Origin of the sequence: Brachybacterium sp. GCM10030267 (genome assembly GCF_042666875.1) — a bacterium.
In the GTDB taxonomy this organism is placed as follows: Bacteria; Actinomycetota; Actinomycetes; order Actinomycetales; family Dermabacteraceae; genus Brachybacterium.
This window is the reverse complement of sequence record NZ_JBHTCX010000008.1, coordinates 114,414-172,084: the sequence shown is the minus strand read 5'-3', so window position 1 is coordinate 172,084 and position 57,671 is coordinate 114,414. Positions and strand designations below refer to the sequence as shown.

Annotated in this window: 41 protein-coding genes (2 of these 41 cut by a window edge); 25 read left to right on the top strand and 16 right to left on the bottom strand. The window is 70.9% G+C overall.

Annotated features, from left to right (window positions below; all coding sequences use genetic code 11):
- Both wecC and ACFQS2_RS07630 read right to left on the bottom strand, forming a co-directional pair.
- Positions 1–24 carry the start of a UDP-N-acetyl-D-mannosamine dehydrogenase gene (gene wecC, locus ACFQS2_RS07635; RefSeq protein WP_377793239.1) on the bottom strand. The gene continues 1,230 nt to the left of window position 1, outside the view, so only the first 24 of its 1,254 coding nucleotides appear in the window; the start codon lies at positions 22–24; the stop codon falls past the left edge of the window.
- A gap of 178 nt (positions 25–202) precedes the next feature.
- Entirely contained in the window at positions 203–1,882 is a 1,680-nt protein-coding gene (locus ACFQS2_RS07630; RefSeq protein ID WP_377793238.1) for a hypothetical protein, read from the bottom strand.
- Between the two features lie 206 nt (positions 1,883–2,088).
- Here ACFQS2_RS07630 and ACFQS2_RS07625 point away from each other — a divergent pair, with 206 nt between their 5' ends.
- Positions 2,089–2,631: a hypothetical protein gene (locus tag ACFQS2_RS07625; RefSeq protein WP_377793237.1), complete on the top strand. Its 543-nt coding sequence runs from the start codon at positions 2,089–2,091 to the stop codon at positions 2,629–2,631.
- Between the two features lie 113 nt (positions 2,632–2,744).
- Here ACFQS2_RS07625 and ACFQS2_RS07620 read toward each other — a convergent pair whose 3' ends face one another.
- Positions 2,745–4,667 (bottom strand): glycosyltransferase, encoded by a 1,923-nt coding sequence (locus ACFQS2_RS07620; RefSeq protein WP_377793236.1) that lies wholly within the window; start codon positions 4,665–4,667, stop codon positions 2,745–2,747.
- 203 nt (positions 4,668–4,870) lie between these two features.
- On the opposite strand from ACFQS2_RS07620, the gene ACFQS2_RS07615 reads away from it, so the two are divergent.
- Both ACFQS2_RS07615 and ACFQS2_RS07610 read left to right on the top strand, forming a co-directional pair.
- Complete coding sequence (locus tag ACFQS2_RS07615) at positions 4,871–5,779, top strand: DUF6270 domain-containing protein (RefSeq protein WP_377793235.1); 909 nt, start codon at positions 4,871–4,873, stop codon at positions 5,777–5,779.
- Between the two features lie 250 nt (positions 5,780–6,029).
- The gene (locus tag ACFQS2_RS07610) at positions 6,030–6,203 is read left to right on the top strand and encodes a hypothetical protein (RefSeq protein WP_377019286.1); all 174 of its coding nucleotides are present in this window, start codon (positions 6,030–6,032) and stop codon (positions 6,201–6,203) included.
- Positions 6,204–6,538: 335 nt separating this feature from the next.
- Here the strand turns inward: ACFQS2_RS07610 and ACFQS2_RS07605 are convergent, their stop codons facing one another.
- A complete protein-coding gene (locus ACFQS2_RS07605; RefSeq protein ID WP_377793234.1) occupies positions 6,539–9,127 on the bottom strand; it encodes an S-layer homology domain-containing protein in 2,589 nt (862 codons plus the stop codon).
- 253 nt (positions 9,128–9,380) lie between these two features.
- On the opposite strand from ACFQS2_RS07605, the gene ACFQS2_RS07600 reads away from it, so the two are divergent.
- From ACFQS2_RS07600 to ACFQS2_RS07590, 3 genes are all read left to right on the top strand, one after another.
- Entirely contained in the window at positions 9,381–9,896 is a 516-nt protein-coding gene (locus tag ACFQS2_RS07600; protein ID WP_377793233.1) for a DUF2243 domain-containing protein, read from the top strand.
- A gap of 5 nt (positions 9,897–9,901) precedes the next feature.
- Positions 9,902–10,711, top strand: a complete 810-nt coding sequence (locus ACFQS2_RS07595; RefSeq protein WP_377793232.1) for a cytochrome c oxidase assembly protein — start codon at positions 9,902–9,904, stop codon at positions 10,709–10,711.
- A 109-nt stretch (positions 10,712–10,820) separates the two neighbouring features.
- A complete protein-coding gene (locus ACFQS2_RS07590; protein ID WP_377793231.1) occupies positions 10,821–11,534 on the top strand; it encodes an SOS response-associated peptidase in 714 nt (237 codons plus the stop codon).
- Positions 11,535–11,605: 71 nt separating this feature from the next.
- Here the strand turns inward: ACFQS2_RS07590 and ACFQS2_RS07585 are convergent, their stop codons facing one another.
- Complete coding sequence (locus ACFQS2_RS07585; RefSeq protein ID WP_377793230.1) at positions 11,606–12,664, bottom strand: patatin-like phospholipase family protein; 1,059 nt, start codon at positions 12,662–12,664, stop codon at positions 11,606–11,608.
- A 237-nt stretch (positions 12,665–12,901) separates the two neighbouring features.
- Here ACFQS2_RS07585 and ACFQS2_RS07580 point away from each other — a divergent pair, with 237 nt between their 5' ends.
- From ACFQS2_RS07580 to ACFQS2_RS07570, 3 genes are read left to right on the top strand one after another with little or no spacing between them, the layout of a single operon-like run.
- Entirely contained in the window at positions 12,902–13,435 is a 534-nt protein-coding gene (locus ACFQS2_RS07580) for a hypothetical protein (RefSeq protein ID WP_377793229.1), read from the top strand.
- Positions 13,428–14,849 carry an SRPBCC family protein gene (locus ACFQS2_RS07575; protein ID WP_377793228.1) on the top strand — a complete coding sequence of 474 codons (1,422 nt, stop codon included), beginning with the start codon at positions 13,428–13,430 and terminating at the stop codon, positions 14,847–14,849. The genes ACFQS2_RS07580 and ACFQS2_RS07575 overlap by 8 nt, the downstream gene beginning before the upstream one ends.
- Positions 14,849–15,229, top strand: coding sequence for a gas vesicle protein (locus ACFQS2_RS07570; RefSeq protein ID WP_377793227.1), 381 nt, complete (start codon positions 14,849–14,851; stop codon positions 15,227–15,229). The genes ACFQS2_RS07575 and ACFQS2_RS07570 overlap by 1 nt, the downstream gene beginning before the upstream one ends.
- Positions 15,230–15,358: 129 nt before the next feature.
- Here ACFQS2_RS07570 and ACFQS2_RS07565 read toward each other — a convergent pair whose 3' ends face one another.
- The 3 genes from ACFQS2_RS07565 to ACFQS2_RS07555 form a co-directional block, all read right to left on the bottom strand.
- Positions 15,359–15,703 (bottom strand): PASTA domain-containing protein, encoded by a 345-nt coding sequence (locus ACFQS2_RS07565; RefSeq protein WP_377793226.1) that lies wholly within the window; start codon positions 15,701–15,703, stop codon positions 15,359–15,361.
- Positions 15,704–15,707: 4 nt separating this feature from the next.
- Positions 15,708–17,711 carry a transglycosylase domain-containing protein gene (locus ACFQS2_RS07560; protein WP_377793225.1) on the bottom strand — a complete coding sequence of 668 codons (2,004 nt, stop codon included), beginning with the start codon at positions 17,709–17,711 and terminating at the stop codon, positions 15,708–15,710.
- A 214-nt stretch (positions 17,712–17,925) separates the two neighbouring features.
- Positions 17,926–18,984, bottom strand: a complete 1,059-nt coding sequence (locus ACFQS2_RS07555) for an LLM class flavin-dependent oxidoreductase (RefSeq protein ID WP_377793224.1) — start codon at positions 18,982–18,984, stop codon at positions 17,926–17,928.
- A 181-nt stretch (positions 18,985–19,165) separates the two neighbouring features.
- Here ACFQS2_RS07555 and ACFQS2_RS07550 point away from each other — a divergent pair, with 181 nt between their 5' ends.
- From ACFQS2_RS07550 to ACFQS2_RS07530, 5 genes are all read left to right on the top strand, one after another.
- Positions 19,166–20,230: a hypothetical protein gene (locus ACFQS2_RS07550; protein ID WP_377793223.1), complete on the top strand. Its 1,065-nt coding sequence runs from the start codon at positions 19,166–19,168 to the stop codon at positions 20,228–20,230.
- Positions 20,231–20,365: 135 nt separating this feature from the next.
- Complete coding sequence (locus ACFQS2_RS07545) at positions 20,366–21,118, top strand: DUF5819 family protein (RefSeq protein WP_377793222.1); 753 nt, start codon at positions 20,366–20,368, stop codon at positions 21,116–21,118.
- Positions 21,109–22,209, top strand: a complete 1,101-nt coding sequence (locus tag ACFQS2_RS07540) for an HTTM domain-containing protein (RefSeq protein ID WP_377793221.1) — start codon at positions 21,109–21,111, stop codon at positions 22,207–22,209. The genes ACFQS2_RS07545 and ACFQS2_RS07540 overlap by 10 nt, the downstream gene beginning before the upstream one ends.
- Before the next feature lie 577 nt (positions 22,210–22,786).
- Positions 22,787–23,965 (top strand): DUF1524 domain-containing protein, encoded by a 1,179-nt coding sequence (locus ACFQS2_RS07535; protein ID WP_377793220.1) that lies wholly within the window; start codon positions 22,787–22,789, stop codon positions 23,963–23,965.
- A 191-nt stretch (positions 23,966–24,156) separates the two neighbouring features.
- Complete coding sequence (locus ACFQS2_RS07530) at positions 24,157–26,631, top strand: hypothetical protein (RefSeq protein WP_377793219.1); 2,475 nt, start codon at positions 24,157–24,159, stop codon at positions 26,629–26,631.
- A 147-nt stretch (positions 26,632–26,778) separates the two neighbouring features.
- Here the strand turns inward: ACFQS2_RS07530 and ACFQS2_RS07525 are convergent, their stop codons facing one another.
- The 3 genes from ACFQS2_RS07525 to ACFQS2_RS07515 all read right to left on the bottom strand — a co-directional run bounded on the left by ACFQS2_RS07525 (position 26,779) and on the right by ACFQS2_RS07515 (position 28,381).
- A complete protein-coding gene (locus tag ACFQS2_RS07525; protein ID WP_377793218.1) occupies positions 26,779–27,075 on the bottom strand; it encodes a DUF4235 domain-containing protein in 297 nt (98 codons plus the stop codon).
- 108 nt (positions 27,076–27,183) lie between these two features.
- On the bottom strand, positions 27,184–27,984 hold the full coding sequence (locus tag ACFQS2_RS07520; RefSeq protein ID WP_377793217.1) for a DUF3618 domain-containing protein: 801 nt from the start codon (positions 27,982–27,984) through the stop codon (positions 27,184–27,186).
- Between the two features lies 1 nt (position 27,985).
- Complete coding sequence (locus ACFQS2_RS07515; protein WP_377019305.1) at positions 27,986–28,381, bottom strand: phage holin family protein; 396 nt, start codon at positions 28,379–28,381, stop codon at positions 27,986–27,988.
- A 489-nt stretch (positions 28,382–28,870) separates the two neighbouring features.
- On the opposite strand from ACFQS2_RS07515, the gene ACFQS2_RS07510 reads away from it, so the two are divergent.
- Positions 28,871–30,022: a YhjD/YihY/BrkB family envelope integrity protein gene (locus tag ACFQS2_RS07510; protein ID WP_377793216.1), complete on the top strand. Its 1,152-nt coding sequence runs from the start codon at positions 28,871–28,873 to the stop codon at positions 30,020–30,022.
- Positions 30,023–30,229: 207 nt separating this feature from the next.
- Here the strand turns inward: ACFQS2_RS07510 and ACFQS2_RS07505 are convergent, their stop codons facing one another.
- Both ACFQS2_RS07505 and ACFQS2_RS07500 read right to left on the bottom strand, forming a co-directional pair.
- Positions 30,230–30,796, bottom strand: a complete 567-nt coding sequence (locus ACFQS2_RS07505) for a YdeI/OmpD-associated family protein (protein ID WP_377793215.1) — start codon at positions 30,794–30,796, stop codon at positions 30,230–30,232.
- A 183-nt stretch (positions 30,797–30,979) separates the two neighbouring features.
- Positions 30,980–32,287 (bottom strand): hypothetical protein, encoded by a 1,308-nt coding sequence (locus ACFQS2_RS07500; RefSeq protein WP_377793214.1) that lies wholly within the window; start codon positions 32,285–32,287, stop codon positions 30,980–30,982.
- Positions 32,288–32,423: 136 nt separating this feature from the next.
- On the opposite strand from ACFQS2_RS07500, the gene ACFQS2_RS07495 reads away from it, so the two are divergent.
- From ACFQS2_RS07495 to ACFQS2_RS07465, 7 genes are all read left to right on the top strand, one after another.
- A complete protein-coding gene (locus ACFQS2_RS07495) occupies positions 32,424–33,503 on the top strand; it encodes an AAA family ATPase (protein ID WP_377793213.1) in 1,080 nt (359 codons plus the stop codon).
- Positions 33,500–34,930 (top strand): DUF58 domain-containing protein, encoded by a 1,431-nt coding sequence (locus ACFQS2_RS07490; RefSeq protein ID WP_377793212.1) that lies wholly within the window; start codon positions 33,500–33,502, stop codon positions 34,928–34,930. Before ACFQS2_RS07495 ends, ACFQS2_RS07490 begins: the two co-directional genes overlap by 4 nt.
- Positions 34,927–37,695, top strand: a complete 2,769-nt coding sequence (locus tag ACFQS2_RS07485; protein ID WP_377793211.1) for a transglutaminaseTgpA domain-containing protein — start codon at positions 34,927–34,929, stop codon at positions 37,693–37,695. The genes ACFQS2_RS07490 and ACFQS2_RS07485 overlap by 4 nt, the downstream gene beginning before the upstream one ends.
- 420 nt (positions 37,696–38,115) lie before the next feature.
- Complete coding sequence (locus ACFQS2_RS07480; RefSeq protein ID WP_377793210.1) at positions 38,116–44,340, top strand: Ig-like domain-containing protein; 6,225 nt, start codon at positions 38,116–38,118, stop codon at positions 44,338–44,340.
- Between the two features lie 334 nt (positions 44,341–44,674).
- Positions 44,675–45,724: a formylglycine-generating enzyme family protein gene (locus ACFQS2_RS07475; RefSeq protein ID WP_377793209.1), complete on the top strand. Its 1,050-nt coding sequence runs from the start codon at positions 44,675–44,677 to the stop codon at positions 45,722–45,724.
- Positions 45,721–46,083, top strand: a complete 363-nt coding sequence (locus tag ACFQS2_RS07470) for a YidH family protein (RefSeq protein ID WP_377019317.1) — start codon at positions 45,721–45,723, stop codon at positions 46,081–46,083. Before ACFQS2_RS07475 ends, ACFQS2_RS07470 begins: the two co-directional genes overlap by 4 nt.
- Positions 46,080–46,616, top strand: a complete 537-nt coding sequence (locus ACFQS2_RS07465; RefSeq protein WP_377793208.1) for a DUF202 domain-containing protein — start codon at positions 46,080–46,082, stop codon at positions 46,614–46,616. Before ACFQS2_RS07470 ends, ACFQS2_RS07465 begins: the two co-directional genes overlap by 4 nt.
- Positions 46,617–46,897: 281 nt before the next feature.
- Here the strand turns inward: ACFQS2_RS07465 and ACFQS2_RS07460 are convergent, their stop codons facing one another.
- Positions 46,898–48,349, bottom strand: coding sequence for an NAD(P)/FAD-dependent oxidoreductase (locus ACFQS2_RS07460; RefSeq protein WP_377793207.1), 1,452 nt, complete (start codon positions 48,347–48,349; stop codon positions 46,898–46,900).
- A 515-nt stretch (positions 48,350–48,864) separates the two neighbouring features.
- Between ACFQS2_RS07460 and ACFQS2_RS07455 the strand changes: the two genes are divergently transcribed.
- The 3 genes from ACFQS2_RS07455 to ACFQS2_RS07445 all read left to right on the top strand — a co-directional run bounded on the left by ACFQS2_RS07455 (position 48,865) and on the right by ACFQS2_RS07445 (position 55,801).
- A complete protein-coding gene (locus tag ACFQS2_RS07455; RefSeq protein ID WP_377793206.1) occupies positions 48,865–51,468 on the top strand; it encodes a 5'-nucleotidase C-terminal domain-containing protein in 2,604 nt (867 codons plus the stop codon).
- Between the two features lie 160 nt (positions 51,469–51,628).
- Entirely contained in the window at positions 51,629–54,385 is a 2,757-nt protein-coding gene (locus ACFQS2_RS07450; protein ID WP_377793205.1) for an ExeM/NucH family extracellular endonuclease, read from the top strand.
- A gap of 39 nt (positions 54,386–54,424) precedes the next feature.
- Entirely contained in the window at positions 54,425–55,801 is a 1,377-nt protein-coding gene (locus tag ACFQS2_RS07445; RefSeq protein WP_377793204.1) for an APC family permease, read from the top strand.
- Positions 55,802–55,874: 73 nt separating this feature from the next.
- Here the strand turns inward: ACFQS2_RS07445 and ACFQS2_RS07440 are convergent, their stop codons facing one another.
- Together ACFQS2_RS07440 and ACFQS2_RS07435 are read right to left on the bottom strand one after the other, a co-directional pair.
- Positions 55,875–56,570, bottom strand: coding sequence for a hypothetical protein (locus tag ACFQS2_RS07440; protein WP_377793203.1), 696 nt, complete (start codon positions 56,568–56,570; stop codon positions 55,875–55,877).
- A gap of 148 nt (positions 56,571–56,718) precedes the next feature.
- On the bottom strand, positions 56,719–57,671 hold the 3' portion of the coding sequence (locus tag ACFQS2_RS07435) for a dihydrolipoyl dehydrogenase family protein (protein WP_377793202.1). The gene runs 550 nt beyond the window's last position; the window shows 953 of its 1,503 coding nt (coding positions 551–1,503); the start codon falls outside the window, past its right edge; the stop codon is at positions 56,719–56,721.

Genomic DNA, 57,671 nt, shown 5'->3' with positions numbered 1-57,671 from the left:
GTCGAGGGGGACGTTCGGACTCATCAAGTTCTCCTGGGCGCGGGGACGGGGACGGGGACGTGGGGGACCCGAGGGCCTCGCTCACGGTATCGCCTCGACGTGTGACGAGGAACTAGGAGCGGCGTGGTTGTCGGCCAGGCAACACTTGATGGTTCGTGGACGGTCGGAGTGGTCGTCACCACGGTCGGGGGCGTGCTCGCGGTCACGAGACGGGCGCGTCGGCCCCGCCTCCGTCCGACGGCGCGGGCGACGGCGCGTCGGCCGCATCGAGCTTCAGCATCGTGACCGTCCCCGGGTCGCTCGGCACCGTGAGTGGCTGCGAGCGGGCAAGCGGGGCGCCGGCGAATTCCCCCGTGACGGGCACGGGATCCGCCAGCCGGCTGCGCGTCGCGTCGAGCGATTCGCCGGAGAGCCGGGACCCGAGCGTGAGCTCCCATCCGTTCGGGGCGATGGCCTCGGCGCCCTCCGGCGCGCTGATCTCGACCGGTCGCGTCATGTATGCACCGTTTGACGGATCTCGCAGGTCGACGATCATGATCGCCAGTTCGCCGTCGTCCCCCAGGACGGCGTGCACGGAGACCAGCCCGTCACCGCTGACCGTCGGGCTCAGCACCGTGCCCTCGGGGAGCCCGCCGAGCATCATGAGCGCCAGATAGCTCGTGCGGCCCTGGACGATCTTTCCCGGCTCCTCGAGGGTCCCGCGGGCGCAGATCGGGCTCATCGGGGCACCACCCTCGCAGGCCTTCAATGTCGAGTGGAAGGCGGTGCGCTCCACCCCGAGCTCGGTGAGCGTCATCGCGTAGTCCACGGTCCACAGTGCTTGGGCGTGGGTGCGGGAGGTGTCGTTGGCGCCAGGACACGAGGTCGGGCCGGTCTCCTCCATCCACAGCGGCAGGCCGTGCTGCTCTGCGACCTCGGCGCCCATCCCGACGATGCTGCGGGCGCGCTCGCGGATCGCGGGGGAGGTGAGATCCTCGACGGTGGGGTTCGCGATGGAGGACGCCGGCCCCTCGCAGTTCCACAGCGGGTACCAGTGCAGGCTCAGGGCCCGCTGGTTCGGGATGCCGGACTCGGCGAACGCGCGCCACCACGGCGCGTCGTAGGCGCCCGGCCCGGCGACCGGCAGACCCGGGGCCGCCGTCTCGAGGGCCGCGGAGTACTCGGTGAGCGAGCGCTGGTACGTCTCCGGGGTCCACGTCGCGTCGCGGACCGCGAGTTGGGGCTGGTTCGCGTGGAAGAACCCGTTGGGCTCATTGCCGATCGCGACCGCCAGCAGGCGATCCCCGAACGCCTTCTGGGCGTGGGCGGCCATGTCGGCTGCGCGCGCGGGGTCGTCGTGCCCGAGATCGAGGTCGATCGTCACGGTCGCGTCGACGTCTTCGGCGACCGCGGCGACGCGCTCAAGGTCTTCCGGGGTGACGGTCGCCTGGGCCCATTCCGGGGCGGGCTCGTCGGAGGAGGTCCACCACACGTGCCGGTCGATGCCGTTACCCCCGAAGCGCAGGGCAGGACTGCCCAGTTCGTCCAGGGTCAGGGCGAGGTTCGAGTCCTCCGAGTCCCACATCGGGGAGGCCAGCTCGCGGGCGTCGAAGCTGAGGCCGACGGTTCCGCCCGTGCGGGCGGCGCCGTCCTCGAGCACCAGCCGCGTCGAGACCGCGCTGCCCTGGGCGTCGGCCGGATCTGTCATCGTGAAGCCGCCAGGGGAGGGGTCGTGACCGGGGAGGAACAAGGTCTCGGAGTCCGGCGGCTGCAGGGCGGTCGTCGCTGTGCTTCCGGGGTCTGACGACGGCAGCGTCGGACGCAGGGCGAGAGCACCGATCACCAGGAGGAGGACGACGACGAGGGCCCCGGCCCCGCTCATGAGCCAACGGCGTCGAGTCATCTCGTCCCTCCCCCTGGTGCGCGGTGAGCCAGCCCCGCCCCCGGGGCACGACCACCAAGGATGGCAGAGCCGGAGACCGAGGCGGCCTCAAGTGAGCGATTCGCCTCTACTGCCGGTGTGAGGGGAAGGGCGGTCGTCTCAGGATCGGTGACCTATTCGTGGCGCAACGAGACGCGAGCCGGGAGGCGATCAGCGAGAATGCTCGTGTGGCAACAGAGCTGTTGAACGCGTCCCGGATGAACCGTGGCACGCTGCCGCCGGGTGCCGACGCTGATCACTTCATCCCCGCGCGGCACGCGGGCCTGTGGCACATCGACTCGGCCGTCGCCGAGTCCGTGATCGGGCTGCCTGCCGACGCCTCCGGGCAGCAGGGAGAATTCCTGGTCCTTCAGAGCACCACCGGCATGCAGATGTTCTTTCCGTACGGCTGCGACGGCGCCTCGTGCGGATACGTCCGCAAGCTGCTGGACGCTGTGACCGACGAGTGGAGCGAATGGTCGCCGTGGGAGCCGACCAGCGGAGACGACCTCACTGCCGTGGCGCAGCACGAGATCCGGCGCGCCCAGTTCACCAGCTTGATGGGAGGACTGGGCCTGCAGCTAATGCTGCACCCCTCCCAGCTCGACGCGACAGGGAACCTCTCGACGGCGCAGTTCCTTGAGGTTCTCGACTACATCGCCGCCATGCGCGACGCCGGCCTACTGGTCACTCTCTCACCGTACGAGATGCTGCTCGCCGACTCGACGTAGGTCGGCCTCTGCGAGCGGACGTTGGTGCCGCCGTTCTCGGAGACCGCTCCCTGACGGGTCATGCACAAGCTGGCGAGAGCACCGCTCGTCGGGGAGCCCGAGGCCGGGAGACCTCAAACCATCACATGGGCGTCGTTGCGCCCGAACCACGCCACATCGCCGGTCGCCAGCAGCTCCCGGTCGCTCGCGGACCACGCGTGGCCGCCCACCTCGCCGTGGCGCATCTGGGTGAAGTTGAAGCGGTCCGCGGAGTAGACGCGGCCACCCGCCGCGACGACGGCCTCGAGGAAACCGGTGTCCTCCCCACGGGAGACGTCCGCGAAGGGGTGGGTCACGAAGACGTCGCGGCCGGCGGTGACCGTCGGTCCCATCACCCGGTCGGTGAAGCGATGCTCCATCCAGGGAAAGCGCAGCAGCGTCGCATCGGTCCCGGCCAGATACATGTAGTGGGCGTGCTTGCCCACCACGTCGGCCCCGGAGAACTCGCGCGCCCGCAGCAGATCGTGCAGGTAGAACTGGCCGTAGAGGTCGTCGTCGTCCATCTTGGCCACGACCTCCCCCTCAGCCCGCTCGATCGCGGCGTTCAGGCACGCGCCGAGGCTCCAACTGCCGGGGGCCTCGAGGACCACCACGTTCTCGACGCCGAGCTCCCGCGTCCGCTCGGCGGTCGCAGCGGGGGACGCGAAGCCGTGGGTGACCAGCAGCAGCTGACGCTCCACGCCCGCTTGTCCGGCCACCTGGGAGACGAGATGTTCGAGCTGCTCGGGCCGGTTGGTCGCGGCCATGATGCTCACAGTCGGCAGACCCGCCCCGCCGGGCAATCCGATCTTCCCGGCCTTCCCCCCGAGGCCGACGGTATCGAGCACCTGGCGGGCGCGGTGGGTGTAGGTGTGCTCATGCCAGACGCGGCGCTGGGCGAGGTGCACGGTGCGGTCGCGCAGCTCGGGGGAGCGCACCAGCGCCCGCACCACCTGCGCGGCCTCCTCCCGTTCGCTGACCACGGGGACCTCGTCCTCGGTGAAGAACTCGCCGATGGCGGGGGAGGGGGCCGAGACCACGGGCGTGCCGGAGGCGGTGATCTCGAAGATCCGGCGGGCGCACATCGACGGGCTCGTGGTCACGGAGTTCACGTTGAGGAACACCTTGTACGCCTTGTAGGCGGTGAGCATCCGGTCGTAGCTGAGGGATCCCACGACGCGGTCGGCCAGCGCGCCGGGAAACTGGTAGCGCTCGTCGTCGCCGAGGAAACGGGAGAAGACCTCCAGGCCCTTGCCCATCCGCGCCGAGGCGTCCAGCGCCCCGCCGAGCAGCATGTCCATCTGCTCGCGGCGCTCGGGGAACTTGTGCGCGAAGTACATGCCGGCGAAGGCGACGTCGCGCGCCTGGTGGCCGTGCTTGAGGCGGATCGGGTTGTGCACCGCGGACTGCGCCGCGAACGGCAGCACCGCGACCCGGTCATGGCCCAGCTCCTGCCGGTAGCGCGGCAGGAGCGTCACGTCGGTGGTGAAGACCTGATCGAACAGCTTCGCGGTGGGCAGGAAGTCCTCGAAGTGCGGCGGATCCTCCTTGTTCCAGAAGACCGTGGGGATGGCGTGCTCCCGGCAGTGGTCCACGAGCTCGCGCAGCGGCTGAGTCGGGGCCTTCGAACCGGTGAGCTGGTACTGCCAGAGGTCCCGGTTGCCGTGCCAGGCGGACTCCACCAGCAGCAGGTCCACGGGAGTTTCGGAGAGCTGCTCACGCCACCGCTGCGGGGTGACGGCGACCGTCTCGAACTCGTGGCTCCAGGCGAGCATCGAGAAGTCGTCGAGAATCACCGCGGCACGCAGGCCGGTCAGGTGCGGGGCGCGCTCCGGGAGCTTCAGGGGTGGGAAGGACAGGCGCCCTTCACCGTCGAAGCTCCCCACGCCATCCCCCACTCCGTAGGTGACGGTGCGCCGACGCTGCTGCCACGTGCGCAGCTGGCTGATCCCGCCCTTGCGCAGATGCCACAGGCCGGTGCGGATGGTCTGCAGACGGGACGGGGACTGCGCGGGCATGGGCACCTCTGGGCTGGGGAGCGGACGGACGGGCGTCTCATGGTCCCACGGTGACCTGCCTCGCAAAGCGTAGGCGGGCGGTCGGGATGGGCTGTCGGGAGCGCCACAGGGCGGGGGTTGGCCGGGGGCGGTCGGAAGTGGCGGCGGTACCCTGGCGTCTGCTCCGGCCAGGCCGGGGCGTCAGAAGACGCGGGAGGAGAACCGTGACCCAGCAGCCGGCCGACAGGACGCCCGTGCGCGTCACCGTGTACGGCAGCTGTGTCGCGCGCGATTCCGTGGACCTCGCCGGGCACGGCCGCCTCGCGGTCGTCGACTACATCGCCCGCCAGTCGCTCCTCTCGGCCGGCCACGACCTCTCCGCCAAGTTCCCGGCCGATGCGCAGGTCGCCCACCGGTTCCAGAAGCGGATGATGGCCTCCGACTTCGCCGGTGACGTCGAGACCCGCGTCAGGAGCGTCCGCGGCCGCACCGACATCCTGCTGTGGGACCTCACGGACGAGCGGCACGGGGTGCACGTGTTCGACGACGGCACCGTGGTCACCCGCAGCATCGATCTGATCGCCGTGCCGGAGGCGCTCGCCGTGGTCGAGGACGCCCGCCACATCGCCTTCGGGACGGATGAGCACTTCGCGGCGTGGGCCGAGCGTGCCGATGAGTTCCGCAGGAACTTGCGCTCGATGGGTCTGTTCGGACGGACCGTCGTGCTGCACGTGCCGTGGGCGCGGACCACCGTCGCCGGACAGCCGACGCCGGCCAGCATGGGGACCAGCGCCGACGAGGCGAACGAGGCGTACCGCCGCTACTACGACCACCTGCGCGACATCGGCTTCTCCATGCTCGAGTTCCCCGAGGACAAGGTGCTCGCCGATCCCGAGCACCGCTGGGGGCTGGCACCCTTCCACTACACGCAGGATGTGTACGAGGAGATCGTCGACAGGCTGCTCGCACAGCTCGGCCGCGGCGAGTCGACGTCTGGTGCGACCGCGGAGGACGGCGTGGCGGCGAGCGGTCCTGCTGCCGGGTCAGCGCCGGCTGAGGATGAGTCAGATGGCGGCAGGCACGACGCGAACCCGTCGGCTGCGTCATCGAGCGACGCGGATAACGAAGAATAGGTTTCCCGCGAGATCAGGACCGCTCGAATAGCTCGGACGGCCCTGTCGCGGTCCGAGCCCATCCCATCGAATCGCTGCCGGAGCGCCGCCATGGCGTCCCGCTTGACGGGATTGAACGGCCGATACGTGCCGTCTCACCAGCACGTGGAGATGCCTTTCCAGTACGCCCGCATGACAGCCTCGCGACGCCGTCCTAGACGTCTTCCTCCGCGCTGCCTCTCCCGCGCGGCCGGAGCCGATCGCCGATCCCGTGGGAGACTCCGCCGCGCGCGGAGCGAGCCCGTTCCACCGTGCTGCCGCCGAACCGCTGGGCGGCATCGACGCCGGCGCCGCCGGTCTGCTTCACCCCGTCGCGGAGCTCGCCGGCGGCATCGATCCACCGCCGCGCCGTGACGGCCTCATGATCGGCATCGATCCGAGATGACCTCGGAACTGGATCACACCGCCAGAGACTGCGTTGCTCGAACGCACCACCGATTTCGCCGAACTGGGATGCAGAAGCACCTTCGAGTTCGCCGTGGAGGCAGCGGACTCCGCACGCTCCACCGCCCGTACCGTGCACGAGGCGATCTCCTCCACCGGTGCTGGCGCGCCGCTCGCAGGACAAGACGGTGGCTCTCCATGTCCTCCGGCGTTGTCTCCAGCACCCGGTCGAACTCGAGGACATCCTTCACGTCGAGCAGCTGGAAGGCGCGCGCGAGCACCGCGAGCCATTCGCGGCTCTCGGGCGCGCCAGGACCTCACGCGGAGGTGCGATCTTTACCGCCGCTCCCAGTGCCAAGGCTCGTTCCTCGCCTGCCAGGAGGTCTGCCCGAAACCGTAGCGGGAGGCGTTGGCGACCAACCACCGGTGGGTGACATCCCCGCGGGTGACCTGGATATCCACCGCGCCCCGGCGGGCATCGCCGTGCGGGGAGGTGCCCGCGAAAGCGGCGGTTGGCCGGCCCAACGCCACCAGCAACTGGATCTGCCGGTCGATCGGACGGTAGGCGTCGTTGAGCGTGAACGTGCGGCCCGTGGCGGCGGTGAAGGCGCGCTGCATCGCGGTGAACGCGGCGGCGGCCTGGTTCGGCAGCGTCCAGTTCGGGGCGATCACGGTCAGCTGGTTCGCGGCCAGCCGCCCGTTGGTGCCGTCGAAGCGCTGGTTGGGGACCGACATGATCCTCGCCCACGTGCGCATGTCGACGATGCCGGTGGCCGGCAGGCCCTGCTCACGCTGGTAGCGCATCACGGCCGCGCGGGTCTGGGGGCCGAACTTCCCGTCGGCCGTGGCCCCGACCTTCACCTGGACCGCGTACACGTCATCACCGCGGGCGCCGCTGGCCAGGGTGCGGTAGCTGATGCGCGTCCCGCCCGAGACGGTGGTCGGCGGGGGCGCGTTGTGGAAGGTGGGGGAGGTGAGCTGGCCGCCCTTGAAGCTCTGGTAGGTGATGCCGGAGCTGCCGGTGCGCTGGTTGCCGATCGGGGCGCCGAGGTAGCTGCGGACGCCGCCGAGGGACCGGTAGTTGTCGTACATCGCTCCGGTGACGACGAACGTGAATCCGTCGGTGGAGTAGATCCCGCCCTCGGCGAACTGCAGGGCGGTGCTGCCCGCCGCGGAGATCTGCGGAGTGATGGGCATGCCGAAGCCGGCCTGCCCGCCCCGGGCGTCGTAGAGCCGCTTCGCCTCACCGCGGATGATCACGGCGGAGTTCGACGACGGGGAGTACAGCACCGAGCCGCCGGCGAAATCCTGCCGCAGCCCGGAGCCGTAGCGGTACTGGTACCCGGAGGGCTTGCCGATCAATGAGCTGCCGCCGTGCGAGGCCCAATGCGTGCCGGTGGGGCCGCTGGTCAGGCCGCGCTGGGAATCCGGGCCGAGCACGACCAGGCGGTGCATCATCACCGCCATCGCGTCACGGTGGATGCCGTCCTGCGGGCGGAAGCTGCCGTCGGACCAGCCGGTGGTGACGCCGTTGGCGTAGCCCCAGGCCATCGCCCCGTAGTGCTGTGTTCGCGGGGTGACGTCCGTGAACGGTGAGCGGGACGGGGCAGGCACGCCCCCGCCGAAGGAGCGCTGCATCATCGCCAGGGCGGCGTCGCGGTCGATCGAGTCCAGCGGGCGGAACGTGCCGTCGGACCACCCGGTGGTGATCCCCTGCTGGGCGGCCCAGGAGATTTCGCGGTAGTACATGTTGTCCGTGCCGACGTCGACGAAGCGGCTGCGCTGAGGAGCCACGTACTTCGTGGGGGCGTGGACGCGGTAGATCATCGCCACGAACGCGTCGCGATTGATGTCCTCGAGCGGGCGGTACGTGCCGTCGGGCCACCCGGTCGCGTAGCCCTCGCGCTGCATCCACAGGATCTCGTCGGCGTACATCATCCCGGCCGGGACGTCCGTGAACCCGCGGCGCGAGCTCGTCGCGGTGACGCTGAAGGCCCGCTGCTCGACGAGCATCGAGGCGGGCAGCGCGCCCGGCCCGTCCAGGGGGAGGTCGCCGGCGGCCTCGGGGACCTCGGCGGTGTCCGCGACGTCGTCCTCGATGGTGTCGGCGTCGGCCGGCGCCCCCTCGTCCTCGACGTCCGTCACGAGTTCCTCGGCAGGGTTCTCGTCCTCGGCATCTGTCGCGGAGTTTTCGCCCGCATTCTCCGTCTCGGCGTCCGCCGCGGGGTCTTCGTCGGCGCTCTCGTTCTCGAGCTCCGCCGCGAGGTCCCTGTCGGCATCCTCGTGCCGCGGGTTTTCGGGGCCGACCGGCGCGGTGTCCGAGTCCGTGCCGGCGGCGGGGACGGTGTCGTTCTCCTCGCCCTCCGGAGACTGGGCCGGAGCGTCCTGGCCGGTCACATCCGCAGCGCCGGTCGGGACATCCCGGTCGGTCTCGGCCTCAGTGTCGCGCTTGAGCGCCTGATCAGCCTCGCCCGAAGCGTCCTCCGGCGGAGCCTGACCGGCCTCACCCGTAGCGGCCTGCGGGACAGCCTGACCGGCTTCGCTCGGCGGCACCTCGTCGGCTCGTGCCGCGGCCCGGCCGTCGGTGTCCGCGGCTGCGTGCTCGCCGGCAGACGCCGTCTGCTCGTCCTCGTCCTCGCCCTTAGCCACCGGGCTCGGCGGGACGTCCTGGGCGTCGGCTGCGCTCGCCGGGACCTCGGGCGGTGCCTCGCTCGGGGTGGCCGGGGCGTCGTGGGCTTCGGTCGGGACGTGCTGCGCCTCCGGCGCGGCGACGGCCTCGGCAGCGACGGAGGGCGCGGGCGGGGATGCCTCCTCGGCGTGGGCGAGGCCGGAGGTGATGGTCAGCCCGGCGAAGGCCAGGGCGGTCCAGCCGACGACACGAACGGGGCGGAGACGGAAGATCCGGGCAGGGGAGGCCAGAGGCATAAGGGCATCATTCCGAGATGGGCGCAGCGCACCGAGGTGGGGGAGGGGTCGGGGCGCCACAGGGGACCAGCCGACAGAACGAACAGTAATGGCCCCGTCCACCCGCCGGCAGGGCATTCGGTCACGGTTGGGTGTCGGTGCGTCACCATCTGCGGCATCGGCGCGGAACCGCTCGGTCACGACCGTTGCCCGGTGTGTGGGCGGCCAGAACAATGGGCGCATCGCCGAGCGCCGCCGAGCGGAGGAGGCCACGATGAGCGCTGCAGAGCCGGGCGCACGACGCGGCGCCACCGGCGCGCGACGCCACGCGGCGCCCGATCCGGACCGTCGGACCGTGGCCTCGGGAGTCCTGTTCGGCTGCGGGATCGCGGCCTCGATCATCGACCTGTTCATCTTCCACCTGGTCCTGCAGTGGCACCACTTCTATGACCTCTCCACCGCGGGCGTGGCGCTGACCGCTGACGGCTTCTTCCATGCCGTCGCCTGGTTCGTCACCGTGTGGGGGCTGTTCCTGCTGGCCGACGTCCGTCGCCGCGCCGAGCTCAGGTGGTCGCGCTGGATCGCGGCCGTGATCACGGGCATCGGAGCGTTCCAGCTCTTCGACGGGGTCGTGGACCACAAGCTGCTGCGGATCCACCAGATCCGCTACGGCGTGGACCTGCTGCCGTACGACGCCGTGTGGATCGGCTCCTCCGCGCTCGTGCTGGTGAGCGGCGTGCTGATGCTGTGGCGCACCCGCCCGGTGCGCTCGACCGGCACTGCCGACTGACGGCCATGGACCACGAGCACGACCATGGCGCACTCGCCGCGTCGGATGCCGCCGGATGGGCGCTGTTCGAGGGCGCCGTCGGGGCTGTGCTCCTGGTGGCCGCGGCGGGGTACGCGCTCGCGCTGTGGGCGGCTCGCGGCCGCAGCCCGTGGCCGGCCCGGCGCAGCATGGCCTGGTTCGCCGGACTGGGATGTGTCGCAGCAGGGCTCGTCGGCCCGCTGGCCGAGGCCGCCCACACCAGCTTCACCGCGCACATGGCCGGGCACCTGCTGGCGGGGATGCTCGGCCCGTTGCTGCTGGTGCTCGGCTCGCCGGTCTCCCTGGCGCTGCGGGCGCTCCCGGTGACGGGGGCCCGGAGACTGTCGCGGCTGCTGCGCACTGCAGTGATCCGGGCGCTCACCCATCCGGCGGTCGCCGGTGTCCTCAACCTCGGCGGGCTGTGGCTGCTGTACACCACGGGCCTGTACCCGCTGATGCACTCCTCGGCGCTGGTCCATGCCCTCGTGCATGCCCACATCGTGCTCGCCGGGTACCTCTTCACCGCGTCGCTGATCGGGGCGGATCCGACTCCCCACCGGGCCTCGATCCCGGTGCGCTCGGCGGTGCTCGTCGCGTTCATCGCGGGGCACTCGATCCTCGCGAAATGGCTCTGGGCCAGTCCGCCGGCCGGCGTCGCGCCCGATGACGGCCGGGCAGGCGCGCAGCTCATGTACTACGGCGGTGACGCCATCGATGTCGCGCTCATCGTGCTGCTGCTGCACCAGTGGTACGTGGCGACCCGGCCCCGGGCCGGCGCCGCGGCGCTGGCTGGCTGAGCGGCGCCCACCGGCTGAGCGGCGCATCCACCGAAGACCCGCTCCAGCGGGCCCGAACGTCCCCGGTGCCCAGTACGATCGTGGCCACCGAGTCGGAGGAGACGCCACCATGTGCGGACGCTATGTGCTCGAAATCGATGCCGAGGGGCAGATGCGTGCCTATGCGGCCCAGCCCGCGCGTGAGCTGGACTGGTACCCGATCTTCTCCATCGCACCGCGCACCAAGGCCCCCGTCGTCCGCGAGTACGTCGACGAGAGCGGGCAGCTGCAGCGCACCCTCGAGCTCGCCCGCTGGGGCTTCCAGCCCTCCTGGGCGAAGGAGAAGGGGCCGCGGCCGATCAACGCCCGCTTCGAGACCGCCGCGAGCAACGGCATGTTCCGCGCGGCCTTCGCCTCCTCCCGGGCGGTGGTGCCGATGTCCGGGTACTACGAATGGGTCGAGACCGAGACCGGCAAGCAGCCCTACTACGTCCACCCCACCGATGAGCGCCTGCTGCACGCGGCCGGCCTCACCACCGCCGCCCAGAACGCGGACGGCGAATGGGACGTCAGCTTCACGATCATCACCCGGGAAGCCCGTGACGCCGCCGGGGATGTCCATGACCGCATGCCCGCCTTCCTCGATGAGGATCTGCTGGCGGACTGGCTCGCCCCCGGCAAGCTCGACGCCACCGGCAGGGAGCGCCTGCATGGCGAGCTCGGGGATGTCTCCGAGCGCCAGGCCCAGACCCTGGTCACCCACCCGGTGGATCGCCGGGTCAACAACACCCGCACGGTGAACCGCACCGACCCGGGCCTGATCGCGCCGCTCATCCTCGGCTGAGCGTCAGCCTCGCGGCTGGCCGGATGGTCGGAGATGAGCGGGGCAGGGGAGCACGACGGGGCGTTGGAGCGTCACGTCCGTACGGGGGAGCGGTACCGCGCGAGGTACTCCTGGAAGTCCCACGCCGGCTGATCGGCCGTGCCCTCGAGGAAGTCGGTCGCAGCCTGCCGGCCCCGCGTGTACAGCAACTCGCATTCCTCGTCCGAGAGGGAGAACTTGGTGGGGCCGACGGCGTCGGTGTCGATGAAGATCGTGCGCGCCCGCGCGTGCGAATCCTCGATGTGCTGGCGGTCGTAGAACCCGGTGACGGTGTCCACCACCGCCTTGCCGTAGGACAGCGGGCCCGTGATCCTGTTGACCGTGCCGGTCCCGTCCGGCGGCCGCGCCGAGAGCTTGATGCCGAACGTGGGCCAGCGCGGCACCTGCCCCTCGGGCAGGTCGAACACGGAGACCGGGAAGTTCGACAGCATTCCGCCGTCGACCAGCCACGCCGGCCCGCCCCGCCGGCTGCGCCACCGCACCGGCCGGAAGAACAGCGGGATCGCCACCGAGGCACGGACGGCATCGACGACCCGCAGCTGCGCGGGATCGGTCCCGAACTCGGCGCCGTCCGTCGGCAGGAAGCGCAGGCGACCGGCGGAGAGATCCGAGGCGGTCACGACCAGGCGGAACTGCTGCTCCTCCTGCCCGTCGCTGCCGAGGTGTGGATCGTGGCAGAGGAGATCGGCGAACGTGCCGGTGCGGTCGGGACCGCCGTACTCGGCCAGCTGCTCCTCGAGCCAGCTGGCGAGGGTGTCGCCGCGGTGCACGCCGAGGTGCAGCAGAATCGCCAGAGCCTTGCCGAGCAGGAACCGGGTCCACCAGGGGCCGTCGGCGAATCGCGAGTAGTCGGTCTCGCGGAGGATCTGGACCATCGTCGTCGCCGGCACCCCCGCGGTGACCAGAGCGCCGGCGATCGCCCCGGCGGACGAGCCGGCGACCCGGTTGATGCGATACCCGTGCTCCTCGAGCACCTCGATCGCGCCGGCCAGCGCGATGCCTCTGACCCCGCCGCCCTCCAGCACGAGATCGACGCGCCGGGTCTCCGCGCCCGGGTCCGGTGACGGCAGGGAGGGGCGGGCGTTCGGCATCCGCACAGGGTAGGCCAACGCCGCGCTGCCCTGCCGCGGAGACCACCGGACCTCCGACTTACCGAGTGTTCGCCTCCTCGGCAGGAGCGCGAACAGCCCCGCTATCAGGGGCGAAGCCTGCGCCGAAGCCGTCCTCGCAGGCGCGGGAGCGGCAAGGCATTGACCGCCTGCGAGGGCGGGATAACACTTGCCGCATCATCGGCCGACGGCGCCGATCCTCCCGTGAGGAGTAGATCCATGAACGCGAGATCGAAGTTAGCGCTCGGACTGCTGGGCGGGTACGTCCTGGGTCGCGGACGACAGGCGAAACTCGCAGCGCTTGTGCTGGGGTACATCGCCGTCAAACAGGGTGGTCGCGGCCTGGAGTCGGTCCGCTCGTCTCTGATGGAGTCCGACGAGGCCAAGGCGCTCACCCAGCAGATCACCACAGGCCTGGCCACGGCCGCGACCGGGGCCGCGACCGCAGCGGCAGGCAAGGGCATCCACACCCTCAGCGAGAACCTCCAGCAGCGCACGGCGCAGCTGCGCGACGGGTCCGCCTCCGAGACCGCCGAATCCTCCCAGCCCGAGTCATCAGGGTCTTCCGAATCCTCCGACTCGTCAGAGGTCTCGGATTCCTCTGACTCCTCCGAGTCGGCCGCGAGCAGCGCGGAGAACTCGTCCGAGGAGCCGGTCGAGGGCGGGACGTCGAGCGAGGACGAGGCGAGCGGCAGCGCTGAGAACACCGACCAGGCTGAGAGCACGGACCGGAAGGGTGAGTCCGATGAGTGAGCGCACCGCCGAGGACACCTCGACCAAGCCGTGGTGGAAGAGCGCCCTGGAGCAGCTTCCCCTCGATGATCTGAGATCGGACCTGACCGAGTACGCCTCGGCGCTCGCCGAGAAGGGCACCTCCGCCCTGACCGACAAGCTCAACGACTTCGCGGAGTCCATGACACCGGGGGAGGGCGGCGCCGCCGGCGAGGGGCTGAAGAAGGGCGCCGAGAAGCTCGGCGAAGGCAAGAACCCGGCGACCGCGGGCGCCTCTGCGCTGGCTGCGGGAGCCAAGGAGAAACTGACCCCCGGTTCATCCGGTGGGTCGTCCTCGGGTGGATCGTCGGAGGTCAAGAAGTTCTCCAATATCGTCGAGACGGTCGAGGTCGGGGTGCCCGTCAGGGTCGCCTACAACCAGTGGACGCAGTTCCAGGACTGGACCGGCTTCATGAAGAAGGTCGAGAACGCGGAGCAGCAGTCCGAGGAGAAGGTGGAGTTCAAGGGCCAGGTGTTCCTCTCTCACCGCACCTGGGAATCCACCATCGTCCAGCAGGTTGCCGACGAGCAGATCGTCTGGCGCTCGAAGGGCGAGAAGGGGCACCTCGACGGCGCTGTCACGTTCCACGAGCTCGGCCCGCGCCTGACGCGCATCCTCATCGTCGTCAACTACTACCCCCAGGGCTTCGTCGAGAAGGTCGGCAACATGGGACGCCCAGTCGGCCGACGCATCCGCGTCGAGGCCCGGCTCTTCGCCCGCTACGTCATGACGCAGACGATCCTGGACGAGGACGCCGTCGAGGGCTGGCGCGGGGAGATCCGCGACAGCGAAGTGGTGCGCACGCACGAGGAGGGCCTCGAGGCCGAACGCGCTGCACAGGGTCAGCAGGGCGAACAGGACCAGCAGAGTCAGCACGACCAGGATCAGCACGATCAGCAGGCTCAGGACGACGAGGAGAGTCCGCAGGACGAATCGGCCGACGCCGACGATGAGAACCGCGACCAGTCCGACGAGTCCTCAGGCGGCGACGGAACCTCCGAGGCCGACGCTGGCGAGAGCTCCGACGCTGCAGATGCCGAGCAGGAATCAGCCGGCACGGAGCAGGATTCGGCCAGCCCTGAGCAGGACAGCGAGGGCGACCGGAGCGACGGTGGCGAGGGCCAGGACGGCGGCACCGGCGAAGACGGCGGCGCTGGGCAGGACGGCGACACCGAGAACGGTGACGACGGCCAGAACGGCGGCACCGACGAAGGCGGTGGCCAGAGCGACGGCGCCGAGGGCGACGGTACTGAGAAAGCCGACGGCACGTCCGACGAGGACGGTGGCAGCACCGAGCAGGACGCCAGCACCGAGCCCGACGAGCCTGCCCAGGAGGAGGACGGCGACTTCGAGTACGTCGAGGTCGACTCCGACGACACCAGCGGTTCCTCGTGATGGCACAGGCCTCGCAGAACAACGACCCGGGCGGCGACGGGACTGAGGACGAGAAGGAGCAGGGCCGTCAGGACAGAGGGTCCCGCGCCGAGAAGAAGCCCTCCGGCCGGCGCCGGCGGAAGAAGGTGCTGACGGCCAAGGGAGCGGTTCGCCGCTCGACCGGTCACCTCGCGGAGCTGACCGGTCGGGTTCCCGAGTCCGTCATCGCGGTCGAACGCCAGGAGGACGGCTGGAAGGTGAGTCTCGAGTTCCTCGAATCCCGTCGGGTCCCGGACACCACGGACATCCTGGCCGAGTACAGCGTGTACGTCGACGATCGAGGCGAGCTGACCTCGTACAAGCGCGAATCCCGCTACACCCGCGGACGCGTCGAGAGCTGAGGCTCCGCTCCAGGCCGGGGGAGGAGCCGCGGCGAGACCCGCCGGCGGGCGAGGCGCGCGGGCGGGCGAGGCGCGCGGGCGGGCTCCAGCGCCGGGGTGCCTCGCCCCGGAGCCCGGACCGTCGGCCCCTTACCCGGTGGACTGGCGGATGACCACCGTCTCGCCCTGGGGCAGCGGGGTGCCGGCAGGCGGATCAGTGCCGATCACGTACCATTTGCCCACCGTGCTCGAGGGCTCGTTGCGCACCTCGTAGTTGTAGCCGGCTGCCTGCAGCGTGGCTTTGGCCTGGGAGAGATACATGCCGGAGACGGAGGGGACCCCGCCGTTCTGATCCGCCTGCGGCGGGGGCGCCTTCGTCGCTGCCGGTGCGGACGGGAAGGGTTCGCTGGGCAGGCCCTCGTGGACGCGCGTCATGTACTCCTGCCAGGTGGGCAGGGAGACGGTGTTGCCCCACACGTGGCCGTGGCGGAGCATCTGGTCATCGACCGGGAAGCCGCCGGGGGAGATGTTGNGTGAAGCCGACGTACCAGGTGTGGAACTGGGAGCCGGAGGTGCCGGTCTTGCCGCCGGCGGGGTGGCCCTCGATGATCTTGCCCTTGCCGGTGGCGCGGGGGTCCTCGAGGTCCTGCTCGAGGGTCCAGGCCATGGTGTCGGCGACCTTCTTGTCCACCGCCTGATGGCATTCGGCCCCGGAGATCGGCATGGCCTCGCCGTTGCGGTCGATGACCTCGGTGACCGCCTGCGGCTTGCAATACGTCCCGCCGGCGGCGTAGGTCGCATAGGCGCCTGCCATGTCCAGCGCGGAGATGCGCACCTCACCGAGCACGATCACGGCCGGGGCCAGTTCGGTGCCGTAGATGTCCTCGATGCTGGCGTCCCACGTCTGCGGATCCGCGGGATCGTGGGTCGCGGGGACCACGCCGAGCTCCCGCGCGCCCTCGGCGATGTCGCACAGATCCAGCTGCCGGGCCATGTTCGCGTACGCGGTGTTGATCGAGAACTTCGTGGCGTTCAGCGCGGTCTCCATGGGGGAGATCCGCACCGAGACGGCGTTGTCCGGGTTGTACCCGGGGTTCTCCCGCCACGCGCCGCGAGGCAGGCACTTCGCGGGGAAGCGGGACATGGGCTCGCGCACCGTGCTCACCCTGTCGGTGATGCTGTGGTTCGTCTCCAGCCATTCCTGGAGCACGAAGGGCTTGAACGTGGAGCCGACGGGGAAGCCGCTGGAGCCGCCGAGGGCCTTGGGGACGTTGTAGTTGATCGCCGTCTCACCCGGATTGACCTCTTGATACGGGTTGAACGTACGGTTCTCGGCCATCGTGAGAATGTTGCCGGTGCCCGGCTCGACGGTCACGATCGAGTGGCCGAAGCCGTGCTGCGCATCCCCGGGCACGCGGCGTTCGAGGATCTCCCCGGCGATCTTCTGCTTGACCGGATCCAGCGTGGTGCGGATGGTCAGCCCGCCCCCGTAGAGCAGCTTCTGGCGCTCCTCGTACGTCGGGGCGAACTCGGGGTCACTGAGCAGGGTGCGGGTGACGTAGTCGCAGAAGAACCCGCTGCGGCCCGCGTCGGCGCAGCCTGCCCGCACGTTCTGGATCTGCAGCATGTCCTCCACCGGCTGCTCGGTGTACTGGGTGTACTCCTCCTCGGTGATGTAGCCCTCGCTGCGCATGTCCGCGAGCACCTCGTTGCGGCGCTGCTCGCCCGCCTCGGGATGGTCCACCGGGTCGTACTGGTTCGGGCCGTTGGTCACGCCCGCCAGCAGCGCCGCCTCGCCCGGATTCAGATCGGCAGCGTTCTTGGAGAAGTAGTGCCGGGCGCCGGTCTCGACGCCGTATTGGGAGGGGCCGAACTGGGCGACGTTGAGGTAGGCGTTGAGGATCTCGTCCTTGCTCCAGCGCTTCTCCAGCGAGATCGCCAGCTTCGCCTCACGCGCCTTGCGCCCGTAGGTCTGTTCCGTGGCCTCTTTGATGTCTTCCTGGTCGCCGCGCTGGACCGCATCCATCAGCAGGGCGTTCTTGACGTACTGCTGGGTCAGCGTCGATCCGCCCTGCGTGGGGCCACCGCCCATGTTGCTGAGGAAGGCGCGCGCGGTCCCCTTGAGGTCCACGCCGCCGTGCTCGTAGAACCGGCGGTCCTCGACCGCGATCACTGCATGCTGCATGTGCGGCGAGATCTTCTCCAGCGGCACCATGATGCGGTTCTCGGTGTAGAAGGTCGCCAGCAATGATCCGTCGGCCGCCTCGATCCGGCTGGCCTCGTTCAGGGGCTGGACTTCGAGCTCGGTCGGGTAGGACTCGAACAGCTCCACCCCGTCCTCGGCGACCGCGGAGGCGGCCGAGACCGCCGGCAGGAAGAAGGCGGCGAGCAGCACGCCCCCCAGCGCCGAGACGGCGATCATCCCCAGCAGCAGGTACAGGAACTGCAACATGGCGACGGGAAGGGGACGTCCGGAAGGGGAAGTGGACGGAGTGCTGGCCATGTTTCCAGGGTATGGCGGGCACATGCGACCGCGGAAGGTTCAAGCACGGGTCCTGTGCCTGCGCGTCGCCGATGTAATGCGATCGTTGTGCGCCGAGGGCGCTGTGGGTGGCTCGTGGCACGCATCGCGATGCTCCCGGCGCCGGAGTGCAGGCTCGCTCGGTGCGGCGCGGAGGCCCGTGACGACGCGGCGGGGCTCCAGCGGTGCGGGGCGGTCAGACGGTGAACATCGCCTCGGCCAGCAGCTGGAGCGTCTGGGCATTGCCCGTCGGCTCATCGAGGGGCTCGGACTCGTAGGCGCCCAGGGAGCCGGAGACCATGATCTCCTCCACCCCGCTGGCGGCGGCGAACTCGCGCAGCCGCGGAGCGACCTGTTCCGGGGTGCCGATGAACCACGAGGAGCGCACCTGCTCCAGGGCCTGCGCCTCGGCGCCCTCGGAGGGCGATGCCAGGACCTCCTCGATGGTCTCCAGCGGCCGCATCGGAGCGTTGGTGCGCATCCGGGCGAACTGTCGCAGCATCGGCAGGGCGCGCTGGTGGGCCTCCTCCTCGGTGGGTGCGACGGAGACGTTGGCCGTGAGGAAGGACTGCGGCTGGGGATGGCGCTCGCTGGGCTGGTACGTCTCGCGGTACAGCGTCATCGCCTGCTCGAGGCCCGGGGCACCGAAGTGGTTGGCGAACACGTAGGGCAGGCCCAGCTGCGCCGCGAGGCGGGCGGAGAAGTCGCTCGAGCCCAGCAGCCACACCTCGGGCGACGCGGTCGCGGCCGGGGTCGCTCGGGCCTCGTAGGTGCCGCCGTTGCTGAAGGAGAAGCTCGCCCCGTCCGGGCTCATGATCTCCATGATCTCCTGGACGTTCTGCGGGAACTCCTGGGCCTCGCTGGTGGTGCCGGAGCGGCGCAGCAGCTGTGTGATCACCGGATCGCTCCCCGGCGCGCGGCCCAGGCCCAGGTCGATCCGGCCCGGGGCGATCGCCTCCAGCGCCGCGAACTGCTCGGCCACGATCAGCGGGGCGTGGTTGGGCAGCATCACCCCGCCTGAGCCGAGGCGGATCCGTGAGGTGCGCGAGGCGGCCGCTGAGATCAGCACCGGGGGCGTCGTGGAGGCGACGGCCGCCATGTTGTGGTGCTCGGCGAACCAGTAGCGGCGATACTCGAGCTCGTCGGCTCTCTGCGCCAGGGCCATGGATGAGGCCACGGCGTGGGCGGAGCTCTGACCGGTGCGCACCGGCACCAGATCGAGGACGGACAGGGCAGGGTTCGCGGTATCGGTCACTGGCGGCGCAACGCCCGTCGGCCGGCACGCATTCCCGGGGTTTGCGTGCCGGCCGGGTGCCGCCGCATGAGTCTGTCGGTACGGGTGACCATGCCCGGGGGGCGCTGCGCACCGCAGGTACGCGGCCGCCTCGCTCGGCGCCCGGCCCAGCAGAGTGCTGCTGCGGGTGACGCTGCCGCTGATGCTGCCGAGCCTGGCCTCGGGCACGGTGCTGTCCTTCGCGCGGGCGCTCGGCGAGTTCGGCGCCACGATCACCGTCGCCGGCAGCCTGCAGGGCACCACGCGCACGCTGCCGCTGGAGGTCGAGGTGCAGCTGACCGATCCCGAGGGCAGCCCCGTCGGGGACCCGGTCACTGTCACGACCGATGACGACGGTGGCTTCACCACCGAGGTCACCGTTCCCGAGGGCACTCCTGCGGCTGACTACTTCGTGGTGGCCACACCCGAGGGTGGCGACTCCGTCACGGACATCCTCACGGTGACCAACGAGTCGGGGTCGGACAACGGTGCGGACAACACGGCCGACAACACCGGTGAGAACACCACCGACAACACCGGTGACAACACCGGCGAGAACGGTGCGGACAACACCGGTGAGAACACCGCCGACAACACGGGTGAGAACACCGGTGACAACACCGGCGATGACGGCACCACCGAGGATCCGACCGTCTCGGTCGACCCGGAGACCGTCGACGACGGTGAGTCCACCACGGTGACCGGCGAGAACTTCCCGCCGAACACCGAGGTCGAGGTGCAGCTGACCGATCCCGAGGGCAACCCCGTCGGCGACCCGGTCACTGTCACCACCGATGACAACGGTGGCTTCACTGCCGAGATCACGGTTCCCGAGGGTTCCGCTCCCGGCGACTACGAGATCGTGGCCGAAGCCGAGACCGGTGAGTCCGCGACCGTGACCCTGCCCGTGACCAACGGCTCGGGTGCGGACAACGGCGCTGCCAACGGTGGAGACAACACCGCTGACAACGCCGGGGACAACACTGCCGACGATGCCGGTGACAATGGTGCGGACAACACGTCCGCCAACACCGGTGGCAACGGCACCTCGGGCGGCTGGGGCGGAAACGGCTCCGGTGGTTCGTACGATGGTGGCACCAGCGGCAACGGGGGCGGCTCGCTCGCCCAGACCGGTGCGGCCGGCACCGCCGCCATGGCCGGGCTGGCTGCCCTGCTGCTCCTCGCGGGCAGCGCGGCGCTGATCACCCGTCGTCGGGCCGGTCGCTGACCGACTCGCAGTACACACACTGATGGCCGTCGGGCCGGCACCTCGGTGCCGCGCCCGGCGGCCATCGGCCCGTCGTCACCGCTTCTTCGCAAACCCCCTCTTCTCCACATAGTTCGCAGAACGGACTCTCCTCGCATGGCTAAGCCCCGCATCCGCCGTCTTCCCGCGGTGGTCCTGGCGATCGTCGGGCTCCTCGCCGCCGGCCACATCGGCGCCACTCTCGCCTACACCGGTCCGGACACCCCGATCAAGCAGTCCCTGCAGCCGGCCCTGAACCGGTACTTCCTCGGCCCGCTCGATCAGGGCTGGAACCTCTTTGCCCCCGGCCCCTACTCCCAGGACGAGAACATGCTGGTGCGCGCCTGCGTCAGCTCCCGTGAGGTCTGCGCCGGCGGCAGCGACGCCGGGGCCGAGTTCACCCCATGGCGCAACGTCACCGCCGAGGAGCTCGAAGCGGTCGACTACAACATCTTCGCCAATCGCGAATCCCGCCAGTCCAAGGTGGTCCACGGCCGGCTCTGGCCCGCCGCGCGCGACCTTTCCCAGGACCAGCAGGCCATGGCGGAGGACAACCACATCGACGGGGAGCCCGTCTTCGGCGTCGACCTCTACTCCGCCGAGGCCGAGGAGACCTACAGCCCCGCCCAGCTCAGCGACCTCCGCGTCTATCAGCGGCTCGAGGACTCCGCCGTGGGCCTGGGGACGCTGTACATGTACGAGGAGTACGGCGAGGACGTCACCCTGGTCGAAGTGCGCATGCGCCGCGACGCGGTCCCCGACTTCGACCAGCGCCACGACCCGCCGGAGGAGCCCTCGCAGTCGTGGGTGAACATCGGCTGGCGCCCGGCGACGGAGTTCGACGAGGAGGTGTACGCAGCATGGTCGTGAAGGATCCCAGCACCTCCGCCCCGGTCCGGGACTGGCTGCGCACCCACCGCGACGCCCCGATGCGCCTGTTCGATCGCCTGATCACCTGGTTCATCGCCGACCGCCACGCCGATTACGGCTTCGCGATCATGCGCATCGCCTCCGGCAGCTTCCTGCTCGGGTGGCTATTGCTGAACCTCCCGATCGCCTCGCGCATCTGGGGCCCGGGCTCCGGATACTGGCAGCCCTATCGGGAGATCCTCGGCTACAACTTCCCCTTCGACCTGCTCCAGCAGGCCGGGCCCGGGCTGTTCTGGGCCTGGTACATCGTCACCATCGCTCTGGTCGTCGCCTTCACCCTGGGCTGGCGCACCCGCATCGTCACCCCGCTGCTGTTCATCGCCTACACCACGCTGAACGGGCAGAACACGCCCATCTCCGACGGTGGCAACTACTTCATCCGGGTCATGCTGATCTACCTGATCCTGGTAGACATCTCCCGTCGCTGGTCGCTGGATGCCCGGCGCCGCGCCGCCAAGGACGCCCCGGAGACGCAGACCGGATCCGTGCTGCACAACATCGGGCTGTGCCTGGTGGTCGCGCAGATCTGCATCGTCTACCTCGAGGCAGGGCTCTACAAGGTCCAGGGCAGCCTGTGGCAGGAGGGCACCGCGGTCTACTACCCGCTGCAGTCCGAGGCCTACGGCGTCTTCCCGCCGCTGGCGGACCTCATGACCCACTGGGCCCTGCCCGTGGTGATCGCGACCTACGTGACCGTGCTCGCCCAGATCGCCTTCCCGTTCCTGCTGTTCAACACCATCACCCGGCGGATCGCGCTGCTCATGCTGCTGGGCATGCACCTCACGATCGCCGTGACGATGGGACTGCCGTTCTTCTCCGGGATCATGGCCTCCGCGGACGCCGTGCTCGTCTCCGGCGCCACCTGGATCACGATCGTCACCTGGTTGCGCACCACCGTGACCGGGAACCGCTTCGCGCGCGGACTGCGTGCACGAGTCCGCCGCCGGCGAGCGGGGAAGGGGGCTGGCGGCTCCGAGGAGACCGGCGTCTCCACGGACTCCGACGCGTCACCGGCCTCCGTGGGCCAGTGAGGCCCGCGCAGCCGTCGTCCGTCACCTGCTGACGCGGTCGCAGGCAGCCAGCCGGTCAGCGCGTGGAACGACCACATCGACCAGGTGTGAGCCACCTGCGGCTGACGCCGCGGAGCCGTGCGAGTCGCGGCAGCGCAGCTCGCGGTAGTGCTGCCGCAGCCTGTAGAGCACGACATGGAGCAGGCGAGGCCGTGGGCCTCGTCCGCTCCGTGTCGCGTTTCGCCATCGTCCACCGTGCACCGAGGTCCGCCCGGCCGAAGGCTTCTGCTCTCGCGAGCTACTCGAGGAGGCATTTTGCCGGTAGGCGGAGCGAGAGGCGGCTCTGCGGCGTATCAGGCCGTGAAGTGTCGGTGCCTCGGCTGGTTCTGCCAGGGCCCGTAGGGGCCTTGCCGCGGGGTCGAAAGAGACGATTCCTGTGACCGTCTCGAGACATTCCGGAGGCGGATTTCGAGGTATCCAGAGGCGTGGCGTGGTGTTCAATCATCCATGGAACACCACCCGAGTCCATAGTGAACGGCGGGCGGCCGAACAGGCCGAGCGGTGTCTTCTCCTCCTCAGGTTCTAAGTAAGGGTCACGATGGCTCCTCAGCTCGGCGCGCTCAAAGGTAAGAAGAAGATCGGCGTCATCTCCGCACTGTCATGTTGCGGATGCGGTGGGCTCGCGTTTCTCCTGGTGATGATCACCGGCGTCCTGGGAGCGGTCTTCGCTCCTCCCGTGGACGAGACGCCGTCCGATCAGCCCACGGTCGCTGCCCGCGAGGCCGACGCTGAGACGGTCGCGCCGGAAGCGGCGACGGAGACCGCCACCCCGCCGCCGACCAGCACGCCGACACCGACCCCTACGCCGACCGCCGCGCCCGAGCCGACGCCTGACCGCTCGAGCGCCCTCGGCGTTCTCGCCGGGCTCGAGGTCAAGGGCCGCGCGCCGAAGACGGGCTATGACCGCGATTCCTTCGGGTGGCGCGATGACATCGACCGCAACGGGTGCGACACCCGCAACGACATCCTGCGCCGCGACCTCAGCGACATCGTGCTCGAGTACGGCACCGAGGGGTGCGTCGTCCTCTCCGGCGTTCTCGCGCCCTCGCCCTACAGCGGTGCGGACGTCTCCTTCCACCAGGAGGACGACAACTCTCTCGATATCGATCACGTCGTGGCTCTTTCCGACGCCTGGCAGACCGGCGCCGCGCAGTGGGATGAGGAGAAGCGGGTGGAGTTCGGCAACGACCCACTCAATCTGCTTGCAGTGGAAGACTCCCTGAACCAGCAGAAGGGTGATGGGGACGCCGCGACGTGGCTTCCGCCGAACAAGTCGTACCGGTGCGAATACGTCTCTCGGCAGCTAGCGGTGAAGGACAAGTACGGCCTGTGGGTCAAGCCGGCCGAGAAGGACGCCATCGAACAGGTCCTTGGTGATTGTGAGGGCTTCGCCGCATTCGCTGACGACGAGGTCACGCCGGACCGCTGGGAGGGCGATGGTGCGCGCGAAGAGGCCGCCCCGGAACCCGAGCCCGCCCCGGAACCCGAGCCTGCCCCGGAACCCGAGCCTGCCCCGGAACCCGAGCCCGCCCCGGAACCCGAGCCTGCCCCCGAACCGGCTCCCGCACCCGAGCCCGAAGAACCGGCCGGCGGCAGCGTCCACTACAAGAACTGTGATGCGGCACGAGCGGCCGGGGCGGCGCCGGTGCGCGTCGGCGACCCCGGCTACTCACGCAAGCTCGACAGGGACGGCGACGGAGTCGGCTGCGAGAACTGACCGGACGGGACCGGGGCGGGGAAGCGCGTGGCGTGCCGCGAAGAGTGCACGGGAATCAACAAGTTAACCCGGCTGAACCCTGAGCGTCATCGGGTGGCTACGGCCCGGTGACGTGGGGCTCATACCGTCGAGCGGCCCGATCCCCGGCGTCGCCCCCGGCGACGCGCATCCCCGCGAAAGGTCCCCGCCCCATGAGTCCCTCCTCGCCGCCCTCGGCGCGCGCCGCCGTGCCTGCCTCCCCGATGCGCCGCAGCAGCTGGCTGCTGCTGGCCCTCGCCCTCGCCGCCACCTCGCTGCTGTGGTCGCCGACCGCTCCGTCGGCGCACGCGGACGGGGAGGAGGGCTCCCGCTTCAGCCTCGCCGTGCTGCCCGATACGCAGTTCTACTCCCGCTACGCCCAGTCGAACTTCATCCCCGACTACGGCACCGATCCCTTCAACGTCCAGACCCAGTGGCTGGCCGATCACGCCGACGAGCTGAACATCCCCTTCACCGCGCACCTCGGCGACGTCGTGGACCAGGCCGGCGTCCAGGAGCAGTGGGAAGTGGCCGACCAGGCCATGGCCACCCTGGAGGAGGCGGGCATGCCCTACTCCATCCTCCCCGGCAACCACGACGTGCTGGACTCGAACGACCAGCTCACCGACACCGACTACGACCTCGCCGCCGAGCCGTTCGCCCAGTGGTTCGGCCCCGAGCGCGCCGCCCAGCAGTCCACCTACGGCGGCAGCGACCCCACCGGCCTCAGCCAGTTCCACCTCTTCGAAGCCGAGGGCCAGCAGTTCCTGGTCCTCGCCCTGCCCTGGCGAGCCTCCGAGCAGACCCTCCAGTGGGCCCAGGGCGTGCTGGATGCGCACCCCACCGCGCCCGCCATCCTCACCACGCACGACACCATCGCCATCGACACCGAGGGCCAGGGGTTCACCAGTGACTACGGCGAGCAGCTCTGGGACGGCCTGATCGCCGGCAACGACCAGATCTTCCTCACCCTGAACGGGCACTACCACGGCGCCGCGGTCACCACCCGCGCCAACGACGCCGGCCACGACGTCACCCAGATCCTCATCGACTACCAGATGGCCCAGGACGGCGGCAACGGCTACCTCGGCCTGCTCGAGTTCGACCTCACCCGCGGCGGCATCCACGGCGAGACCGTCTCCCCGTGGGTCGGCCAGAAGTCCCAGGACCAGCTCACCCAGTTCGACCAGCCCGCGCTGACCGGACCGGCGCAGAGCTTCGACGTCGACATCGACTTCGCCGAGCGCTTCGCCGGCTTCGCGCCGGACTTCGGTCCGGGGGAGGGGCTGTACCCCTCGCTGTCCCAGCGCGCCGTCGACCTCGTCACCGACGGCTTCAGCGGCGTCCCCGAGAACAGCACGCAGGAGCCGGGCTCGGCCCAGGACTACGTGCGCGCCCCGGGCACCCTTGCCCACTGGCGGATGGACGCCCCCGAGGGCACCATCGAGGAAGGCGCGGTGATCGAGGATGCCGCCGGCGACAGCGACCTGCACCGCGTGAGCCTCGAGGAGTCAGGGTCCAGCGAGGCCCAGGTCCAGGACGTCAGCATCGAGCGCGAGTCCCAGCGGTACTCGGCCTCGGGCAGCTCGGTGTGCTTCGACGACTCCAGCCGGGAGCGCTTCAGCTACCTCAGCACCGACCCGGAGGCCGCGGTCAACAACGCGGACCTCTCCGGTGGCTACACGATCGAGACGTTCCTGAAGATCGACGAGGACTGGAGTGAGTCCGCCAACGGCTGGAGCAAGGCCCTGGTGCGCAGCGGCAACCGCTCCCAGATCGAGGGCATGCCCTGGTCGCAGTGGGACTACACCGCCTCGCCCACCGCCCTCGGCGTCTCGAACCTGCGCGAGTACCAGTTCACCACCGTCGGCCAGGACGCGGCCGCCGGGGACAAGACGGCATGGTCCGGGGAGATCCTCCCGGGCACCTGGAACCACGTCGCGATCGTCAACGACCCGGCCACCGAGGACATCGTCATGTACGTCAACGGCGCGCCCGTGCTGCGCACCTCCCAGGACGTGCTCGGCCAGTCCTTCAACGAGTCCATGCCCTGGATCATCGGTTCGGACTGGGTCGACGACGCGGCCACCAACGGCTGGCACGGCTGCGTGGGCGAGACCCGCATCTCGGATCGTCCCCTGGACCAGGACCAGTGGCTGACCGCCCGTCCCGATCTGGGCACGCTCGCGGTGACCCAGCAGCCCGAGTCCGCGGTCGCGGCCGGTGAGGACGCTGTGCTCGAGGGCACCGGAACCCCGGGCGCCGAGGTGCGCGCCGTGCTGCCCGGCAGCGGCGAGACCCTCAGCGCCGAGGTGGCGGGCGACGGCACCTGGGCTCTCACCGTTCCCGGCGACCGGCTCTCCGACGCCGAGACGGTGCTGACCCTGGACCAGGGCTTCGGTGAGCGCCGCTCCGAGGCCACAGAGGTGAGCATCCCGGTCGAGGCCGACGGCCACGGCCACGGCCATGGCAACGGCCACGGCAACGGCCACGGCCACGGCCACGGTCATGGCAACGGCAACGGCAACGGCCATGGCAACGGCAACGGCAACGGCCACGGCCACGGTCATGGCAACAGCAACGGCCATGGCAACGGCAACGGCAACGGCAACGGCAACGGCCATGACAAGGGCAACGGCGGCAGCTGAGGTTCCGGGCCGGGCGGTCCGGGGCACGGCCCCGGCGGGGCTCATGACCACGGCGACCTGGCCCGCCGCCCCGTCGGGCACCGGTCTACGGGGTTGACCGCGGCCGACCCGTCGGCCTGAGCAGGGGACGGCCCGGCGACTGAGCGCTCAGTCGCCGGGCCATTCGCCGACGAGGCGCTCGAACGTGCGCGCCCCGCCGCGGTCCACGGCCGCCTTGATCGCCGCGTAGATGGCGCCCTGCAGGGCCGAGGCCAGAAGCACCTCCCGCAGCGGGAAGTCGGACTCCAGCGCCTTGGGCGCCTGACCGGCCTCCTTCGGGGTGACGAGCTTCCAGACCTGCTTGAACAGCACGCCCGCGAGGGCGCCGCTGACGACACCGCTGAGCAGCCCGATGGGGCGGTAGAGGATCTTCGCGGACGTATGCGTCGACTTCTTGTGAGGCATGAACGTGCTCCTTCCGGACTGGCGGTGCTGGACGTGCGGGCGATGTCGGCGGCCGGGATCGACGGGCCCGGGCTTCCCGGCTCGAGTCGATTCCGGCGCGACCTCGGCTCAGCGCGCTGCGCGAAGTCCGCGGCTGGCGCCGGCCTTGCGCGTAAGGCGTGCCGGGACGGCGGCGCGCGCCTTGTTCTGCAGGGGCGCCGGAGCGGCGGTGCGGGCCTTGCGCTTCAGCCGCTCCGGGGACGCGGCGCGGGCTTTGGCCTCGGCGCGCGCTGCGCCTGCCACGCGCCCTGCCCGGGCGGCGCGGCCCATCCCGGTCGCGCCCACCCGACGGGCAGTGGGCGCGGGTTTCGAGCGCTTCCCGCCCGTGGCGCGCACGATGATCGCGGCGACAGTTGCCAGGGCCACCGCACCGGCTGCGCCCAGAGCCGTCCACCCGTTGCGGTTGGGACGACCCTCGGCGTCGGTGAGCGCCTCCCGCGCCTGGGCCACGGAGGTCTGGGCCTTGGTCCGGGCAAGCTCGACCTGCTCTCGGGCGCGAGTCTGGAGCTCCTCGGCCTTGTGGCCCGCCTCGTTCTTGAGGTGCTCGGTCTGGGCCTTCGGGTCGAGCTTCTTGGACAGCGCCTCGACGGTCTCGCCCATCTCCTCGCGGGTGCGGGCGATGTCCGCCTCGAGCGCCTCGGGGGAGTCGTCCTCGGCCTTGACGGCGTCGGACTCGGCCTCGGCCCGTGAACCGTCGCCGGCGGCCCGGCGGCCGGTCTCGGAGCCCGGGTCGGTGGCGGGCCCGGGGTTGGGGTCGGTCTGCGAGGCGGGGCGCGTGTTGGGGGTGTGCTCGGCTTGATTGCCCGGACCGGCGGTACTGCGCTGGTCGGGCTGGTCGTGTCGGTCCTCGGGGGGCAGGGCTGTGGTCATGTCAGATCCTCTGCTTGATCTCGTCGGCATCCTGACGAACCGTGGAGACGGTCCGCTCGGGCGTGGGGGACAGGTCCTCGGCCTTCTTCTTGCCCATCAGGGCGGCGATGCCGGCCGCGATGAAGACCACGACGGTCACGATCAGCGCTGCGGCCCAGGCGGGCAGGAACAGCGCCAGGACCAGCACCAGCGTGGCCAGGAGCATGCCGAACCCGAACCAGGCGAGCACGGCGCCGGCACCCACCAGACCTGCGGCGGTCCCGCCCTGCTTGGCCTTCTCGGTGTACTCGGCCTGAGCGAGCTTGAGCTCATCGCGGACCAGGCGCGAGGTCTGCTCGGAGAGCCGATCGACCAGATCGGCGACGGATGGTTCTCTCGATGGATCGGGGACTGTCACCGGATACTCCCTTCGGATCCTCAGCTGCGGATATCCCTGTATGAGTCTCTGCGGCCGGCCCGCATGACCAGGCGGTTCGCGCGGGCCCCAGCGGTGGGACGAGCCATCAGCCACAGCGGACGCTGTGTGATGGGCCAAAGCCTTCGGCAGGCGTCGCCACCCGTCAAGAAGTCGCGTCGGCCCCCACCGCCGAGCCAGCTAGTGACCTGCACGTTCGGTGACGGACCGGATGGACGGTGCCCTCGACCGCATGGTCGCGAACCGGGCGGCCAGACGTGATGGCCGCTGACGTGCGCCGGAACCCTCCGGACCGCGCCGAGTGGACGCCGGGGTGTTCTCTGCCCGGCGCCGGCATGGTTCGATCGCCGCACGAACGCGAGAGGTGTCATGCGGCGAAAGGACTCGGCGATGTCATCGAAGAGCACAAATCCCCCAACGAGCACTGAGCCATCGAGGAGCACGAGCCCCACGGCGGGCACCGAGACGTCCGTGGGCAGTCACCCCGCTGATGCCCCGCACCCTGAGGACTCGCGGAAGCCGGACACCCCGGCCGACGTCACGGCCCCCTCCTGGCGGTACGTCCTGCGCACCACGATGCGCGAGTACTCCGCCGACGGCTGCAGCGATCTCGCCGCCGGCCTGACCTACCGCACCGTGCTGTCGATCTTCCCGGCCCTGATCGCCCTGGTCTCCCTCCTGAGCCTGGTGGGCCAGAGCGAATCCACCGTCACCGCCGTGCTCGACCAGGCCCAGGGCATCGTCCCGCCGGACATGTGGCAGACGGTGCGGCCCGCGCTGGAGTCGATCCTCACCGCGCCGGCCGCCGGGATCGGCCTGATCATCGGTCTGCTGACCGCGCTGTGGTCCGCCTCGAGCTACACCAAGGCCTTCGCCCGCGCGATGAACACCATCCACGACGTGCCCGAGGGGCGCGGGGCGATCAAGCTGAACCTGCAGATGTACCTGCTGACCGCGCTGTTCCTCCTGCTCGGGGCGGTGGGGCTGCTGATCGTCGTGCTCTCCGGGCCGGTGGCCGAGGCCGTGGGCAGCGCCATCGGGCTGGGCAGCGTGGCGATCACCGTGTGGTCGATCGCGAAGTGGGTGGTACTGGCGGCCGTCGTCGTGTTCACGATCGCGCTGCTGTACTACGCCACCCCGAACGTGCAGCAGCCGAAGTTCCGGTGGGTCAGCATGGGCGCACTGCTGGCCATCATCGTGGCGGTCCTGGCCAGCGTCGGCTTCTTCCTCTACGTCTCGAACTTCGGCAACTACAACGCCACCTACGGGGCGCTGGCCGGCGTGATCGTGCTGCTGCTGTGGATCTACATCATTAACGCGATCCTGCTGTTCGGCGCCGAGGTCGACAGCGAGATCGAGCGGGGCCGTGAGCTCCAGGCCGGCATCCCCGCCGAGGAGGAGCTGCAGCTGCCGCCACGGGACACCAAGGCCAGCGACAAGCGGGCGCGGAAGTACGCGGAGGACGTCGAGCGGGGGCGCAACCTGCGCAAGAGCGCCGGTCGCAGCCAGGAGAACCCGTCCGGTGGCCGGGAGGGCTCGTCGGGCCGGCGCGGCCAGGAAGGCTCGTCCGGCGGGCGCGGTCAGGAGGGCTCGTCGGGCCGGCGGAAGCGGGGCCGTTCCTAGTTGTCCTCTCTCCACATTGGCGCCAGCATGTGCACCGATAGCTCTATATAGCGCCTACGTGTGCACATGCTGGCTCCAATCCGGGTCCGCCGCCGGATCATGGCAGGCTTCGCGTTACTCGGCTGGCCCCATGTCGCCGGTTGGCTCCATGTAGCTGGGTCGGCCTGTCGTCACTCGGCTGGCCCCCTGCCGCTGGCTGGCCCCACGTCACTCGATCTCGAGCAGCTTGCCGCTCTTGGAGAGTTCCGGGTCGGTGCAGGAGGCCAGGTCGAAGCAGCACGGGCGGCGCTTGCCGGAGCGGAGCTTGTCGATGGAGACGTCCACCCGCCGGGCACGCGTGTCGGGGTTCTTGGTGGCCCGCACCCAGCGCACCCACTCCCAGCGCGCCATGGGCGTGATACTCGCCCAGGTCTGCTCGAGGTCCTCCGCCTCGGACAGTGCCGTGCCGAGGTCCTCGGGGATCTCTGGTTCGGGCCAGGTGGCCGACGGTGTCAGGGTGAAGGCCACGGTATCGCCGTCGTGCAGGCCGGCGGACTGTCGCAGGTCCGTGTCGATGGAGAGCCAGTGGCCTTTGCGTCCGTCCGGCTCGACCACGGTCTCCAGCGCGACGCCGTTCAGCTCACCGGTGACCGCGACCTGACCGCGGGAGGGGAGCTGCGCGCTGGCCTCGTCCGGCAGCGGGAGGATCAGGCGCTCGCCGATGGCGCGCACACGCGCGTGGCCCTGGATGGCCGGCGCCTTGGAGTCAGATTGTGACGCGGTGCGTGCAGCCATGAGAGTTCTCCTTACCTCGGCGCCGGTGCCGTCACGGGAGGTGGGGTGGATGAGGAGCACCGGATACGTGCTTCCAGGATAGAACCGGCGTCGCAGAGGCGCTTCTCCGTTCCTGACCGGGGCGGGCCGGATTGCTGACCGGGGTGAACCGACTCGACGGTCGGCGTCCCGCCCGAGGTGCCCCTACTCCTCGCGCTGGCGCCGGCTGACCCACAGCGCGGCAGCTCCGCCACCGAGCGCGAGGGTCGTCAGTGCCGCTGCTCGGCCCGGCTCGGTGCCGGTCTCGGCGAGTTCGTCGCTGCGGCCGTCCGAGGTGCCGCCATCGGAGCTGTCCCCGGTGGACGCGTCGCCGTCGGCCGCGCCGTCGTCGTCCGCATCAGGACCGGTCGAGCCGCCACCGCTGAGCAGTTCGCCGATCAGCAGGGCCTGGGCAGCGGCCTGCCGGGCCGAGGAGTTCCGAGCCTGATCGGGCTGGAAATCGTCCGTGGCAGGCTCGGGCGAGGCGGGGCGCTCCTCGGGCCGGGCGGGCCGGTCGTCGCTCCCGTTCGGTGCGGGATCCTCGCCGTCCTCCCTGCCCTCGTCATTCCCGGGGGCGGGGTCGGCCGGGGGAGTGGTCGTCGAGGTGTCGCCATCCTCGGCCGGCTCGTCGGGTCCGGTGCCGTCGTTGGGCGCATCAGGGTTCTGCCCGTCGTCGGCCCCGTCGTTCCCGTCAGCCCCGTCGGCCCCATCAGTTCCGTCGTTGCCGGCCGGATCATCGGAAGCGTCATCGCCGTCGGCGCCGGATCCGGCTCCGTCATCGCCGTCCGTCGCATCATCCCCGTCGGCCCCCTCCGACCCGTCGCCCTGGTCGGGCGCGGTGCCGTCGGCATCATCCGGGCTGGTCGGGTCCGGGCTGGTCGGTTCGGGGTCCTCGGTGGGCTCCGGCTCCGGCTCGGGGTCCGAAGTCGGTGAGGCGGACGGGTCCTCCGGCGGCTCCGTCGAATCGTCGGGCGGTTCCGTCGGCTCCGGCTCCTCTGTCGGCTCCGTCGGCTCCTCTGGCGGTTCCGTCGGGTCCGGCTCCTCCGTCGGCTCGGGCTCCGGTGCCGGCTCCGCCCCGGTCACGGTGAACTGGCCGGTGACCTGGTCTCCACCCGCCTCGACGACGAACGAGTAGTCGCCCGGCACCTCGGGGCCGTACGTGGACGAGAGGGTGCCGTCGCGATCAGAGGTGACCGGGATGGTCTGCGGGCCGGTCCCGGAGGGGCCCGCGATCTTGATCGTGCCCGGGGAGTTCGCCGGGAAGCACTCACCGGTCATCGTCACCGTCTCGCCGGGCGCGATCTCGGAGGGAGAGGCCGAGACCCGTGCGCTGCTGCACACGTCCCCGGTCATCGGTGCCGTCTCGGCGACGCCCGGCGCGATGAACACAGCTGCCGGAGCCAGCGAGCACGCTGCAGCCAGCAGCAGCCCGGCTCCGATCCTGGCGGTGGCCGGGCGACGGCGGGTGGTCACAGGGAGAACTCCTCGAAAGACACGGGGGACCGTCATACTCTATGGGGAGGTCCCCCCGTTGTCCCCCGCATGGAGTTCATCCTCGGGCAAACACTTCGTGAACGACCTCTTCGGTGTCGACCTGAAGGAGCCCGCCATGACGCAGGACGAAGGACCATTCGTCGCTCTCGACGAAGGCCCGAGCCCCGACCGCCTCGACCGTGCCCACGAGGGCGCCGTCGGCACCGCCCCGGCTCCGGCGCTGCCCCCGCTCACCGACGCCGAGGCCCAGGACATCGCCGCCGAGGCTGATGCCGTGGTCACCGAGGTCGCCTCGATCGTCGAGGGCAAGAGCGAGGTGGCCCGCATCGCCGTACTGGTGCTGCTGGCCGGCGGGCACCTGCTGATCGAGGACATCCCCGGCGTCGGCAAGACCATGCTCGCCAAGTCCCTCGCGGCCGCCCTCGGCGCCGAGCGCCACCGCATCCAGTTCACCCCGGACCTGCTGCCGGGAGACGTCACCGGTGCCAGCATCTTCAACCAGGCCACGGGGGAGTTCGAGTTCCGCCGCGGCGCCGTGTTCACCCAGATCCTGCTGGCCGACGAGATCAATCGCGCCTCCCCGAAGACGCAGTCCGCCCTGCTCGAGGCCATGGAGGAGCGCCAGGTCAGCGTCGACGGCACCACCTACGAGCTGGACGAGCCGTTCATGGTGGTCGCCACCGCCAACCCGGTCGAGATGGAGGGCACCTACCGCCTGCCCGAGGCGCAGCGTGACCGCTTCCTCGCGCAGACCACGATGGGCTACCCCATCCAGGCCGCCGAGACGCGCATGCTCGCCGCCCAGACCGGCCCCGTCCCCGAGGGCGACCGCGAGACCCTCGACGCCGTGCAGCGGCGCACCACCCCGGAACGCATCGCGGCGCACGTCCGCGACGTGCGCCGCGTCCATACCTCCCCGCTGATCCTGGACTACGTGGTCCGCCTGGCCGACGCCACCCGCTCCCACCCGCAGGTCACTCTCGGGGCGTCCCCGCGCGCGGCGGTGCACCTGGTGCGCGCGGCGAAGGCCCACGCCGCCCTCGCCGGTCGCACTTTCGTCGACCCCGAGGACATCCGCTCCGTGTTCATGCCCGTGTGGCGCCACCGCATGCACCTGACCCCTCAGGCCCTCTCGCGGGGCGCGAGCGCGGGCGATCTGCTCGACCAGGTGCTGCGCAGCACCCCCCAGTCGTGACTCCGCGCCCGGGGACGGTCCTGCGGCCCACCGCTCGCGGCATCGTCGTGATCGTGCTGGCCGTGGCCTGCTGGGTGCTGGCGGACCTGACCCGGGTGATGCCCGCCCGCTATCTCGCCGCGGCCCTGCTGCTGGCTCTGCTGATCGGCGCCGCCGGGATCCTGATCTCCCGCATCGGGCTGGATGCGCGGCGCCAGGTGCTCGACGACGCCGTGCCCGTCGGCTCCGTGGCCCGCGTGCAGCTGGACCTCGTCGGCCGGCCCCCGCTGACCGTGCTCCCGCTGGGCCGCGGCGCCGTGCGCGAGCACCTGCCCGCGGCCCTCGGCGGCCAGGGCGACCTCACGCTGGCCCGGCACATGCCCCACGTGCTGCGCGTCAGCCACCGCGGCCCCCACGAGCTGGGGCCGATCAGCATCATCGTGCGCGACGTGTTCGGGCTGTTCCATCTGCGCCGCACCATCGAGGACGGCCAGCGCATCACCGGACTGCCGGTCGTCGCCGAGCTCACCCCCGCCGCCGCCCGCGCCACCGGCATCACCCGCGAGGGCACCGTCGGCGCCGCCATGGCCCCCGGCGTGGGGGAGATCGGGCCCATCGCCCGGCCCTACGCCACCGGGGACGACATCCGCCGCATCCACTGGCGGGCCAGCGCCCGCACCGGCCAGCTGATGACCCGCGAGGACGAGCCCGCCGAAGGCCACAGTGCCGTGGTCGTGCTGGACACCACCCGGCGCGGCGAGCCCGATCCGGAGGTCGAGGACCGCCTGGTCTCCCACGCCGCGACCGTGCTGGAGTCCCTGGGCCAGAACGGCTGGGAGGTGCGCGTGCTGGAAGCCTCCGGGGACGAGATCACCCGCACCGGCACCCGCCGCGGCCTCTCCGGCACCTCACCGCTGGGCAGCGAGGCCGACGCGCTCGAGCAGCGCTCCTCACTGATGGCACTGGCCGAACTCGACTTCGACGACGACTGCACCGGTATCGGCCAGGACCACGCCGCCGGGCACACCGCCCTGGCCATCGCCCTCGGGCCCGACGACGGCGAACCGTTCGCCGGCCTCGAGCTGGACCGCTTCGCCGGTCGCGCCGCGAACCGCACCGCCATCGCCCTGCGGGCCCTGCGCGAGGACGACGAGGACTCCGGACGGCGCCGGCCCGCCCGCCGGATCGGCCCCGGCGCGGAGGCCGACGAGACGGGGCACGACGGCGTGGGGGCCGACGGAACAGGGGCCGACGGGATACGGGCCGACGGGTCGCGGGCCGACGAGATAGGGGCCGACGGTGCGGGGGCGGACGGCCCTCTCGCCGATCCCGCCGTCGGCCCCGCGCCCACCCGGTCCCGGCTCGGGGCATGGACCCTGGTGCGCGGCACCACGGCCGACAGCCTGACCGACCTGCTCACCGCGGCCGAGGCGGAGGAGACACCATGAGTGCCCTGATCGGACGCCCGGCCCTGCGCGGCCGGCACCTCGTCAGCCGCTCGCTGCTGCTGCTGGTGGCGATCCTGCTGGCCTCGGCGCCCATGTCCATGCTGCTGGCGGGGTCCTCCTGGCTGATGCTGACGGCCGCGGCGGCGACCCCGGTGATCCTCGGCGGGATCGCGCTGCGCCAGGTGCTTCGGCACCAGGCGCTCGTGCCCCTCGGGCAGGTCATGGTGGTCGCGCTGCTGGTGCTCGTGATCGAGCTGTACCAGGGCGTGGTCCGGCTCGAGGACGGCCCCATCAGCATGATCACCGACCAGGCTGCGATCTTCCCGGCCGCCGTCAGCGAACTGGCCTCCGGCATGGCGCCGCTGAGCCTCGGCGCCCGCGCGACCGTCATCGTGATCCTGATGATGGCCCTGGTCACGCTGGTGCTGGACCTCGTCTTCGTGGACCTGGGGTGGCATACGCCCGTCGGCATCGCCCTGCTGTGCTTCCTGCTGGTCCCGGCCCTGCAGCAGCCCTCCGGCGGCCAGTGGTGGACGGTCGCCGCGCCCGTGCTCGCCGGTCTGATGATCCTGGCGACCCGCACCGTCCACGCCGACCCCTCCTATCTGGAGGGCGACCGCCGGCCGCAGGCAGGCCCGCTGGCCCGCCCCGGTCGCCATGCCGCCGTCACCGCGGTGTGCCTGGTGCTGGTGGCGGGGCTGGCCGCCCCGCTCGGCGCCGCGCTCCCGCAGGTCGCCTCGCCCCGCGTCGCCCTGAACATGGACGTGATCAACCGCTGGCAGAACCGCGACATCCCCCAGCTGGGCCCGGTGATGATCGATGACGACGTCTCGGTGCGCCGTTCCCTGCTGCAGCAGGAGGACGTCGAGGTCGCCCACTACACGACCACCGATCCTGAGCCCTCTTACCTGCGCCTGCGTACGCTGAACACCTACGACGGGGAGACCTACCGCAGTGACTCCGACAGCGAGCAGCCGGCTCTGAGCACCGCCGCGTTCTCCGACGCCCGCGACGACGGCGCACCCGTCTTCGGCGGCGACGACCTGGTCGAGACGCAGGTGGAGATCGGCAGCCTCGCCGGGGACCGGCTGCCCGTGCCCGACAACATCCGCGACATCTCCACCGCCGACCCGGCCGTGCTGGAGCAGCTCTCGCTGCGGCCCTCCAACGGGGAGATCGCCGTGGCCGGGAGACGCGCGGGGCTGACGGGCCTGCAGTACACGGTGACCTCCGAGGAGAGCAGCGCCAGCCCCGACCAGCTGCGCACCGTGGCCCCCGCCGTGTTCGAGACCCCCTTCGACGAGGGCTACACCTCCCGCGACGAGGTGCCGCCGATCGCCGCCGACCTCGCCGAGGAGATCGCCACCGATGCGGAGGCGGACAACGCCTTCGACACCGCCGTCGCCTACCAGGACTACTTCCGCTCCTCCTTCGCCTACTCCCTGACGGTCAGCACCCCGCCCGGGGAGGACCCGCTGGAGTCGTTCCTCTCCGACCGCATCGGCTACTGCGAGCAGTTCGCCGCCGCCTTCGCCCTGATGATGACCTCGCAGGGCTACCCCACGCGGGTGGCGATCGGCTTCACCGCCGGGGAGCAGGACGGTGACGAATGGTCCGTGAACTCCCAGAACGCGCATGCCTGGCCCGAGGTGTGGTTCGGGCCCCGGTACGGCTGGGTGCGATTCGAGCCGACGCCGGCCGCCGCGAACAACGGGGTGCGCCCGCCCGGCGTCACCGATGAGAACCAGGGAGCCGACGAGGCCGAGGAGCCGGCGCAGGAGGAGACGGAGCCCAGCCCGGAGGCGGCCGAGGAGAGCCCCAGCACCGAGGAGACCTCCTCCGAGGATCCGGAGGACTCCACGGAAGCGGCGGCATCCGACGGCGGCGGGCTGGGCAGCAACCCCGAGACCGTCAATCGCGTCGAGAGCGGGCTGGTGCTCGGCCTCTCGATCGGTGCCCTGGTCGCCGCGGCGGGCGCGGCAGCCGTGGTGCTGATCCGGTGGCACCGCATGCGACTGCGTGAGGACCGGTGGAACAGCCTGCTGCTCGGTGAGGGCGGCGGTGGCGATGGGCCCGGTGGCTCCGGCGGTGCCGGTGGCTCTGGTGGCTCCGGCGGGCCCGGTGGGCCTGGTGGTGCCAGTGGGTCCGCAGGTCCCGGCGGGACCGGCTCCGGGGCCGGTGACGGGATGGCTGCGGCGGTGCTGGCCGGCACTGCCTCCCCGACGGCCGTCGAGCGAGTGCGGCGCCGAGCGGGGGAGCTGGCCTGGTCCGAGCTGACCCGGGAACTGGCCGTCCGCAGCCTGGCGATCCGGTGGCTGGGCTGGACCGGCGCCTGGGGCGTCCCCCCGCAGACGCTCTCCCTGGACCAGACGCTGCCCCCGGCCCGCGCGCTGGACGACCTACTGGACCAGGCAGGCCAGGGCGACACCGAGGTCACCGACGAGCACCGCGCCGCCGCGGCCCGCATCGCCTCGGCCTACACCGCCGCCCGCTACGCCGCGCCCCTGCCCGAGGGGGAGACGCCGCAGGCAGGCGCGTCCCCGTCGCAGGTCGGGGAGGGCCCGCCGTACGCCGGCACGGATGCCCAGAGCGATCCGCGTCCCGACAACGTTCCCGCGGGAACGCATGGCGAGCGTGCCGGAGACGTTCCCGCGGGAACGCGCGGGGAGCGTGCTGGGGACGTTCCCGCGGGAACGCGCGGTGCCCAGCACCCGCTGCGCCGGGACGCCGACACCGTCGTGGAACTGGTCCGCAACTCGCGCTGACCCCTCGACGCCCACCCCGTGGTGCCCCCAGGCGCCCCGTGATGCGTCCCTGTCGTGGGTGCCGGCGGATCCCACGTGCCGCCGGTGCGCCCCACGTGCCGCTGGTGAATCCCACGCGCCGCCGGTGGATCCCACGTGCCGCCAGATCCGTGAAGCTGTTGGTATTACGCTCCGATTCCAACGGGGTCACGGATCTGTCGGCGCCCAGCCCGGCCCTGCCTCGTGCGCCCCGCCCTGCCCAGCCTCGCGCGCCCCGCCCTGAGACGCCGTCCACCGTGCGTGCGACCCGTCGCGTGCCGTGCCGAGGATAGGTACTCTGGGGCCGTCGTGCGCGCGGCAGGGCCGTCCTCGGGGGTGGATCCGGAGCTACGGAATGGGTCGGCGCGCTTTGCGAACGTCGTCTCGAAGGGGTCCCACCACATGTCCGTCACCGCTGGAGTGAAGCGGCGTCGCCGGCGCACCACCGTCGCCTCGAGCGCTGTCCTCTCGGTGATCGCCCTGGTCGTGACCGGGTTCGCGCTGAACTACCCGGGTCTGACGTCCTCGGACATCGAGAGCTCCAACGGCGGCGTCTGGGTGATGAACCAGCAGGACGGGCTGATGGGCCGGATGAACGTCGATGCCGGTGAGCTCGATGCACGCCTGGCGACCACGGGGGACGATCTCGACATCATCCAGTCCGGGACCACGGTGTTCGAGACCGGTTCGAACGGGATGACCCCCATCAACACCGCCTCGGTCCAGCGCGGCGGGCTGGTCGACCTGCCGCCCGAGACCGATGTGAAGCTCGGCGGGGACCGGGTGGTGATCGCCGCCCCCGACGGGCGCTTCTGGATCCTCTCGCCTGAGGAAGCCGCGGCGTTCACGCCCAGCGGAGTGGACCCCAACTACACCGCGGAGGACGGCGCGCCGCTGGTGACGGTCTCCAGCGAGGGCACCGTGTTCCTCCTGGACGGCGACCAGCTGCTGACGTTCCCCCACTCCCAGGACACGCGCACGACGAAGCCCGGGAAGCCGAACGTGGCCAGCAACGTCTCCAGTGACCCCGAGATGCTGGAACTGACCGCCGTCGGCGAGAAGCCCGTGATCCTGGACAAGGAGAACGGGATCCTGCGCGTCGGCACCGAGTTCAGGACGGTCGATCTCACCGATCAGGGTGTCTCCAGCCTCGAGTCGGCGCGCCTGCAGAAGCCCAGCCCCACCTCGAAGAACTTCGCGCTCGCGACCGCGGACAGCCTGTTCGTGATTCCCTTCAGCGGCGGCGATCCCCAGGAGATCCCGGCGGGCGGGACCGGCGAGCCGGTGGTCCCTGCCCAGGCGAAGGGCTGCGTGTACGGGGCATGGAACAAGTCGATGCGCTACGTGCGCGCGTGCGAGGGCCAGGAGCCCGTGGCCGAACCGGTCCCGGAGGCGGATACCGCGGGAGACCTGACCCTGCGCGTGAACAACGACCTGGTGGTCCTCAACGACCAGGAGTTCGGCCTCTCGTGGAAGATTACGGACAAGATGCAGATCGTCGATGACTGGGTGATCAACCAGGACATCAAGACGAACACGTCCGAGGAGAAGGAGAAGGAGACCCTCACCACCACGATCACGAACATCGCGGCCGAGCGCGACGAGGAGAACCGCCCGCCCACGGCGAACGACGACGAGTTCGGCGTCAGACCCGGCCAGAGCGTGGTGCTGCCGGTGACGAGGAACGACACCGACCCCGACGGGGACATCCTCACCGTCTCGCTCCAAGGGGAGCAGCCCTCGATCGGCACGGTCACCCCCATCCGCGGCGGGACGCAGATGCAGATCGAGGTCGCCGATGACGCCAACGGCAGCGCCTCGTTCACCTACGTCGCCGACGACGGCCGCGGGCAGAGCGATACCGCCACCGTGACCCTTGATGTGCACCCGGAGGGGGAGAACTCTGCCCCGGCGCCGGCCGAGGATGCCGTGACCAAGGTGAAGGTCCGCTCGGGCGAGGAGGTCAGCGTCAACATCAAGCCCTACTGGGAGGATCCCGAGGGTGACGCGTTCTACCTCGCCAACGCCACCACGCAGCCCGAGGACATCGTCACCTTCCGGCCCGACGGCCAGCTGACGTTCAACGACGCGGGCCTGGAGACGGGCACGAAGCAGGTCCAGGTCACCTTCCGCGACGAGTTCGGTGAGACCGCCGAGGGCACCGTCGAGGTCGAGGCGGTCAGCGAGAATGACATCCCGCCCGTGACCACCGCCGACCACGCGAGCGTCGTCGCCGGTCAGGACACCACCATCGAACCGCTCGCCAACGACCTCAACCCCAACGGCGGGGACCTCGAGCTGACCAACGTGTCCGAGACGGAGGGACTCGAGGTGGAGCCGGCACTGGATGCGGGCACGGTCTCGGTCTCCGGCGAGAGCCCGGGGACGTACTACCTCGAATACACCGTCGCCGCCGCCGGCTCCAGCACGGCCACCCAGGGTCTGATCCGCATCGACGTCATCGAGCCGGCCTCCGAGGAGCTCGCGCCGGTGGCGGTCGATGACATGGCAACCGTGACCACCGGGTCGGATACCTTGATCGACCCGCTGGAGAACGACGTCGACCCCACCGGGGGCGTGCTGGTGGTGAACTCCGTCTCCGTGCCCGAGAACAGCGGGCTCAAGGCGACCATCGTGTCCCATCACCTGGTCCGGGTCGAGGCCGAGCCGGGGGCCGAGGTCTCCGACGAACCGGTCGCGCTGACCTACGAGATCGCCAACTCCGCCGGCACCACGACCGGCACCATCCGCACGATGGTCGCCAGCACCGACACCCAGTTCGCCAATCCATCGGCGGTGCCCGACGAGGCCGTCGTCCGCGCCGGGGACATGGTCAACATCGACGTCGTCGGCAACGACGTCTCGCCGACGGATCTCGACCTGCACCTCGGCCAGATCCTCGACGACTCCGACGCCGAGACGAAGGGGCACGCCGAGACGCACGAGGACCAGCTGCGCTTCACGGCCGACGACGACGCCAGCGGCGAGGCGGTGGTGACCTACGAGGTGGTCGACGAGAGCGGTCGCACCGGCTCCGCCCGCGCCACCATCACGATAGTGCCCCGCGATGCGCCCAACACGCCGCCCGAGCCGGACAACCTCACCGCCCGCACGGTCGCGGGCACGCCGGTGCGGATCCCGGTGCCGACCACGGGCATCGATGCCGACGGGGACTCGGTGATGCTGACGGGCATCACCAGCCCCACCCCGCAGCTCGGCGAGGTCACCGAGGCCAACGGCCAATGGATCGAATACGTGCCGCACGAGGACGCCGCGGGCACCGACCGGTTCAGCTACCAGGTCATGGATCGGCACGGCGCGATCGGCACGGCGGACGTGCAGGTCGGTGTGGCGCCGCCGAACGAGATGAACCTCGAGCCGTACGCGGTCGACGACACCGTCGAGGTGAAACCGGACCGCGAGGTGCAGATCCCGGTGCTGGAGAACGACACGGACCCCGAGGGGGCGCCGCTCAGCGTCGTCCGCGAGGACGTCGAGGCGATGACGGACATCGAGGTGGCCGATCCGGAGCAGGAGAAGAACGACGGGGTGGTCACCGTGACCACCCCGTCGGAGCCCGGAACCCACACCGTGCTCTACAGCGCCTCGGACGGGCAGCTGAAGAGCTCGGCGACGATCACCATCAAGGTCGATCCCAATGCGCCCGAGCGCGCGCCGATCGCGCGGGACGACTTCGTCTCCGCCGAGGAGGTGCTCGATCCCGAGGCCGAGTACGTCGACGTGGACGTGCTGGCCAACGATTCGGATCCCGACGGCAGCACCAGTGCCCTGAAGGTCTCGCTGGACGAGGCTCCCGAGGGCACGCAGCTGCGTGACGACGGGATCGTGCGGGTGACCCCGCAGGAGGAGCAGCAGCGACTGCGCTACATCATTGAGGACGTCGACGGCCTGACCTCGGCCGGGTACGTCTGGGTGCCCGGCACCTCGAAGCAGGCCCCTGTGTGGGTGGGCGAGCCGATCCAGGTCCAGGGCGGGGCCGAGGCGACGGTGGACCTCTCCGACTCCGAGAACGTGCGGGTGCGGCCCGGCGCGGAGCCGGCGACGATCACCGATCCCAGCCTCGTCACCGCTGCCCACAGCGACGGCTCCGAACTCGTCCAGGACGAATCCACGCTGGCCTACCGCCCGGCGGAGGGCTTCTCGGGCAAGGACACCATCTCGGTGGAGGTCACCGACGGCGAGGTGGGCGACGCCACCGCGGCGACCGCGACCCTCGCGATCCCCGTGGAGGTCGCGCCGGAGGACTCCAACCTGCCGCCGACCCTGCAGGGCGCTGTGCTGGAGGTCGAGCAGGGCGGGCCGCAGGCGAGCGTCGACCTGGCCGCCTCCGCCGAGGATCCCGAGGGTGACGAGCTCACCTTCTCCCTCGGCGAGGTCCCGGCCACGGACGGCGTGAGCGTCGGCCTGGAGGGTTCGACCGTGACCGCGAAGGCCGGGGCGGAGGTGCCCAAGGGAACGATCGTGGACGTGCCGGTCTCGGTCACCGACGGGCACAGCGACCCGGTCCCGGCCAAGGTCCAGCTGACCGTGGGCGGCTCGAACCGGCCGCTGCTGGCCGCCGTTCTGGACAAGGACCAGATCGACGCGGGGCAGACCAAGTCCATCGACGTGCTCGCCAACGACTCCAACCCGTTCCCCGGCGGCAAGCGCGAGGTCGTCAGCCCCACCATCACCAGCGGTGAGGGAGAGATCGGCCTGGACGGGAACAAGGTCACGATCACCCCGGATGCCGGCTTCCACGGGATCCTGACTGCGCAGTACGGCGTCAAGGATGACACCGGCGACCCGGACCGGCAGGTCACCGGTGAGATCCGGGTGACCGTGCGTGCCGCGCCCGAGCCGCCGTCGGCCCCGCGGATCGGCGAGGTGGGCGACGGGTTCGTCGAGCTGAACTTCAAGGCCGGGGCCGACAACGGTGCCCCGATCACCGGCTACGAGGTCTCCACGGCCACCGGGCCGTCCGTGACGCAGGAGTGCGCCTCGACCTCGTGCACCATCTCCGGGCTGCAGAACGACGTGGAGTACACCTTCCAGGTCGTCGCGAACAACGAGGTGGGCCCGTCGAAGGCCTCGGTGGCCTCGGCCACGGCACGGCCGGACGTGCGCCCCGAGAAGCCGGAGACCCCGTCGGCCCAGCGCGGCGACCAGCAGTTGACCGTGGGCTGGAGTGCGCCGGTCAATCATGGCTCCGCCATCCAGAAGTACGACCTGCAGATGCAGGACACCGCCACCGGTGAGCTCCACACCCGCGAGGTGGAGTCGGGTTCGACCGAGCTCGCCTGGGAGGGGCTGACCAATGGGACCGATTACCGGTTCCGGGTGCGGGCCCACAACCTCGCCGACCAGCCGTCGGACTGGTCGGGCTGGTCGCGGGCGGAGCACCCGGCAGGCAAGCCCGCCGCCCCCAGCGGCACCGCGACCGCTGAACGCGTCAGCACTGCGCTCGGCGGCAGCGTCAAGGTGACCTGGCCGAAGATGACCACGGCCGAGGCCAACGGCGAGCCGATCACCGAGTACATCGTCAAGGCCTCCTCCGGCGCGGAGCAGACGGTCGATGCGAGCACGAGGTCGGCCACCTTCAGGAACCTCGACCGGAACAAGGAGCACACCTTCACCTACATCGGTGTGAACTCCGTGGGCCGCGGCACCGGCGCGTCCTCGCCGTCGGAGGCCGTCGTCCCCTGGGCGGTGCCGGATGCTCCGACCGGGGTGAAGGCCTCCCTGCCCAGCGAGGGCAAGGGCGACGGGCCGAACGGGCGAGCGCACGTGGAATGGAATACCGCCGAGAGCAACGGCACCGAGATCAAGGACTACGTGATCACCTGGTCCGGCGGCGGCAGCAAGGTCGTCGACAAGTCGGCGACCTCGGCGGACATCAGCGGACTGACCAACGGCAAGGCCTACAGATTCCAGGTCCAGGCCCGGAACCGCTTCACCGAGAGCGACCGTTCCGGTGAGTCGAACTCAGTGAAGCCCTACACCAAACCGGCGAAGCCGCAGGTGTCGATCTCGACGAAGAGCTGCACGAACAGCAAGACGTGCCCGGTCTCCGTCACGGCGGAAGCACCCGGCGGCGATGGCGGCGGGGGCGGCAAGACGCTCGAGGTGTGGGTCGACGGATCCAAGAAATCCGTGAACGGCAACTCCTATTCGACGACCATCACGGCGAAATCCGGTTCGAGCCACAGCATTGAAGCGCGCGTGGTGAACGGCAAGGGTCTCTCCAGCGACAAGGTCTCGCAGAGCAAGAAGGCCCAGACCTATACTCCGCCGGATCCGGCCATGGACGGTGGCGTGACGTGGGGGGACACGGTCCCTGCCGGCACCGACGGATGCGACAGCGGCAACTGCCGGTACTTCCGCTTCTCGCTGAAGAACCTTGAGCCCGGCGCGACGTACAAGGTGACGCTGTCCAACGAGGGCGAGACGAACTACAAGTGCTTCGACCTGAAAGCCGGCAGCAATGGCCGGGCCACGACGGCGGCGAGGTCGAACTTCTACGGGTATGTGCGCGGTGGGGAGCCGGACTGGCCCCTGACGATCAAGGTCGGCCGCAAATGCGGGAACACCAAGGTCGTGGCCGACGGCATCTACATGCCGAGCTGAGGGGCGAGAGGCCTTGCCCGCGTCGGCCACGGGGGCTCGCCATGGGAGACGGTCGCAGCGGCTCGCCGTCGCCCGCTGGTGCGGTGGCCCGCCGTGACCTGCCGATGCCGCGGCGGGTCTCTTGGCACGGGAGCGGTCGTCGACTACTGGCGATATAGCGGGAACCGATCCTCATAGAGCAACGGCACCCGCTCCTGATAACGGCACCCGCTCCTGATCCAGTACCCGACGACGAGGCACTCGCGCGAAGATCGCTAGGCTGGTGCGGCGGTGCGCCCGGGAGAGCGACGGTAGTCCCGGAAGAACGGCGGTCCGAGCAGGAGAGGAGTCGAGGATGTCCCATCCGGCAGGGAACACGGGGTGCGGCTGCGGCTGCGGTACACCCTCGCGCGATCAGTTCGTCGAACTCGGCTCGACCCGTACCGGGCAGACCGCCACGGGTGACGGCGCACAGCCTCGGCACGGCATCGAGCAGGTCCGCGTGCCCGCGGGGACGTTCACCATGGGCGACTCCTCGGGCGACCGTAATCGGGCCGACGGGGAGACCCCGCGCCACCAGGTCGCCCTCAGCGCCTTCGAGATCGACGCCACCAGCGTGACCAATGCCGACTTCGCCCGCTTCGTCGAGGCGACCGGCTACCGCACCGAGGCCGAGACCTTCGGGTTCTCCGCCGTGTTCCACCTCGCCGTCGCTGCGAAGGACGAGGAGATCATGGGCCCGGCCCAGGGCACCCCGTGGTGGCGCGGCGTCCAGGGCGCCGACTGGCGCCACCCCGGCGGCTCCCGGTCCGGCATCGACGGGCTCGAGGACCATCCCGTCGTCCACGTGAGCTGGAATGACGCCGTGGCGTACTGCGAATGGGCCGGTCGCCGCCTGCCCACCGAGGCCGAATGGGAGTACGCCTCCCGCGGCGGCCTCGAGGGCGCGAAGTACCCGTGGGGCGATGCGGAGGTCGACGAGGGCGGCTGGCGCGCCAACATCTGGCAGGGCGACTTCCCGCGCGTGAACACCCGCGAGGACGGCTTCCTCACCACCGCGCCCGTGCGCACCTTCGAGCCCAACGGCTACGGGCTGTGGCAGACCGTCGGCAACGTGTGGGAGTGGTGCCAGGACTGGTACCACCCGGCCACCTACCGCCGCGGGACGACCGCGGAGCACCGCACCACCGCCCACGACCCCGTCGGCCCCGAGGACGGCCAGGCCCGGGTGATGCGCGGCGGCAGCTACCTCTGCCACATCTCGTACTGCAATCGGTACCGCAACTCGGCCCGTTCCCAGAACACCCCGGACTCCTCCATGGGCAACGGCGGATTCCGCACCGTCGCCCTGGTCGGCGGGGACGGCCCCGACTCCTCGGCGACCCCCCGAAAGGCCGACGCATGAACGCTCCCCGCCGTTTCCCCGCCTCCGTCTACCGCGACGGCGAGGAGCCCGATCCGCGATTCAGCCTCGCCAACGAGCGCACCTTCCTCGCGTGGCTGCGCACGGCGCTGGCCCTGTATGCCGGGGCGTTCGCCCTGGAGGCTCTCGCTCTGCCCCATGCCGTCGGCTGGCGCGTCTCCGCCGCCTCGGTCTTCCTCGTCCTCGGCACCATCGCGTCCCTGCAGGCGTGGCTCGGGTGGCGCGCCACCGAGAAGTCGCTGCGCCACGGGAGCCCGCTGCCCGGCCTGGCGGTGGGTGCCGTGCTGGTGGTGGGCATCATCATCGCCGCGGCACTGGTGTTCATCGGGTTGGTGGCGTGAGCGACGAGAACGAGCACGAGCACGAGCACGACGGACCCGTCGGCCCCGCGGGGGACGACGACCGTGAAGCCACCGGATCCGCGGGCCGCGGCGACCGGGGCGAGGCCGGCGCAGCCGGTGACCCGGACGGCGTCCAGGACGCGAGCGTCCACCCCGATCCCGCGGAGGCCGACGGCGAGGTGGCGCAGCCCGGTCAGGACGTCACCTCGATCTACGATCCGGGACTGCAGCCCGAGCGCACCCTGCTGTCGTGGCGGCGCACCTGCCTCGCCTTCGGGGTCGCGAGCCTGGTCGGGATGCGTTTCACCGTCGAGCAGCTGGGCCTGTTCGGCGCGGTCGCCGGGCTGGTCGGCGCCGGCCTCGCGGTGCTCGCCTACGTGCTGACCGCCTCCGGCTACCAGCGGGCACAGGACTCGCTGCTGGGACTGGGGCAGCTGGCCCGCGACGGCAAGCCGATGCTCGTGGGCACCGCGGCCGTGCTGTGCATCGGGCTGGTCTGCGCCTCGTACCTGGTCGTCAACCTCATCCGCTGAGCGGAGTCGAGGGCCCGACCGCCTCCCTCGTTGCGACGCCCGAAGCCGTCGGCCCGTGGAACCAGGACGCCGTCGGCCCATGGAACCAGATGGCCACGGCGGACGGCGGACGGCGGACCGCCCGGCCCGACCCGGCGCGACACGCGCACCCATTTCACCTTTACGTCTCAGCGTTGCAATGTTTCGGGGGAATGGGCGGCACCGTACGGCGCGGCGCCCGCCTCACGACGTTCCCGCGGGAACGCTCCTGAGCCGAGGCACCGTTCCTGCTGGTCTCCGTGTCAGTCCTTGACCGGGTCGGCAACGTCGCGTGCGCCGTGCTCGCCCTCCGACGCGGCGGCGATCCGGTCGGACTCGGAGGCGCCCTGGGCATCGCGGCCGAACTTGCGGTGCTTGGCCTGCTCCTCGAAGATCCGGGCCGCGCGCACCGAATCGACCTCGCCGACGACGGGGTTGGGCTGGTGGGTCGCGCGGGTGCCGCCGTACAGCGTCAGCAGGTTCATCGCCACCGCGCGCCGGTTGCGGTGGCCGATCATCTTGGCCACGTGCACGCCCAGCCACGCCGCCCAGCCGACGGATCCCGTCAGGCCCGGCATGTGCGGGATCTCCGCGATCGCGGCGTGACGGCCGATGGTGGCCATGGTGCCCAGATCGGTGTACTCGAACTTCTTGCGCGGCTTGCCGGCGACCTCCGCGGCGATCGCGGCGGCCGCGGCCTCGCCCATCTGCACGGCGGGCTGGGCGAGCTGGGGGAGCGGATCGTCCTGGGCGGCGATGTCGCCGGCCGCGTAGACCCCCGGCAGGCCCTTGACCTGCAGGTAGTCGTCGACCTGGATGCGGCCGCGCTTGTCCTGCGGCAGCCCCCACTCCGAGACGATCTCCGGCACGGTGACGCCCGCGGCCCAGATGGTGATGTCCGATTCGAGGATGGTGTCGTCGTCGAGAACCACGTGGTCGTAGCCCACCGACTGCACGCCCTTGCCCAGCTGCAGCGTGACCCCGCGCTCGCGCAGCTCCTCGGCCGCGTACTCGCGGAACTCGGGACGGAACTCCTTGATGAGGTCCTCGCCGCGGTTCAGCACGGTGATCTGCAGCGTGCCCGGGTCCATCTCGGGGTAGAGGATGTCCAGCTCCTGCATGCGGAAGTCCGCCAGCGCGCCGGCGATCTCCACGCCCGTCGGCCCGCCGCCGACCACGCACACGTGCAGCCGGTCCACGCCGGCCTCCGCCTCGCGGCTCGAGCGCTCCAGCTCCGAGAAGACCCGGTCGCGGATCGCTATCGCCTGCGAGCGGGTGTACATCGGCATGGCGTGCTCTTCGGCGCCCGGGGTCCCGAAGAACGTGGTCGTGGCGCCGTTGGCGACGATCAGGTAGTCGTACTCGAGCTCATGGGTGCCCTGCTGGCCCTCGTCGATGGTGACGGTCCTGTGCTCGGGATCCACGCCCGTGACATGGCCCTGGCGGTAGCGCATGTTGGGCACCTTCAGCGAGAGCCCGCGCAGGAACATGGTCACGTCGCCCGGGTTCAGGCCGGCGGTGGCCACCTGGTACAGCAGCGGCTGGAAGGTCTTGTACACGTTCCGGTCGATCAGGGTGACGCGCACGCGGGCGTCCCGCAGCGCCCTGACGGCGTGTGCCCCGGCGAATCCACCACCCAGGATGATCACGTGCGGCCAGCTGTGGCCATCCTTCGCGGGAACGGTGGGACGACGGCTGAGGAACGGCATGACCATGGTCAGGACTCCTAGGGCGACGAGGACGGCCACCCGGCCACCGCTCGTGCGAGCCGGGAACCGCGCCTGCATCTGGAACGGGGAGAGGCAGAGGAGCGGGCGGGCTGCGGGCGGGCCGGCGTGCGACTCGGGAGGCGAGCCCGAGGTCATGCCGGGCCCGGAGCCTGAGAAGGGTTCGCAGGGACCGGCTCGTCCGAAGTCCCCACCGATGCTACCCACTCCGGCGGCGTGCCGTCACCGCAGGCCGGGACAGTCGGTCGGGCACCACACGGGAAAACGGTCGCCGGCGGCGAGGCGGCGCATTCGGGGCCGGTCCGCTGCGCGCGGCACTGTCAAGCGGCGGCAAAGCTGACATTACGGTCCCATCACAGCGCACAGCCGGATCGGGACGGTAGATGAACATCGGATGACATGTCGCGGCCCGGACGGGGAACGGATGGGCGTGTCTCGGCTCCGGTGCGGTGAGATGGACCGCAGCGTTCCGCGTTCTTCCACTTCTCCTTCAGGAGCCATTCATGTTCGATTCCTCCGCACGCCGCATCGCGCGCGGCGCGTCCGTGGGCCTGGGCACCGTCGCGATCGCGTTCGCGTCGGCCGTGGTGCCCCTCGGCGCCGCAGCCGCCGATCCCGGCGACCAGGTCGACCTGCTCACCTTCAACGACTTCCACGGCGCCCTCCCGGCCGGGGACGCCTTCGCCTGCACCGTCGCCAACACCCGCGCGGCCAGCGAGAGCGGCAACACGGCGCTGCTGTCCGCCGGGGACAACGTCGGCGGCTCGGCCTTCGAATCGGCCGTGCAGAACGACGAGCCCACGATCGACTTCCTCAACGCGCTCGGCGTCGACGCGGCGGCGATCGGCAACCACGAGTACGACCAGGGCTACGAGGACCTCACCGGCCGCATCGCCCCGCGCACCGACTTCCCCGACCTCGCCGCGAACGTCTACCAGTCCGACGGCACCCTCCTGCACGACGCCTGGGCCGTGGTCGAGGCCGGTGACGTGAAGGTCGCCGTGATCGGCGCGGTCACCACCAAGACGACCGGCAAGGTCAGCCCCGCCGCCATCGAGGGTCTCGAGTTCCGCGACCCGGTCGACTCCGTCAACGACGCCGTCGCCGACCTCGAGGCATCCGGCGAGGACTACGACGTCGTCGTCGCCTCGTACCACGAGGGCGCCAGCGGCAACGGCGAGGCCGGCCAGGCCCCGGAGAACAGCGACCCGATCTTCGACAAGATCGTCGAGGAGACCTCCCCCGAGGTCGACGCCATCTTCAACGGCGACTCCCACCAGACCTACGCCTACACCGCCCCGGTGCCCGGCCAGGACGGCGAGATGCGTCCCGTCATCCAGGCCGGAGCCAGCGGTGAGTTCCTGGGCTCGACGAGCCTGCAGCTGGGCGAGGACGGCGACTGGGACGTCACCGGGGAGCCCGAGCTGATCGCCACCGAGGCCGCCGATCTCGAGGCCTGCGCCGACGATCCCGCCTACCAGGCCGCCTCCACGGTCGCCGCCGACGCCATCGAGGACGCCGCCGAGGTCGGCGCCGAGCCCGTCGGCACCATCGAGGACGACATCACCACCTCGTGGGCCGGGGACAAGGCCGAGTACGTCGACGGCGTCCGCAAGCCCAGCGATCCGGTCACCGACCAGGCCACCACCAAGGGCGACAACCGCTCCCGCCACTCGGCCGCCGGCAACATGCTGGCCGACTCCATGAAGTGGTACCTCGAGGAGCGCGGCACCACGGAGGAGCACGAGGTCATCGGCTGGATGAACCCCGGCGGCATCCGCGCCGAGCTGTTCCACGAGGCGGCCGGGAACGAGGGCGACGGCGTGGTCACCTACGCCGAGGCCAACAACATGGTCCCCTTCGGCAACACCCTGAACTCCGGTGAGGTCACCGGTGCGCAGTTCGTGCAGATGCTCGAGGAGCAGTGGCAGCGCAACGCCGGCGGCGAGCCCACCAGCGAGTTCTACGCCTTCAGCGTCTCGAACAACGTCGAGTACGTCTTCGACGCCGAGCGGGAGATGGACGACCGCATCGTCGCGGTGCGGATCAACGGTGAGCCCATCGACCCCGAGGCGACCTACACGATCGTCACCGCGAGCTTCCTGTTCGAGGGCGGCGACAACATGCACACCCTGGCTCAGGCGCAGAACGTCAGCGACACCGGCGTGCTGGACCGCGAGGCCTTCGTCGAGTACCTCGGAGCCCACGAGAACCTCGAGCCCGACTACTCGCAGCGACAGGTCGAGGCCCACATCCTCGAGGGCGAGCAGCCCACCCTGCGCCTGCGCGGCCTGGAGTCCGAGAGCCTCGGCGCCCCGCAGATCACGACGGTCTCCGTCGACGCCGGCGAGCTCGGCACCTTCGAGGCCCCGTACGAGCTGGATTCGGACAGCGGCCGCTACACCGCCGAGGTCGCCCTGGGCGAGGACTTCTGTGTGAGCGAGGGCGAGTCGGTGCCGCTGACCGTCACCGCCCAGCCCGACACCGGCACCGCCGTCACCTACGAGGTCACCGCCGTCGGCGGCGAGGACTGCGGAACCCTCGAGTTCAGCGACGTGCCCCCGTCGAACATGTTCTACGACGAGATCATGTGGATGGCGAACGAGGGCTACTCCACCGGATGGGACGACGGCACCTTCCGCCCGCTGGAGCCCGTCAACCGCGACGCGATGGCGGCGTTCCTGTACCGCATGGCCGGATCGCCGGAGGTGGACCACCCGCGCAGCGAGCCGTTCACCGACGTCGAGAAGGGCGACGAGCACTACGACGCGATCATGTGGGCCTACCAGCAGGGCATCACCACCGGCTGGTCGGATCGCACCTTCCGCCCGACCCAGCCGATCGCCCGCGACGCGATGGCCGCGTTCGTCTACCGCTACGCGGGCTCGCCCGAGGTGGAGGCCCCGACCTCGCCCGTCTTCAGCGACGTGCCGGCCAGCACCATGTACGCCAAGGAGATCGCGTGGATGGAGTCCGAAGGCATCACGACGGGCTGGCCGGACGGCACCTACCGCCCGCTGAACCCGACCAACCGTGACGCCACCGCCGCGTTCCTGTACCGCATGAACACGGAGCAGGGCATCACCTACCTGTCCGAAGCGGACTGACCCCGCACGGCGGGCCGGGGAGTGATCCGCTCCCCGGCCCGCCGCTGTGTGCGGGTCGAGCAGCACGCCCGCTCCGCCAGCTCGCCGCACCATCAGAGCACCCGCACCCCCAGTGCACCGCACCCCACCACGCATCCCGCCTCTTCAGGAGAACCCCGCCATGAGCATTCGTCCGCACGGCGACGGCCTGCACCCGCGCCTGACGCGCGTCGGCATCGCCGCAGCCGCCCTCACCCTCGGGCTCTCGGCCCTGCCCGGCATCGCGCCCATCGCCCAGGCCGCCGTGGTCACCCCCGGCGACCTCCAGATCAGCGAGGCCTACGGCGGCGGGGGCAACTCCGGGGCCAGCTTCCAGAGCGACTTCGTCGAACTGCGCAACACCTCCGAGGCCGACATCAGCCTCGACGGCTGGTCCCTCCAGTACGCCTCGAAGACCGGCACCTTCAACAACACCGTCTCCCTCAGCGGCACCGTCCCCGCCGGCGGCACCTTCCTCATCGAGCTGGCCTCCGGCAACGGCAACGGCGAGCCCCTGCCCGCGGCCGACCTCACCGGCGGCATCAACGCCTCCGGCAGCGGCGGCGTGTTCGCCCTGTCCGACGCCGAGGGCAACCTCGAGTGCCACGGGACCACCTGCGCCGAGGACCCGGCCGTCGTCGACCTCGTCGGCTGGGGCGCGGCGGAGACCTTCTCCGGGGACGCCCCCGCTCCCGGCACCGACAACGCCACCTCCGTCTCCCGCGTCGAGGTCACCGGCGAGAACTCCACCGACTTCGTCGAGGGCGCCCCCACGCCGACCCCGTCGGGCGCGGAGGAGACGGACTCCGAGGATCCGGAGGAGCCCGAGGATCCCGAGGTGCCGGCCGATCCCACCGAGGCGAGCATCGCCGAGATCCAGGGCACGGGCGAGGCCAGCCCCCTGGAGGGCGAAACTGTCGTCACCGAGGGCGTCGTGACCGCGGTCTACGCCACCGGCGGCCTGGACGGCTACGTCATCCAGACCCCCGGCACCGGCGGGGCGCTGGACTTCTCCACGCACACCGGCTCCACCGCCGTGTTCGTCTACTCGCCCGACACCGTCGGCGACGTCGCCATCGGCGAATCTGTCCGCGTGACCGGCGAGGTCTCCGAGTACTACGAATCCACGCAGGTCACCGTCGGCGCCGGCGGGCTCGAGCAGCTGCCCGAACCCCTCGGCGAGGTCGAGCCCCTCACGATCGAGGGCGGCTTCCCGACCGAGGAGACCGAGCGCGAGAGCATCGAGCACATGCTCTACCTGCCGGGTGAGGGCGACTTCACCGTCACCGACGTCTACGGCACCAACCAGTACGGCGAGGTGGGCCTGGCCATCGGCGACGAGCCGCTGAAGCAGGCCGGCGACATCATGGAGCCGGGCGAGGAGGCCACCGCCTACTTCGAGCAGCAGGCCCAGAACCTGGTGCTGTTGGACGACGGGAAGTCGACCAACTTCAGCAGCAACCCCGAGCAGCCGATGAGCTGGCTGACCACCGAGGAGCCCGTGCGAGTCGGCGCCTCCGTCGGGTTCACCGAGCCCACCGTCGTCGCCTACTCCTTCGACCAGTGGCGGCTGAACACCACCACCCCGTGGGAATCGGCCGAGACCGACGGGGTCGACTTCGAGAACACCCGCAGCGCCACGCCCGACGAGGTCGGCGGAGACCTGCAGCTGGCCACGTTCAACGTGCTGAACTACTTCACCACCCTCGGTGAGGACACCCCTGGCTGCGAGCCCTACACCAACCTCCACGGCGAGGGCACCAACGTGCGCGGCGGCTGCGACCTGCGCGGCGCGTGGGGAGCCGACGACCTCGAGCGCCAGCAGTCCAAGATCGTCGAGGCGATCTCCGGCACCGAGGCCGAGGTGGTGGGCCTGATGGAGATCGAGAACTCCGCCCGCCTGGGCGAGGAGCCCGACGAGGCCACCGCCACCCTGGTCGCCGCGCTGAACGAGCGCGACGGCGAGGGCACCTGGGACTACGTCCGCACCGGTGAGGCCTACGCCGAGCAGGGCCTGGACGGCGGCAGCGACGTCATCACCAACGCGATCATCTACCGCACCGCCGCCGTGGCCCCGCAGGGCCAGGCGCAGATCCTCGCCGGCGACGAGGCGTTCGACAACGCCCGCGAGCCGATCGGGCAGGTGTTCGTGCCCGTCCAGGGCTCCGGCGAGGAGCAGGTCGAGGGTGAGCCGTTCTTCTTCACCGTCAACCACTTCAAGTCCAAGGGTTCCCAGGACGCCGAGGATGCCGAGCTGGAGGAGGACCCGGTCCAGGGCAATGCCCGCACCTCCCGCCTGCAGCAGGCCGAGGCGCTGCTGAGCTGGAGCGAGGAGACGGCCGCGGAGCTCGGCGTCGAGGACTTCTTCCACGGCGGCGACTTCAACGCGTACACGCAGGAGGACCCGCTGCAGACGTTCTACGACCAGGGCTACATCGACCTCGGCGAGACCTACGATCCCGAGGGCTGGTCCTACAGCTACGACGGCATGGTCGGCTCGCTCGACCACGTCCTGGCCAATCCCGCCGCCGCCGAGCGCCTCACCGGTGGCACCCACTGGCAGATCAACGGTGCCGAGTCCGTGATGACCCAGTACTCGCGGTACCACAACAACACCGTCGACCTGTACGAGGACGGCGTGTTCGGCTCCTCCGACCACGACCCGATCATCGCCGGCCTGGATGCCGGGTTCCCCGCAGGCGGTGGGGACGACGAGGATGACCAGGATGACGACGAGGAGTCCGGTCACCCCGGCAAGGGCCACGGCAAGGGCAAGGGCCACGACAAGGGTCACGGCAAGGGCCACGGCAACGGTCAGGGCCATGGCAACGGCAACGCCCACGGTCATGACAAGGGCAAGGCCAACGGCAAGGCCAAGGGCCACGGCAAGGACGACTGACGTGCCACCTGCTCCGGCCGACGGCGCCGGGCTCATCTCATGACGAGCCCGGCGCCGCCGCCCGGCCCGGACGCCCTGGCCCGCCGCCTGCGGCTGACCGACGCGGTCATCGTCGGCCTGGCCGCGATGATCGGGGCCGGCGCCTTCGTCTCCCTCGGCGCCGGCCAGGACCTCGCCGGGGTGCTGGCACCGCTGGCGGTGCTGGTCGCCGCCGTGGTCGCCCTGTGCAACGCCACCTCCACCGCGCAGCTGGCCGCTCAGCACCCGGCCTCCGGCGGTGTGTACCACTTCGGGGGCAAGCAGCTGGGGCCCTGGTGGGGCTTCCTCGCCGGCTGGTGCTTCGTCATCGGCAAGACCGCCTCCTGCGCGGCGATGGCCCTGGTGATCGCCGCCTACCTGGTGCCCGAACCGGCCCAGCGCCCGGTCGCCGCCGCAGTCGTCGTGGTGCTGACCGCGGTGAACCTGGTCGGCATCACCCGCACCGCGGCGCTCGCCCGAGTGCTGGTCACGATCGCGGTGACAGCACTGGTGCTCACCGCGGCGCGCCTGCTCGTCGGGCTCGGTGGGGGAGCGGGCAGCCCGTCCGACGGGGCCCAGGGCTTCGCCGCCGGAGCCCCCGGCCCGCTCGCCGGGGCCGACGCAGGACTGTGGGACGGCGGCCTCGCCGCGGTGCTCGGCGCCGCCACCGGAGGACCCCTCGGCCTCGCACTCGTGGTCGCACAGGCCGCGGCGATCATGTTCTTCGCCTTCGCCGGATACGCGCGCATCGCAACCCTCGGCGAAGAGGTGATCTCCCCGCGCCGCACCATCCCGCGCGCGATCCTGCTGGCGCTCGCAGCGGTGTTCGTGCTGTACGTGGCGCTGTCGATCGTGCTGGTCGCCGTGGGCCCCGCCCCCGGCGACCAGGGGTGGGGACCGGCGCCGTTCCGCACCGCTCTCGACGGGGTAGGTGCCGGCGCAGGCTGGCACCTCATCGTCACCGTGGGTGCCATCGCCGCGGCCGGTGGGGCGCTGCTCGCCCTGGTCGCGGGCATCTCCCGCACCATGCTCGCCATGGCGCGCGAGAGCGACCTACCCCGCCCGCTGGCACAGGTGAACCAGCGCTTCTCGGTGCCGCAGCGCGCCGAGATCACCGCTGCGATCGCCATCGTACTGCTGGTGCTGCTGGCCGGCGACGTGCTGGTGGCAGTGGCCGCCTCGTCGTTCGGGGTGCTGCTGTACTACGGGGTCGCGAACCTCGCCGCCTTCACCCAGCGCGGCCAGTGGCGCCTGTTCCCCAGGGCCCTGCAGGTGCTGGGCCTGATCGGCTGCCTCGCGCTGGTGGCGGCGCTGCCGGGCCGGACGATCGTGGCCGGCGTGGGGCTCGTGCTGATCGGCGTGGCGTATCGCGGCGCCGCGCTGGCCCTGCGGCGCTGAGCTCGCCTGCATTCGCACCCGCAGCCGCGCCGGCGCGGGCTCGGGCTCGGGCGGAGCACCATCCCGCCAGGGCTCAGGTCCAGGCGGTCCAGGTGGTGTCGGCGTCGATCAGCCAGTGGTGGCGCAGGGTCAGGGCGCGTTCGGTCGCCGCGAGAGCGCCCGCGACGAGCAGCGTGGTGTTCGCCCACGCGGGCAGGCTGATCGGGGAGGTGAAGGTGCCGATCCGCTCGGCGACCACGTCCACGCTCGTGACCAGCTCCGCCAGCTGCGGGACCATGGTCACGAGGCCGATCAGCAGGATCACGATCGCGACCATCCCGATAGCGGCGCTGGCCCGCGGATGGCGCCGGTCGACGCGTGCGCGCCGGCCCTCCATCGAGCGGGGGTGCGGGCGCAGGGGCTGCGACCGGGTGCCGTCCTCCGGCACGTGGTGCATCCGGGTCAGGCCGTACATGCTGGTGGCCACCTCGATCACGCCGCCGGGGACGTCGAACGCGACCGGCGGGTTCGCGATCTGGATCTGTCGGCCGTCACGATAGAGCTCGACCGGGGCGTGCCGCGCGCCCTCGGCGATCTTGCCGCCCTCGAGCTCGGCGGCGAGGTACCGCACGTCGACGGCGTACTGCGAGGACCGCCCCGCCCCGTCGTCCGGATCCAGGAAGAACTGGGTGCGGGTCAGCAGCTGCCACCAGCGCAGCGTCGTGAGCGCCCTGCCGTCGCCGGGCTTCGCCCGACGCTGACGGAGCGAGCGCTGCAATCTCCTGAACATTGATCCTCCCCAGCGGCGCGATGCCGCGAGCCCGCGAGTTGTCGACCCGTCTATTCCAGCCGACGTCGCAGACCAGGACCAGTGCGATCTGTCATCTCCTCCCAAGGAAGGAGTTCACGCGGCGCCAGCCGCGCCCCGAGTCCGAATCTCAGCCGGCCCGCATCTCCCGCGGCAGCTCTTCCAGCAGCTGCAGCCACAGCTCCGAGGCCGTGGGAAAGCTCGGCACCGCGTGCCGCAGCACGTGCACCGGCACCTTCCCGACGATCGCGATAGTGGCAGCGTGGATCATCTCCGAGGCGTCGGGGCCGACGAACGTCGCACCGACCAGCTGTCTCGTGCTCGCATCGACCACCAGCTGCGCAGTGCCGGTGACATCGTCCCGCAGCAGAGCGGAGCCCGCCGCTCCGCCGAAGGGGACCTGCGCGGTGACCACGTCGATCCTCTGCTCCCGGGCCTGCGCTTCGGTGAGGCCGGCCGAGGTGACCTGGGGCTCGGTGAACACGACCTGGGGAACGGGCACGTGATCCGGAATGGGCTCGAGAGCTTCACCGGTGGCCCCGGCGCGAATGCGCTGGCCGATCACGCGGGCGCGGTACTTGCCCCAGTGCGTCAGCGGCGCCTCCCCGCTGGCATCTCCGACGGCATGCAGCCAGTCCGGCAGCGCTGTCTCGGCGGCATTGTCAGACGTGGGCTTCGCGGCGGCGGTCACGTCGTCGGCCGTGAGCCCGATCGCATCGAGTCCGACGCTGCTCAGCCGGGGACTGCGGCCGGTCGCGGCCAGCACCTCGTCCCCGGTGACATCGCGCCGCCCGTCGGCATCCTCGACCTGCAGGGTCACCGCGCCGCCGTGCAGCCGGCCCAGCCCGGTCCGCCGTGCATCGGCGCGCTCGCCGGAGACCACGGAGGTGCCCAGCTCCACGGTGACACCCAGGTTCCCCAGGGCCTCCAGCACGTGCTCCCCGGCGAAGGGTTCGTAGCCGCTGAGCAGTCCGTCCCCGCGCACCAGCATCGTCACCTCGCTGCCCAGCGCGGCCATCCACGTCGCGGCCTCCACGGCCACCACGCCGCCGCCGACGATCAGCAGCTGGCCGGGAACCTCCC

What these genes read in the sequence shown, in the direction of transcription:
- ACFQS2_RS07600 (WP_377793233.1), top strand. Translation starts at nt 9,381, where the DNA reads ATGAGCGCTGCAGAGCCGGGCGCACGACGCGGCGCCACCGGCGCGCGA.
- ACFQS2_RS07585 (WP_377793230.1), bottom strand. Translation starts at nt 12,664, where the DNA reads ATGCCGAACGCCCGCCCCTCCCTGCCGTCACCGGACCCGGGCGCGGAG.
- ACFQS2_RS07525 (WP_377793218.1), bottom strand. Translation starts at nt 27,075, where the DNA reads ATGCCTCACAAGAAGTCGACGCATACGTCCGCGAAGATCCTCTACCGC.
- ACFQS2_RS07570 (WP_377793227.1), top strand. Translation starts at nt 14,849, where the DNA reads ATGGCACAGGCCTCGCAGAACAACGACCCGGGCGGCGACGGGACTGAG.
- ACFQS2_RS07455 (WP_377793206.1), top strand. Translation starts at nt 48,865, where the DNA reads ATGTTCGATTCCTCCGCACGCCGCATCGCGCGCGGCGCGTCCGTGGGC.
- ACFQS2_RS07580 (WP_377793229.1), top strand. Translation starts at nt 12,902, where the DNA reads ATGAACGCGAGATCGAAGTTAGCGCTCGGACTGCTGGGCGGGTACGTC.
- ACFQS2_RS07630 (WP_377793238.1), bottom strand. Translation starts at nt 1,882, where the DNA reads ATGACTCGACGCCGTTGGCTCATGAGCGGGGCCGGGGCCCTCGTCGTC.
- ACFQS2_RS07550 (WP_377793223.1), top strand. Translation starts at nt 19,166, where the DNA reads ATGCTGCCGAGCCTGGCCTCGGGCACGGTGCTGTCCTTCGCGCGGGCG.
- ACFQS2_RS07470 (WP_377019317.1), top strand. Translation starts at nt 45,721, where the DNA reads ATGAACGCTCCCCGCCGTTTCCCCGCCTCCGTCTACCGCGACGGCGAG.
- ACFQS2_RS07530 (WP_377793219.1), top strand. Translation starts at nt 24,157, where the DNA reads ATGAGTCCCTCCTCGCCGCCCTCGGCGCGCGCCGCCGTGCCTGCCTCC.
- ACFQS2_RS07605 (WP_377793234.1), bottom strand. Translation starts at nt 9,127, where the DNA reads ATGCCTCTGGCCTCCCCTGCCCGGATCTTCCGTCTCCGCCCCGTTCGT.
- ACFQS2_RS07445 (WP_377793204.1), top strand. Translation starts at nt 54,425, where the DNA reads ATGACGAGCCCGGCGCCGCCGCCCGGCCCGGACGCCCTGGCCCGCCGC.
- ACFQS2_RS07565 (WP_377793226.1), bottom strand. Translation starts at nt 15,703, where the DNA reads ATGCTCCGCCACGGCCACGTGTGGGGCAACACCGTCTCCCTGCCCACC.
- ACFQS2_RS07520 (WP_377793217.1), bottom strand. Translation starts at nt 27,984, where the DNA reads ATGACCACAGCCCTGCCCCCCGAGGACCGACACGACCAGCCCGACCAG.
- ACFQS2_RS07535 (WP_377793220.1), top strand. Translation starts at nt 22,787, where the DNA reads ATGGCTCCTCAGCTCGGCGCGCTCAAAGGTAAGAAGAAGATCGGCGTC.
- ACFQS2_RS07505 (WP_377793215.1), bottom strand. Translation starts at nt 30,796, where the DNA reads ATGGCTGCACGCACCGCGTCACAATCTGACTCCAAGGCGCCGGCCATC.
- ACFQS2_RS07620 (WP_377793236.1), bottom strand. Translation starts at nt 4,667, where the DNA reads ATGCCCGCGCAGTCCCCGTCCCGTCTGCAGACCATCCGCACCGGCCTG.
- ACFQS2_RS07540 (WP_377793221.1), top strand. Translation starts at nt 21,109, where the DNA reads ATGGTCGTGAAGGATCCCAGCACCTCCGCCCCGGTCCGGGACTGGCTG.
- ACFQS2_RS07460 (WP_377793207.1), bottom strand. Translation starts at nt 48,349, where the DNA reads ATGGTCATGCCGTTCCTCAGCCGTCGTCCCACCGTTCCCGCGAAGGAT.
- ACFQS2_RS07545 (WP_377793222.1), top strand. Translation starts at nt 20,366, where the DNA reads ATGGCTAAGCCCCGCATCCGCCGTCTTCCCGCGGTGGTCCTGGCGATC.
- ACFQS2_RS07480 (WP_377793210.1), top strand. Translation starts at nt 38,116, where the DNA reads ATGTCCGTCACCGCTGGAGTGAAGCGGCGTCGCCGGCGCACCACCGTC.
- ACFQS2_RS07575 (WP_377793228.1), top strand. Translation starts at nt 13,428, where the DNA reads ATGAGTGAGCGCACCGCCGAGGACACCTCGACCAAGCCGTGGTGGAAG.
- ACFQS2_RS07595 (WP_377793232.1), top strand. Translation starts at nt 9,902, where the DNA reads ATGGACCACGAGCACGACCATGGCGCACTCGCCGCGTCGGATGCCGCC.
- ACFQS2_RS07485 (WP_377793211.1), top strand. Translation starts at nt 34,927, where the DNA reads ATGAGTGCCCTGATCGGACGCCCGGCCCTGCGCGGCCGGCACCTCGTC.
- ACFQS2_RS07475 (WP_377793209.1), top strand. Translation starts at nt 44,675, where the DNA reads ATGTCCCATCCGGCAGGGAACACGGGGTGCGGCTGCGGCTGCGGTACA.
- ACFQS2_RS07440 (WP_377793203.1), bottom strand. Translation starts at nt 56,570, where the DNA reads ATGTTCAGGAGATTGCAGCGCTCGCTCCGTCAGCGTCGGGCGAAGCCC.
- ACFQS2_RS07495 (WP_377793213.1), top strand. Translation starts at nt 32,424, where the DNA reads ATGACGCAGGACGAAGGACCATTCGTCGCTCTCGACGAAGGCCCGAGC.
- ACFQS2_RS07590 (WP_377793231.1), top strand. Translation starts at nt 10,821, where the DNA reads ATGTGCGGACGCTATGTGCTCGAAATCGATGCCGAGGGGCAGATGCGT.
- ACFQS2_RS07450 (WP_377793205.1), top strand. Translation starts at nt 51,629, where the DNA reads ATGAGCATTCGTCCGCACGGCGACGGCCTGCACCCGCGCCTGACGCGC.